The sequence below is a fragment of the Bacillus sp. EKM420B genome (genome assembly GCF_011065565.1).
Taxonomy (GTDB): Bacteria; Bacillota; Bacilli; order Bacillales; family Bacillaceae; genus Bacillus; species Bacillus velezensis.
The window spans coordinates 1-56480 of record NZ_JAAMNX010000006.1 but is presented as its reverse complement, the minus strand read 5'-3'; the positions used below and the strand labels follow the sequence as shown (position 1 = coordinate 56480).

General features: G+C 45.5%; 58 protein-coding genes, 2 tRNA genes, 3 pseudogenes and 2 riboswitches. Of the genes and pseudogenes, 34 read left to right on the top strand and 29 right to left on the bottom strand.

All coding sequences use genetic code 11. The features are described from left to right. The first annotated feature begins 217 nt into the window (after nt 1-217). From G9F48_RS16740 to G9F48_RS16705, 8 genes are all read left to right on the top strand, one after another. Nucleotides 218-1018, top strand: coding sequence for a dihydrodipicolinate synthase family protein (locus tag G9F48_RS16740; RefSeq protein ID WP_165409826.1), 801 nt, complete (start codon nt 218-220; stop codon nt 1016-1018). Between the two features lie 192 nt (nt 1019-1210). After that, nucleotides 1211-1591, top strand: a complete 381-nt coding sequence (locus G9F48_RS16735; RefSeq protein ID WP_165409825.1) for a hypothetical protein — start codon at nt 1211-1213, stop codon at nt 1589-1591. A 114-nt stretch (nt 1592-1705) separates the two neighbouring features. Further along, a riboswitch (TPP riboswitch) is annotated at nt 1706-1809 on the top strand. Nucleotides 1810-1886: 77 nt separating this feature from the next. Then, complete coding sequence (locus G9F48_RS16730; RefSeq protein ID WP_014417011.1) at nt 1887-2351, top strand: hypothetical protein; 465 nt, start codon at nt 1887-1889, stop codon at nt 2349-2351. Next, nucleotides 2348-3358 carry a thymidylate synthase gene (locus tag G9F48_RS16725; RefSeq protein ID WP_014417012.1) on the top strand — a complete coding sequence of 337 codons (1011 nt, stop codon included), beginning with the start codon at nt 2348-2350 and terminating at the stop codon, nt 3356-3358. Before G9F48_RS16730 ends, G9F48_RS16725 begins: the two co-directional genes overlap by 4 nt. Continuing rightward, on the top strand, nt 3355-4113 hold the full coding sequence (locus G9F48_RS16720) for a class I SAM-dependent methyltransferase (RefSeq protein WP_014417013.1): 759 nt from the start codon (nt 3355-3357) through the stop codon (nt 4111-4113). Before G9F48_RS16725 ends, G9F48_RS16720 begins: the two co-directional genes overlap by 4 nt. 14 nt (nt 4114-4127) lie before the next feature. Continuing rightward, complete coding sequence (gene thiD / locus G9F48_RS16715; RefSeq protein WP_156735881.1) at nt 4128-4946, top strand: bifunctional hydroxymethylpyrimidine kinase/phosphomethylpyrimidine kinase; 819 nt, start codon at nt 4128-4130, stop codon at nt 4944-4946. Nucleotides 4947-4957: 11 nt separating this feature from the next. After that, a complete protein-coding gene (locus G9F48_RS16710) occupies nt 4958-6193 on the top strand; it encodes an HAD-IIA family hydrolase (protein ID WP_165409824.1) in 1236 nt (411 codons plus the stop codon). Between the two features lie 188 nt (nt 6194-6381). After that, on the top strand, nt 6382-7344 hold the full coding sequence (locus G9F48_RS16705) for an arsenic resistance protein (RefSeq protein ID WP_165409823.1): 963 nt from the start codon (nt 6382-6384) through the stop codon (nt 7342-7344). Nucleotides 7345-7404: 60 nt separating this feature from the next. On the opposite strand, the gene G9F48_RS16700 is transcribed toward G9F48_RS16705, so the two are convergent. Then, on the bottom strand, nt 7405-8454 hold the full coding sequence (locus tag G9F48_RS16700) for an NAD(P)-dependent alcohol dehydrogenase (protein ID WP_160182424.1): 1050 nt from the start codon (nt 8452-8454) through the stop codon (nt 7405-7407). Between the two features lie 158 nt (nt 8455-8612). Here G9F48_RS16700 and G9F48_RS16695 point away from each other — a divergent pair, with 158 nt between their 5' ends. Both G9F48_RS16695 and G9F48_RS16690 read left to right on the top strand, forming a co-directional pair. Then, nucleotides 8613-9017 (top strand): MerR family transcriptional regulator, encoded by a 405-nt coding sequence (locus G9F48_RS16695; RefSeq protein WP_007409338.1) that lies wholly within the window; start codon nt 8613-8615, stop codon nt 9015-9017. A 224-nt stretch (nt 9018-9241) separates the two neighbouring features. After that, the gene (locus tag G9F48_RS16690; protein ID WP_128574458.1) at nt 9242-10531 is read left to right on the top strand and encodes a Na+/H+ antiporter NhaC family protein; all 1290 of its coding nucleotides are present in this window, start codon (nt 9242-9244) and stop codon (nt 10529-10531) included. A gap of 37 nt (nt 10532-10568) precedes the next feature. Here G9F48_RS16690 and pdxR read toward each other — a convergent pair whose 3' ends face one another. Next, on the bottom strand, nt 10569-11951 hold the full coding sequence (pdxR, locus tag G9F48_RS16685) for a MocR-like pyridoxine biosynthesis transcription factor PdxR (RefSeq protein ID WP_165409822.1): 1383 nt from the start codon (nt 11949-11951) through the stop codon (nt 10569-10571). Between the two features lie 118 nt (nt 11952-12069). Between pdxR and G9F48_RS16680 the strand changes: the two genes are divergently transcribed. Next, nucleotides 12070-12690 (top strand): FMN-binding negative transcriptional regulator, encoded by a 621-nt coding sequence (locus G9F48_RS16680; RefSeq protein ID WP_165409821.1) that lies wholly within the window; start codon nt 12070-12072, stop codon nt 12688-12690. A gap of 48 nt (nt 12691-12738) precedes the next feature. On the opposite strand, the gene G9F48_RS19980 is transcribed toward G9F48_RS16680, so the two are convergent. Further along, a complete protein-coding gene (locus G9F48_RS19980; protein ID WP_165409820.1) occupies nt 12739-13098 on the bottom strand; it encodes a hypothetical protein in 360 nt (119 codons plus the stop codon). A gap of 216 nt (nt 13099-13314) precedes the next feature. Continuing rightward, nucleotides 13315-14505: an MFS transporter gene (locus G9F48_RS16670; RefSeq protein WP_165409819.1), complete on the bottom strand. Its 1191-nt coding sequence runs from the start codon at nt 14503-14505 to the stop codon at nt 13315-13317. Between the two features lie 246 nt (nt 14506-14751). On the opposite strand from G9F48_RS16670, the gene G9F48_RS16665 reads away from it, so the two are divergent. Further along, nucleotides 14752-15330: a TetR/AcrR family transcriptional regulator gene (locus tag G9F48_RS16665; protein ID WP_165409818.1), complete on the top strand. Its 579-nt coding sequence runs from the start codon at nt 14752-14754 to the stop codon at nt 15328-15330. Here G9F48_RS16665 and G9F48_RS20105 read toward each other — a convergent pair. The 6 genes and pseudogenes from G9F48_RS20105 to G9F48_RS16640 all read right to left on the bottom strand — a co-directional run. Next, nucleotides 15318-15449: pseudogene (locus G9F48_RS20105) on the bottom strand (hypothetical protein); the annotation flags it as partial. The gene G9F48_RS16665 and the pseudogene G9F48_RS20105 sit on opposite strands and share 13 nt — an antisense overlap. Before the next feature lie 97 nt (nt 15450-15546). Further along, nucleotides 15547-15846 carry a spore coat protein gene (locus G9F48_RS16660; RefSeq protein WP_101562764.1) on the bottom strand — a complete coding sequence of 100 codons (300 nt, stop codon included), beginning with the start codon at nt 15844-15846 and terminating at the stop codon, nt 15547-15549. Between the two features lie 14 nt (nt 15847-15860). Further along, nucleotides 15861-16058 (bottom strand): hypothetical protein, encoded by a 198-nt coding sequence (locus G9F48_RS16655; protein ID WP_053573697.1) that lies wholly within the window; start codon nt 16056-16058, stop codon nt 15861-15863. Between the two features lie 18 nt (nt 16059-16076). Then, nucleotides 16077-17213 carry a zinc-dependent alcohol dehydrogenase gene (locus tag G9F48_RS16650; RefSeq protein ID WP_003156072.1) on the bottom strand — a complete coding sequence of 379 codons (1137 nt, stop codon included), beginning with the start codon at nt 17211-17213 and terminating at the stop codon, nt 16077-16079. A gap of 18 nt (nt 17214-17231) precedes the next feature. Beyond that, nucleotides 17232-17600 carry a spore coat protein gene (locus G9F48_RS16645; RefSeq protein WP_003156070.1) on the bottom strand — a complete coding sequence of 123 codons (369 nt, stop codon included), beginning with the start codon at nt 17598-17600 and terminating at the stop codon, nt 17232-17234. A gap of 17 nt (nt 17601-17617) precedes the next feature. Next, on the bottom strand, nt 17618-17863 hold the full coding sequence (locus G9F48_RS16640) for a hypothetical protein (protein ID WP_016937104.1): 246 nt from the start codon (nt 17861-17863) through the stop codon (nt 17618-17620). A gap of 468 nt (nt 17864-18331) precedes the next feature. On the opposite strand from G9F48_RS16640, the gene G9F48_RS16635 reads away from it, so the two are divergent. From G9F48_RS16635 to G9F48_RS16625, 3 genes are all read left to right on the top strand, one after another. Next, on the top strand, nt 18332-19492 hold the full coding sequence (locus G9F48_RS16635) for a sensor histidine kinase (protein WP_185153157.1): 1161 nt from the start codon (nt 18332-18334) through the stop codon (nt 19490-19492). Further along, a complete protein-coding gene (locus G9F48_RS16630; protein ID WP_165409817.1) occupies nt 19485-20120 on the top strand; it encodes a response regulator transcription factor in 636 nt (211 codons plus the stop codon). Before G9F48_RS16635 ends, G9F48_RS16630 begins: the two co-directional genes overlap by 8 nt. A gap of 98 nt (nt 20121-20218) precedes the next feature. Beyond that, a complete protein-coding gene (locus G9F48_RS16625; protein WP_156735870.1) occupies nt 20219-22372 on the top strand; it encodes an MMPL family transporter in 2154 nt (717 codons plus the stop codon). Between the two features lie 34 nt (nt 22373-22406). Here the strand turns inward: G9F48_RS16625 and G9F48_RS16620 are convergent, their stop codons facing one another. The 4 genes from G9F48_RS16620 to G9F48_RS16605 form a co-directional block, all read right to left on the bottom strand. Then, the gene (locus G9F48_RS16620) at nt 22407-23129 is read right to left on the bottom strand and encodes a gamma-glutamyl-gamma-aminobutyrate hydrolase family protein (RefSeq protein ID WP_165409816.1); all 723 of its coding nucleotides are present in this window, start codon (nt 23127-23129) and stop codon (nt 22407-22409) included. 138 nt (nt 23130-23267) lie between these two features. Next, nucleotides 23268-24896 carry a ribosomal protection-like ABC-F family protein gene (abc-f, locus tag G9F48_RS16615; protein ID WP_165409815.1) on the bottom strand — a complete coding sequence of 543 codons (1629 nt, stop codon included), beginning with the start codon at nt 24894-24896 and terminating at the stop codon, nt 23268-23270. 278 nt (nt 24897-25174) lie between these two features. Further along, nucleotides 25175-25702 carry a GNAT family N-acetyltransferase gene (locus G9F48_RS16610; protein WP_165409814.1) on the bottom strand — a complete coding sequence of 176 codons (528 nt, stop codon included), beginning with the start codon at nt 25700-25702 and terminating at the stop codon, nt 25175-25177. 118 nt (nt 25703-25820) lie between these two features. Further along, the gene (locus tag G9F48_RS16605; RefSeq protein WP_003156057.1) at nt 25821-26678 is read right to left on the bottom strand and encodes a YitT family protein; all 858 of its coding nucleotides are present in this window, start codon (nt 26676-26678) and stop codon (nt 25821-25823) included. 282 nt (nt 26679-26960) lie between these two features. Here G9F48_RS16605 and G9F48_RS16600 point away from each other — a divergent pair, with 282 nt between their 5' ends. Both G9F48_RS16600 and G9F48_RS16595 read left to right on the top strand, forming a co-directional pair. Further along, nucleotides 26961-28094, top strand: a complete 1134-nt coding sequence (locus G9F48_RS16600; protein ID WP_014304447.1) for a glycerol dehydrogenase — start codon at nt 26961-26963, stop codon at nt 28092-28094. 145 nt (nt 28095-28239) lie between these two features. Continuing rightward, nucleotides 28240-29451, top strand: coding sequence for a Bcr/CflA family efflux MFS transporter (locus G9F48_RS16595; protein WP_025853711.1), 1212 nt, complete (start codon nt 28240-28242; stop codon nt 29449-29451). Nucleotides 29452-29479: 28 nt separating this feature from the next. Here the strand turns inward: G9F48_RS16595 and fabF are convergent, their stop codons facing one another. Beyond that, complete coding sequence (fabF, locus tag G9F48_RS16590) at nt 29480-30715, bottom strand: beta-ketoacyl-ACP synthase II (RefSeq protein ID WP_064107233.1); 1236 nt, start codon at nt 30713-30715, stop codon at nt 29480-29482. A 108-nt stretch (nt 30716-30823) separates the two neighbouring features. On the opposite strand from fabF, the gene G9F48_RS16585 reads away from it, so the two are divergent. Beyond that, nucleotides 30824-31663 carry a helix-turn-helix transcriptional regulator gene (locus tag G9F48_RS16585; protein ID WP_165409813.1) on the top strand — a complete coding sequence of 280 codons (840 nt, stop codon included), beginning with the start codon at nt 30824-30826 and terminating at the stop codon, nt 31661-31663. 41 nt (nt 31664-31704) lie between these two features. Here the strand turns inward: G9F48_RS16585 and G9F48_RS16580 are convergent, their stop codons facing one another. Then, complete coding sequence (locus G9F48_RS16580; protein WP_044803008.1) at nt 31705-32448, bottom strand: sulfite exporter TauE/SafE family protein; 744 nt, start codon at nt 32446-32448, stop codon at nt 31705-31707. Between the two features lie 158 nt (nt 32449-32606). Next, nucleotides 32607-33065 carry a GNAT family N-acetyltransferase gene (locus G9F48_RS16575; RefSeq protein ID WP_146283779.1) on the bottom strand — a complete coding sequence of 153 codons (459 nt, stop codon included), beginning with the start codon at nt 33063-33065 and terminating at the stop codon, nt 32607-32609. 132 nt (nt 33066-33197) lie between these two features. Here G9F48_RS16575 and G9F48_RS16570 point away from each other — a divergent pair, with 132 nt between their 5' ends. The 4 genes from G9F48_RS16570 (at nt 33198) to G9F48_RS16555 (ending at nt 36706) form a co-directional block, all read left to right on the top strand. After that, complete coding sequence (locus G9F48_RS16570; RefSeq protein ID WP_165409812.1) at nt 33198-34019, top strand: MerR family transcriptional regulator; 822 nt, start codon at nt 33198-33200, stop codon at nt 34017-34019. A 215-nt stretch (nt 34020-34234) separates the two neighbouring features. After that, nucleotides 34235-35107 (top strand): DMT family transporter, encoded by an 873-nt coding sequence (locus G9F48_RS16565; RefSeq protein ID WP_060386776.1) that lies wholly within the window; start codon nt 34235-34237, stop codon nt 35105-35107. Nucleotides 35108-35270: 163 nt separating this feature from the next. After that, nucleotides 35271-35888 carry an NUDIX hydrolase gene (locus G9F48_RS16560; protein WP_071392080.1) on the top strand — a complete coding sequence of 206 codons (618 nt, stop codon included), beginning with the start codon at nt 35271-35273 and terminating at the stop codon, nt 35886-35888. A gap of 35 nt (nt 35889-35923) precedes the next feature. After that, entirely contained in the window at nt 35924-36706 is a 783-nt protein-coding gene (locus G9F48_RS16555; RefSeq protein ID WP_156735863.1) for a class I SAM-dependent methyltransferase, read from the top strand. Nucleotides 36707-36752: 46 nt separating this feature from the next. Here the strand turns inward: G9F48_RS16555 and G9F48_RS16550 are convergent. The 3 genes and pseudogenes from G9F48_RS16550 to G9F48_RS16540 all read right to left on the bottom strand — a co-directional run. Then, nucleotides 36753-37288, bottom strand: a pseudogene (locus G9F48_RS16550) (isocitrate/isopropylmalate family dehydrogenase); the annotation flags it as partial. 207 nt (nt 37289-37495) lie between these two features. Continuing rightward, nucleotides 37496-37921, bottom strand: a complete 426-nt coding sequence (locus G9F48_RS16545) for a hypothetical protein (RefSeq protein ID WP_020955408.1) — start codon at nt 37919-37921, stop codon at nt 37496-37498. A gap of 367 nt (nt 37922-38288) precedes the next feature. Beyond that, a pseudogene (locus G9F48_RS16540) lies at nt 38289-38462 on the bottom strand (hypothetical protein); the annotation flags it as partial. A gap of 192 nt (nt 38463-38654) precedes the next feature. Here G9F48_RS16540 and G9F48_RS16535 point away from each other — a divergent pair. Both G9F48_RS16535 and G9F48_RS16530 read left to right on the top strand, forming a co-directional pair. Then, complete coding sequence (locus tag G9F48_RS16535) at nt 38655-39341, top strand: GntR family transcriptional regulator (RefSeq protein ID WP_060386780.1); 687 nt, start codon at nt 38655-38657, stop codon at nt 39339-39341. Between the two features lie 141 nt (nt 39342-39482). Then, nucleotides 39483-40676, top strand: coding sequence for a macrolide family glycosyltransferase (locus G9F48_RS16530; protein ID WP_165409811.1), 1194 nt, complete (start codon nt 39483-39485; stop codon nt 40674-40676). A 57-nt stretch (nt 40677-40733) separates the two neighbouring features. On the opposite strand, the gene G9F48_RS16525 is transcribed toward G9F48_RS16530, so the two are convergent. Then, complete coding sequence (locus G9F48_RS16525; RefSeq protein WP_015416933.1) at nt 40734-40988, bottom strand: hypothetical protein; 255 nt, start codon at nt 40986-40988, stop codon at nt 40734-40736. A gap of 233 nt (nt 40989-41221) precedes the next feature. Between G9F48_RS16525 and G9F48_RS16520 the strand changes: the two genes are divergently transcribed. Both G9F48_RS16520 and G9F48_RS16515 read left to right on the top strand, forming a co-directional pair. Continuing rightward, nucleotides 41222-41491, top strand: a complete 270-nt coding sequence (locus G9F48_RS16520) for a hypothetical protein (protein ID WP_014304456.1) — start codon at nt 41222-41224, stop codon at nt 41489-41491. A 136-nt stretch (nt 41492-41627) separates the two neighbouring features. After that, entirely contained in the window at nt 41628-42986 is a 1359-nt protein-coding gene (locus tag G9F48_RS16515; RefSeq protein WP_165409810.1) for a serine hydrolase, read from the top strand. Between the two features lie 52 nt (nt 42987-43038). On the opposite strand, the gene G9F48_RS16510 is transcribed toward G9F48_RS16515, so the two are convergent. Next, nucleotides 43039-43212 (bottom strand): hypothetical protein, encoded by a 174-nt coding sequence (locus G9F48_RS16510; protein ID WP_003156030.1) that lies wholly within the window; start codon nt 43210-43212, stop codon nt 43039-43041. Between the two features lie 196 nt (nt 43213-43408). Here G9F48_RS16510 and G9F48_RS16505 point away from each other — a divergent pair, with 196 nt between their 5' ends. Beyond that, nucleotides 43409-43975, top strand: a complete 567-nt coding sequence (locus tag G9F48_RS16505) for a YdhK family protein (RefSeq protein ID WP_070082687.1) — start codon at nt 43409-43411, stop codon at nt 43973-43975. A 51-nt stretch (nt 43976-44026) separates the two neighbouring features. On the opposite strand, the gene G9F48_RS16500 is transcribed toward G9F48_RS16505, so the two are convergent. Continuing rightward, nucleotides 44027-45187 carry an MFS transporter gene (locus G9F48_RS16500; RefSeq protein ID WP_015388619.1) on the bottom strand — a complete coding sequence of 387 codons (1161 nt, stop codon included), beginning with the start codon at nt 45185-45187 and terminating at the stop codon, nt 44027-44029. A gap of 61 nt (nt 45188-45248) precedes the next feature. Further along, nucleotides 45249-45348, bottom strand: a riboswitch (purine riboswitch). A gap of 178 nt (nt 45349-45526) precedes the next feature. Between G9F48_RS16500 and G9F48_RS16495 the strand changes: the two genes are divergently transcribed. The 3 genes from G9F48_RS16495 to G9F48_RS16485 all read left to right on the top strand — a co-directional run bounded on the left by G9F48_RS16495 (nt 45527) and on the right by G9F48_RS16485 (nt 48255). After that, the gene (locus G9F48_RS16495) at nt 45527-46243 is read left to right on the top strand and encodes a GntR family transcriptional regulator (protein ID WP_007409298.1); all 717 of its coding nucleotides are present in this window, start codon (nt 45527-45529) and stop codon (nt 46241-46243) included. 121 nt (nt 46244-46364) lie between these two features. Continuing rightward, nucleotides 46365-47051, top strand: a complete 687-nt coding sequence (locus tag G9F48_RS16490) for a FadR/GntR family transcriptional regulator (RefSeq protein ID WP_003156026.1) — start codon at nt 46365-46367, stop codon at nt 47049-47051. Then, nucleotides 47041-48255: a CynX/NimT family MFS transporter gene (locus G9F48_RS16485; RefSeq protein WP_015416938.1), complete on the top strand. Its 1215-nt coding sequence runs from the start codon at nt 47041-47043 to the stop codon at nt 48253-48255. The genes G9F48_RS16490 and G9F48_RS16485 overlap by 11 nt, the downstream gene beginning before the upstream one ends. A gap of 59 nt (nt 48256-48314) precedes the next feature. Here the strand turns inward: G9F48_RS16485 and G9F48_RS16480 are convergent, their stop codons facing one another. From G9F48_RS16480 to G9F48_RS16455, 6 genes are all read right to left on the bottom strand, one after another. Beyond that, the gene (locus G9F48_RS16480) at nt 48315-48629 is read right to left on the bottom strand and encodes a DMT family transporter (RefSeq protein ID WP_007409295.1); all 315 of its coding nucleotides are present in this window, start codon (nt 48627-48629) and stop codon (nt 48315-48317) included. Then, complete coding sequence (locus G9F48_RS16475; protein WP_003156023.1) at nt 48629-48958, bottom strand: DMT family transporter; 330 nt, start codon at nt 48956-48958, stop codon at nt 48629-48631. The genes G9F48_RS16480 and G9F48_RS16475 overlap by 1 nt, the downstream gene beginning before the upstream one ends. A gap of 72 nt (nt 48959-49030) precedes the next feature. After that, nucleotides 49031-49612 (bottom strand): TetR family transcriptional regulator, encoded by a 582-nt coding sequence (locus G9F48_RS16470; protein WP_007409294.1) that lies wholly within the window; start codon nt 49610-49612, stop codon nt 49031-49033. 116 nt (nt 49613-49728) lie between these two features. Further along, complete coding sequence (locus tag G9F48_RS16465; RefSeq protein ID WP_007409293.1) at nt 49729-51291, bottom strand: APC family permease; 1563 nt, start codon at nt 51289-51291, stop codon at nt 49729-49731. A gap of 237 nt (nt 51292-51528) precedes the next feature. Then, on the bottom strand, nt 51529-52383 hold the full coding sequence (locus G9F48_RS16460) for a manganese catalase family protein (RefSeq protein WP_165409809.1): 855 nt from the start codon (nt 52381-52383) through the stop codon (nt 51529-51531). Between the two features lie 111 nt (nt 52384-52494). Then, nucleotides 52495-52959 (bottom strand): SRPBCC family protein, encoded by a 465-nt coding sequence (locus G9F48_RS16455; RefSeq protein ID WP_165409808.1) that lies wholly within the window; start codon nt 52957-52959, stop codon nt 52495-52497. Between the two features lie 127 nt (nt 52960-53086). Between G9F48_RS16455 and G9F48_RS16450 the strand changes: the two genes are divergently transcribed. From G9F48_RS16450 to G9F48_RS16435, 4 genes are all read left to right on the top strand, one after another. After that, nucleotides 53087-54088 carry an NADPH:quinone oxidoreductase family protein gene (locus tag G9F48_RS16450; RefSeq protein ID WP_165409807.1) on the top strand — a complete coding sequence of 334 codons (1002 nt, stop codon included), beginning with the start codon at nt 53087-53089 and terminating at the stop codon, nt 54086-54088. Nucleotides 54089-54518: 430 nt separating this feature from the next. Further along, the gene (locus tag G9F48_RS16445; protein WP_165409806.1) at nt 54519-55937 is read left to right on the top strand and encodes a sugar porter family MFS transporter; all 1419 of its coding nucleotides are present in this window, start codon (nt 54519-54521) and stop codon (nt 55935-55937) included. Between the two features lie 302 nt (nt 55938-56239). After that, nucleotides 56240-56316 (top strand) — tRNA-Arg (locus G9F48_RS16440). A gap of 8 nt (nt 56317-56324) precedes the next feature. Continuing rightward, nucleotides 56325-56398 (top strand) — tRNA-Gly (locus G9F48_RS16435). Nucleotides 56399-56480: the final 82 nt, after the last annotated feature.

Below are 56480 nucleotides of genomic sequence, written 5' to 3'. Positions count from 1 at the left end.
TTCAGTTTGCCTTATTACTCATATTTGTCAAGCCATCCAGGGAATGGGCCGCTGTAAGACGAAGCTATGAAGCAGGCTCTCTTTGCCTGCTTTTTTTTGTGTGTCGGCCTTTACATCTGACATGTTGAGTTATCTGAAACTGTACCTTTTTAAATGTCAGACAGTGTTATATGATACTCTGCAGATATTCAAGAATATGTACTTGGAGGACATTCTCATGCGAAATTTTAATGTTGCTATCCCTACGCCTTTTCATGAAGATGAAAGTTTATATTTAGAAGGATTTGATGCTATTGTCGAACATTTGAAAAACAGCGGTATCCATTCGTTACTCATATGCGGCACGACTGGTGAACAGCATTCACTCAGCATAGATGAGCGTCTTCAGATCATTGAGTATGTTAATCAGCGAAAATTTGAAGATGTTGAACTGATGTTCGGTGTTTCAGCCGTAAGAACCAGTGATGCCGTCAAACTGATGAAACACATCGAGAAAACCAATATTGATTCTGTATTGATTGGTTTTCCTCCTTATATAAGACCGACACAGCAGCAAGCCGTTTATTACGTTGACGAACTTCTCAGTCATACCTCTAAAGAGGCTGTGCTTTATAATAACCCCGGCCGGACCGGTTTTAATCTGAGTGAGAAAGCGCTTAAAGACTTAATAAGCCGGCATCCCGGGATAAGGGGGCTGAAAGAAGGAGGAGACGTTCTGCGTCATAAACAAACAGAGTTCCCTGATCACTTTATTTTGTTTGCGGCAGGAGACGTTGAATTTCCGAAGATGCTGAGTAACGGGTGTAACGGCCTGTCAAGCATGGCCGGAAATGTCTATCCTGAAGAAATCAGAGAAAGCTTCAGCAGCTTATCAGAAAATAAACCGGTCAATCTGGATCGAATAAACGATCTGATTGATGAAGTGACAAATCTTCATACTGTCATGAATATAAAAAATCACTATAAGAAGATTGGGATTCCAGCAGGCAGCTGCCGGTCACCTATGATATCAAGTTAAGCGAAGTGTATTTTTGATCATAGGCATAATCAAAAGGAATGTATTCCGGCGGTGATACGGCTTCACGGAAGAAAATGACACGCTTTATTATGATTCATTCATCAATTGACTTCATATTATTTCATTTGATAACATAAAATGGTTATTGTCATTAAAAAAGGATACCCGTTTTTATAAGAAGGAGTCATAACGTTGCTGAAAAGGTTTTTTCTTGTTTTTCTTACGCTGATGATGTCTATATTTGCTGTATTCGCGGCTGCTGAAGAGTCTCCCGGCGATCATGTCATTTCTTTTGACGAGTCTATGATTTTATTGATCTCACTCGGAATCATTTTATGTTTGTTCATTCCGCCATTCGTCATGTCCTTTTTTAGCAGCTTGGTTGTAAGAATCATATCCGGAGTCTATCAATGTTTTATCGTTCTCACGTTTGCGGGCCTCATTCCGATTGGATTTCTGATTCCCAATGGCTTTTTGACAATTCTTGCTGCCGTTCTGGGGACTTTGGTCAGTTCAGCGAGTGTTGCCGTGACCTTATTCGTTGGCAGGAAAAAAGAGGCCGGAAGGTTTTAAAACTAGTGGTTAAGCTGCAAGGAAGGGAAATCCCAGAGATATCCGCAGCGCTTTTTGCCGGTCATTGTTTGACTATTTATATGGAATAGCATAGAATTAAAGTAAATATTTATAAAAAGTCACTGGGGGAGCTTTAATAGCTGAGAAGAGACAATACGTCCTGACCCTTTGAACCTGATTTGGTTAATACCAGCGTAGGGAAGTGAAAAATTAGAGAGATTCTTTATCTTATCTATATTTAAGCCACTTTCCATAGAGGAAAGTGGCTTTATTTATTTTGAAAGGGTGATATGAAGTGGCGACTAAAAAAGTTTTTCTGGCAGGGCCTTTTAAAAGTTTAGTAGATGAGAAAACTGGATTGATGAGTACGTATGAGAGGGGAAAGCTGGAATCATTAATTTCCTTTTTTGAGAATGAAGGATGGCTGGTTCATAATGCTCACAAGCGGGAAGGGTGGGGGAAAGATTTCATGACACCCCTTCAATGCACTAAAATTGATTTTGATGAAATAAGCACTTGCGACCTTTTTGCAGCATTCCCCGGATCACCCGCTTCTCCCGGAACACATATAGAAATTGGATGGGCTTCCGCCTTGAAAAAAAAGATCGTGCTATTTCTAGAAAAGGACAAGGATTATGCTTTCTTAATTCAAGGGTTAAATGCAGTGGCGGATGTTGAGTACATCAGCTATAAAGATACAGATGATTTATTAGAGAACATTAAAAATATCTTTGCAGCATATAAGGCGGAATCTCAATGAGAAAGAGAACTTTTCATGAAGCATATACGGAAACGCTGTATGACATCTATCACAACCCTGAATTTTTCAATTCACCGCGCGGACAAAAAAGCAGAGAACAATTGAACTACCATCTGACTCTGGAAAATCCAATAGAACGTGTCACTTATTTATCCTCAAGAAAAACCAATATCGTGTTTAATTTTGCTGAAGTGTTATGGTATTTATCGGGGAGTAACGACTTAGATTTTATCAGTTATTACAATAAAAAAATGCCTTCATATTCAATGAATAAAAAAACATTAACAGGCACTGCGTACGGGCCTAAAATATTTGAATTCGGAAATGCAAAACTAAATCAATGGAATCGAATAAAAAATCTTTTGACACAAGAAGATATTGATTCAAAAAGGGCATTTATTCAAATATTCGATGCTTCGGAACTCTTCGTTTCAGAAAATATAGATGTTTCCTGCACAATCGGTTTGCAGTTTTTTGTGAGGGAAGGCGAATTATACATGTCTTCTGTCATGCGTGCAAATGATGCTTTTCGCGGGATGATCAGTGATCTTTTCTCATTTACCTTCATGCAGGAATTAATGGCCAGAGAACTGCGTTTAGAAGTCGGAGAATATTTTCATAATGCGGGATCAATCCATATTTATGATTCAGATCATGAATGGGCGAAAACGGTGCTTGAAGAAGCTGAAAATCACCATGATATTCCGGAATTTGAATTTCCGAAAATGCCTGAGGGAAATAACTGGCCGTCCATTGAAACAGTCTTAAAGTATGAAGAATTACTTAGGAAAGATCACATTTCTATGACTAAAAACGATATTGAAATGCTCGATTTACCTGATTACTGGAAACAGATTCTTTTCCTTTTCAGTATATACCAGCATATTGCATATAAACGGGATATGGATCATTCTCTATTTCAAAGTTTACTTCCTATATATCAATTTTTCGTCAGGAATAAGTGGTTTCATTATTTCTCAATTGAGCAAAAGGAGGAAATTCAATGAAAACTTCATGGAAAGAAGACAGTGTTGCTGGTAAATTCGATGCTTATAATGACGTTTTAGAACAAACGTTAGGTTTTGAGTTTGTTTTTCGTACTTTTGATAAAGCGGAGATTAAAAAGGTGCTCGATTTCGGATGCGGTCCGGGAAAGGTAGCTTACAGGCTGGCTGACAGAATAGGCTGCAATGTGATCGCAGTCGATGAATCAAGGAAGATGTTAGATATAGCAAAGGCAAAAAGACAACATCCTCATGTGGACTATCATTTAATTGAACACGATAATCTTTCCTTCTTACCAGATCACTCGGTTGATGCTGCAATGGCCTGTTATGTTTTTATTAATACGGATAGTGACCAGCGTATCAAAGGTATCATAAATGAAATTTTTCGTGTGTTAAAACCAGGAGCTTCATTTGTCATACTCGATACGAATCCTGATTCAACCGGAATTGAATTTTCAACCTTCCGCAATGGAATACCGGGGAAAGAATATTCTTACGGAGAAGAAAGAAATGAATGGCTCCATGTTCCGGGACAAGCAGATTTAATTTTAAATGATTTTCATTGGCCGAAGTCAATGTATTATAAACTATTAACTCATGCAGGTTTTGAAAATGTAACTTTATCAGAACCAACGTTAAACGATATTGACCAAGAGCATGTAAAAGCCATAGAGAAAGAGTTTCAATTTAATAATTGGAAATGTGAAAAGGAGTATCCGCCTTTTGTCATTTTTAAAGCAGTGAAACCTGCCTGAAGGAGGAGTGTAAGTTGACGGATATTTATAAAGCGCTTTCGATTGCTGGGACTGATCCTTCCGGAGGGGCGGGAATTCATGCGGATTTAAAAACATTTCAGGAACAAAAGGTATATGGAATGGCTGTTATTACATCAGTTGTTGCACAAAACACACTTGGTGTGAAAAGTTTTGAGGAGATGTCTCTACAGAATATATCTCAGCAAATAGACTGTGTCATGGATGATATAAAACCGGATGCTGTCAAAACCGGTATGCTTGCAAGTATAGGAATTATTGAATTGCTGGCAGAAAAGTTAAAAGACGCAAATATTCAATCGTATGTGATGGATCCGGTTATGATTGCTAAAAGCGGACATCATCTGCTCCATAAGGACGCCATTGATCATTTGAAGAAATTATTAATACCCCAAACAACTGTTATTACACCGAACATTCCGGAAGCGGAAGTAATCATCGGCAAATCAATCGAGACTGTACAGCAGATGCGTGATGCGGCGAAAGAAATAGTGGAGGTATACGGGGCAAAAAGTGCTGTCGTAAAAGGGGGGCACCTGAACGGAGAAGCCCGTGATATTTTGTACTTTGACGAGGACTTCGAGGACTTTGTTTCTCCCCGCTTTGATACAAAGCATACTCATGGAACAGGATGTACATTTTCAGCTGTGATAACTGCAGAGCTGGCAAAGCAGCACAGCATACCGGAATCAGTGGCAACTGGAAAGGAATTCATTTCAGCAGCCATTAAACATCCCTTAGGAATCGGGAAAGGACAAGGCCCTACAAATCATTTTGCGTATCGCTCAACTATTAACCAAGAGACAACCGCTTAAGGAGTGTTACGATGATCTCCAAGAATTATGATGTATTTTTATTTGATTTAGACGGAGTGATATATATAGGAGATAAAGCTTTACCAGGAGCTGTGGCCTCTTTAAAACGACTCCGTGAAGAAAAGAAAGCCATTCGCTTTTTAACGAATGATCCTTGTGTTACAAGAGAAACGATTGTGAAACGCCTTCATAAACTGGGGATTTCAGCAAGTATTGGTGAAGTGTTTACTGCGGGGTGGGCAACAGCTGATTACCTTGTCAGTGAAGGAATAAAGAAGGCATATATATTGGGAAATGACCAACTTAAAAGTGAAATTCAAAAGGCCGGTATTGATCTTACGGAAGATCAGGCGGAGGCTGTTGTCATTGGATGGGATCAAAATATTACATTTCAGGATGTGCATAAGGCAGTAAACCTCATCCGCTGCGGGGCTTCATTTATCGCTGCAAACGGGGATAAAACATTTCCTGCCGCTAACGGACCAGCTCCCGCGACAGGCGCTATAGTCGCGGCTGTTAAAACAGCAGCTGCTAAAGAGCCGATGATAATTGGAAAACCGGCGTCTTCAATATTTGAAAAAGTACTAGAGCCTTTTGAGGATAAAGAGAGATGCGTTATGATCGGGGATACGCCTGAAACAGATATTGTCGGAGCAAACCAAATAGGCATAACTTCCGTATTAGTTTCTGATCAAAATACTTTATTTCCTGCAAAACATGATTTTAGAAATCCGGATGTTGTGATCCGCGATCTGAAAGACTTGTTCGATAATGAAATAAAGGCAGAAGTACGGAAAAAACCGGATTTCCAATGGACAGAACAAGTGAAAGCCGGAGTCGCTGGAATTATAATGAAAGAATCAAGTTCCGTTTTATTAATGAAGCGTGCTGATAATGGTTTATGGGGCATTCCTTCAGGACATGTGGAACCTGGTGAAACAGTTGAACAAGCAATTATAAGAGAAATAGAAGAGGAAACTGGATTAGTGGTGAAAGTCTCTAAAATGATAGGCGTTTATTCTGATCCGAGTTCACAAACCTTTATATACCCTGACGGCAGAGTCAGCCATTTTATTACCAATTGTTTTCAATGTGACGTCATCGGCGGCACTTTGAAAAAGTCCACAGAGGAAGCCATGGAAATCAGATATTTTAATATCCATGAATTACCTGAACATCTCTTGCCGATGCACCCGAGATGGCTGGATGATGCTTTGGAAATGAAAGAGGATGCTTTTATTCGATAAGGAACAGTACGCCAAAAATACTTTTAGAGGGTTATTTACAAGAGTTAACGGTTCTCAATCCGTATCTCTCGGCCGCGTTCCAAAAACACCAAGTGTCACAGACCCTTGGTGTTTTTTAATTCCGGCAGGACCTTAATGCAAGAGCGGCAGAAAAGAAGGTATAATGGGCGGAGAAGAGGTGTCAGCCAATGAAAATAACCAGAGAAACATTAGAAAAACAGCAAATTTGGATATATGGTGTGACTCTTGTGATCGGAGGAATAGCGGGGATCGCCGGGAAAGATTCAGGACTTCGCTGGGGATGGACGATATCACCGCTTATCGCTGTTCTCATGTATGCCATGTTTGCCCAAATCCCATTCTTGAAGCTGAGGGAAGCCATGTCAAATCTTAAGTTTATGGCGGCTTTACTGATCGGTAATTTCTTAGCTGTACCTGTCGTTGTATGGGTGTTAACCGCCATTTTTCCTCAATCTCCACCTATATTATCAGGGGTTTGTTTGGTATTGCTTACACCTTGTATTGATTACGTCATCGTCTTTACTCAGCTCGGCAAAGGAAATGAGAGATTAATACTGGCTTCCACGCCGGTTTTGTTCGCCGTTCAGATGGTATTGCTTCCGTTATACCTGTGGCTGTTTATCGGGAAAGAAGTAATAGGGACTGTTCATGCGGGACCGTTTCTGGAAGCATTCTTATTGTTAATAGCGGTGCCGCTGCTGGCGGCGGTGATGACTCAATTATGGGCTGATAAGAAGCCGGCGGGAGAAAAGGTGTTGGAATGGACGGCGTGGCTGCCTGTTCCTTTTATGGCTCTGGTCTTACTGGCGGTCGTCGCCACACAAATCGGCAAAGTCATCAATGATGCTGACATCATTATACGTGTGATTCCGATCTATCTGCTATTCCTGCTAATTATGCCGTTTGTCTCCCGTTTTATCGCATATGCGTTCCGTCTGGATACAGGTGAAGGAAGAGCATTGATCTTCAGCACGGGCACAAGGAATTCTCTCGCAGTCCTTCCGTTAGCGCTGGCTTTGCCGGATGCTTGGGCCTCATTAGCCGCTGCTGTTATCGTCACACAGACGATCATTGAATTGATAGGCGAATTGGTTTATATCAAAGCGGTGCCCGGATGGCTGCTGAAATAAAAAATAATCTGCGCTGAAAAAAAACATACCAACAAATATTGGTATGTTTTTTTATGTCGATTATAAAGTTGCAATATCAATAACGAAACGGTAGCGGACATCGCTTTGGAGAACCCGTTCGTACGCTTCGTCAACTTGATCGGCCGGTATCACTTCAATTTTAGGAGCAATGCCGTGCTCGGCGGCGAAATCAAGCATCTCCTGAGTCTGCGGAATACCGCCGACGAGTGAACCCGCAATGCTGCGGCGGCCCGTGATTAAGGAGAACACACTGTATGAGTCCGGCTTAGCGGGCGCTCCCACATTTACCAATGTACCGTCAATGCGAAGCAGGGATAAGTAGGCATCTACGTCAAGGTTCGCGGATACTGTATTTAAAATAAGATCAAATCGTCCGGCCAGCTCAGTGAATGTATTCGGATCGCTTGTCGCAAAGTAATGATCAGCTCCAAATTCAAGCGCTTCGTCTTTTTTGTTCATTGAGCGGCTGAGGACGGTGACCTCTGCGCCTAAAGCGTGCGCGAATTGAACGGCTAAATGTCCGAGCCCGCCCATTCCGACAATCGCCACTTTTTTGCCGGGACCGGCATTCCAGTGTTTCAGCGGAGAATAGGTGGTAATGCCCGCGCACAATAGCGGACTGGCAGCATCCAAATTCAGCTGATCGGGAATCCGGACAACGAATCTGTCAGTGACAACTATTTTCTGGCTGTAGCCGCCGTACGTAGGATTTCCGTCGTAGTCCAGGTTATTATAAGTCTGAACAACGCCTTTTGTGCAATATTGTTCGTCTCCGTTCAGGCAGTATTCACATTCCCCGCAGGAGTCTACAAAACAGCCGACACCCACACGGTCGCCGGCGGCAAATGTGGTGACTTCTTCACCCACGGCTTCCACAACTCCGGCAATTTCGTGTCCGGGAACCATCGGAAAGATTCCGCCGCCCCATTCATCGAATGCGCTGTGGATGTCTGAGTGACAAATCCCGCTGTACTTAATATCAATCAGGATATCGTGCGGCCGTAATGCTCTTCTCTCAATCGTCGTCCGCTCAAATTTAGCTTTTGCATGCGGAGCGCTTAATACACGAGTCGGATGATTATTGCACATGGTTATCTTCCTTTCCAAGATAAAGTGATGAATCCTCTGTTCGGTTTTACTTTAAATGTTAAAGCGGACTTTAAGTCAAGGGGTTTGGTTTATTTTTCTATGAAATGATATTCTATAATGGACGCTTATGAAAGGTATGAAGGATGGGTGGTAAGAATATGAAGATTGCGCAGGCTGCAAAGCAGGTTGAGTTATCAGCCGCGACGCTTAGGTATTATGAAAGTATAGGACTGATTCCTCCGGTAAAACGCGATGAAAGCGGCATCCGCGATTATGACGAAGATGATGTGAATTGGATTCAATTTATAAAATGCATGAGAAGTGCCGGGCTGTCGATTGAGGCGCTGATTGAATATACCGCTTTATTTATTGAAGGAGCCGATCATACGATCGAACCCCGAAAAAACATCCTGATAAATGAAAGGAAAAGGCTGACGGAGAAACAGAGGGAAATTGATGAAACCATAAAACGATTAAACAGGAAGATTGAGGATTACGAAGATATCCTTGAAAATGAAGCGAAACTTAAAAACAGATTGAAAGCTGAATGTATTTCTGAATGAAGAGAAGGGTGTCCCGGGCGCCGGGCCGCATGAAATGTACCAAGGGAAACGAGCCTTGGTTTTTTTATTTTCTAAAGAGAGGAAACAAAACAGCTTTTTCTATCTTATCAATCATTACTTATCCTTTTTTCAGCTTGACTTTTTTACTGCAGACTTTTAAAGTGTGAAATGTTGCTTAGACTGTGATTAGCGACTTTAATGCTGAAAAGAGGTGGTTTACCCAGATGAACAATCATAAGAATCCTTGGGCGTTATTGCCTTTAGTCTTATTCGTAGGGCTTTTTGTCGGCTCTGGTCTGGTGACCGGAGATTTTTATAAATTGCCGATCTTGATTGCCGCGATCATTGCGTCAGCTTTTGCGCTGTTATTTAACCGGAAGAAATCGCTCAATCAAAAAATAGAATGGTTCGCTTCCGGTGCGGGACATCCTGATATTATCATTATGGTTATGATTTTTATATTGGCAGGTGCCTTTGCTTCAGCGGCTGAGGCGATGGGAGCGGTGCATTCAACTGTCAATCTTGCTTTGAGCATAATTCCGCAGCAGTTTTTGCTGCCGGGGCTGTTTATCATTGCTTGTTTTATTTCTATATCGATGGGAACATCAATGGGCACGATTGCGGCGGTTGCGCCGATCAGCGCGGGTCTGAGCGGAGAGCTTGGCATCTCCGGCGCGATTACAATGGCAGCTGTGGTCGGCGGAGCTATGTTCGGAGATAATCTTTCTTTTATTTCCGATACGACCATTGCGTCAGTCCGGACACAAAAAACACAAATGATGGATAAATTCAAAACGAACTTCCTGATTGTTTTGCCCGCTGCTATTTTAACGGTTATTATCTTATTTTTTATTCCGGCGGGCCACGCGGGCCATGCGGGCGCTGCATCTTACAGCTGGATTAAGGTGCTTCCTTATGTCGCCGTGTTGGTTTTTGCGTTAATCGGTTTTAATGTGATGGCTGTCATATTCGGCGGATTGGTTTTGACGGGGATCATCGGATTGGCGGGCGGCAGCCTGACGTTTGACTCTTATTTTAAGGCGATTACGGATGGAATCGCCGGAATGAGCGATCTGATCATCCTGTCCATGCTGATCGGCGGGATGGTCGGCGTAATGAAACAAAACGGCGGGATCGACTTTTTACTGGAATTTATCACGAAACGAATCCGTTCCAAAAAAGGCGCCGAAGCCGGCATTGCCGGACTGGTCAGCGTGACGAATCTGGCTGCGGCCAATAATACGATCTCCATTATCGCAGCCGGGCCGATTGCAAAGAATATCGCTGATAAATTCAGCATCGACAACAGAAAATCGGCAAGTATTCTGGATATCTTTTCGTGTATGATACAAGGATTGATTCCTTACGGCGCGCAGCTATTATCAGCCGGGAAATTCGGGAATATTTCACCCGTCAGCATCCTGCCATACTCTTTCTATCCCGTTTTAATCGGAATCTGCGGCATCGCCGCCATTATGTTTGGACTGCCGAAATTCACAAGAAATACGAAATAAAAGATAAAAAAAGGCGCCGTTCGGCGCCTTTTTTCTTTCATGACAGCCAAGCATTTCTCAAAAGCTGTACGCCCTGTGTGATCTGATCCGTATCGAGATGGGCGAAACCTAACTTTATGATCGGCGGTTCAGGCTTTCCGGCAACGAAATAAACGGCGGTAGGATATACCTTCACTCCGTACTGAAAAGCGCGTTCGATTAATGTTTCTTCTGTATAGTTCAGGTGAACTCTCACCAATATATACAATCCCGACTGCTCGCCGATGATCGTCACCTGCTCGCCGAACTGCTGCTTAATATGTGAAGTCAAGTGCTGCATCTTACGCTTGTAGACAGTGCGCATGCGCTTAATATGGCGGGTCCATTCACCGGCCTTCATCAATTCAGCCATGGTCAGCTGATTAAGCGAAGAAGCGGTGCTTTCGAAATGAATAAACCGTTTTTTATACCGGTGCAAAAGGCGCTGCGGCAAAACCATATAGCTTATGCGGATGCCCGGTAGAAAGGATTTTGAGAAATTCCCTAAATAAATCACCCGGTCTGATTGAATGGAAGCAAGAGCGGGAAACGGCTGCTGTGTATAACGGAATTCACTGTCATAATCATCCTCAAGAATATAACCCTCTCTATGATTCACCCAATTGATCAGTGTTTGGCGCTGCTGAATGGACATGCTTACGCCGTAAGGGCTGTGATGGGATGGGGTCACATAGATTAATTTTTCTTTCATTGCATGCAATTGAGAAAAATCAGCTCCGTTTTCATAGACAGGCATCGTTTCCAGAGATAGCCCGTGAAATTGAAATGCCGCTCTGGCCCCGTCAAACCCAGGGTCTTCAACGATAATTCCGGAAAAATCCTCTTTCAGAATCCGGCTGAGATATATCAGCATCTGCTGGGTGCTGCTGCCGATGATAACCGAATCCGCATCTGTTTTCACTCCGCGTGATTCCAAGAGATAAGCGGCAATTTGTTCACGCAGGTCTCTCTCGCCGAACGGTTCACCGTACAGGAAGCTTTTCTCTGATGTCAAAACTTGATTGTATAATTTTCTCCATGTTTTCAGAGGAAAATGTTTTTGATCGACGGCTCCGGCGCGAAAATCAATCAGGGCCGGCTGAGTTGATTCGGTTTTCTCAGCGTAAACAACATCGTTTTCTTTTTGAAATAAAGAAGGTTCTACTTCATTTGCAAAATAACCTTTGCGCGTTTCCCCGCGAATGTATCCCTCCGCTAAAAGAAGATCATAAGCCATCAGCGTTGTATTGCGGCTTACCCGCAGGGAATCCGCCAGCTCCCGAATCGAAGGCAGCCGCTCATCTGCCTGAATATTTCCCTGCTCAATCAATGTTTTAAATTGCTCGTAAATTTGTTTGTATTTCGGGGTGCCGCTTTCGAAAGCGAAAATCATATTTTTCATCAGATGTTCTCCTCTGACATGTGTATTTGTTTGAAACTGTATCTTTTCAAATGTCAGTTGATATCTTATTATAGCGGAAAGCGCTTTATCAATCCATGTTCAGAGAGGAGAGTTTTGTATGTATATTCCGGCTCCATTTCAGCTGAGTGAAGCTGAAGCGTGCGATGTAATCAAAAAGTATGGTTTCGCAGCATTGTTTTCAACGGCGGAAGGCATGCCGTATGCAACCCACCTGCCATTGATGATGAGTAAGAATAACGAATGCTTATACGGTCATTTTGCATTGCCGAACCCCCAATGGAAAGAGATTGATGGCCAAAACGTGTTAGCCGTTTTTCAAGGGCCTCATTGTTATATCTCGCCTAAATGGTATGAGACGAATCAGGCTGTTCCCACATGGAATTATGTGGCGGTTCATGTATACGGAGAGGCGGAGCTTTTGGATGAGGAAGAAACCGTGCAATCGATGAGTGATCTCGTATTGAAATACGAAAGCCCCGACAGCCCGTACAAATTAGAGGATGTCGATGCGAAATTGCTGGCAGGCATGAACAAAGGGGTAAAAGGTTTTAAAATCAAAATCAGCAAAATAGAGGGGAAAGCAAAGCTGAGTCAAAATCATTCAGCCGCAAGACAAGGGCTGGTCGTACAACAGCTCAAACAGATTCCTCATACAAACGAACAGCTCATTTCCGGCTTGATGGAAGAAAACATCAAACGGATCACCGCGGACAACTGACAAGCATGTTAAAAACATACCGGCAGCAAGCGGTATGTTTTTTTCTGATTATGAAGCTTTTCTCAGGATGAATAAAGACTCAAACAGCACATAAATTAACGGCGCCGATAAAACGAAGAAAGAACGAGAAATAGCATACGTTATGAGTAAGTAAACGATTAGTTTCAATAGAATGGAAGACGTTTTATTCAATGTCCAGCGATTCTTCAAGATATCAGTCATACAAGCTGAAACAAGGCCGACCGTCAAATATCCGGCTGCTATGTACAGATAAATAAAAAGGTAAAACCGGTCAGACAACGGCGGTGTGTCTTCTTGTGTCACTTTTAAACTCACATAAAAGACCAATAAAAAGCAAACGGACGAAATCAGAGCTAACAAAAGGTGTTTATATAAATACTTCTTCATGTGTTTCACCTGCCTATGGCGCAATTATTTCTTAACATATTATGACATGGTTTTACCGCTGCTGAAAGAATTGGAAGTCCTGCTATATGAGCGGGGCGTAAAGAATCAATATCATCTTTTCATGAATCCGGATGTTTTGTTCGGATGGATGTAAAGAAGAATACACCAAAAAAAAGCTGTCAGCTTGGTCCTGACGGCTTATTTTTGGGGAAAGGCTTATTTCTCCGTGGTGAAATAAAGCAATGCTATGACCGGAAAAGCGATTCCAATCCATAATGTGATACTCCACCCGCCTGAGGCGTATGCCCATCCTCCGATTGATGATCCTGCAGCGCCGCCCAGAAAGAAGATTGCCATAAATAATCCGTTTAATCGGCTGCGGAATTCAGGTGCCAACGAAAAAATGGCACGCTGACTGAGTACGAGATTGGCAGATACCCCCATATCCAACAGGATAGCTGCGGCCACCAGAACTGCTACTCCGACGGGGGAGCTGCTCTGAATCATGAGCGGGAGTAATAAAGAAACGATGACAACACCGAGAGCGATTCCGGTGGCAAGCCGGGTTAAGCCGCGATCAGCCAGACGGCCGCCTATCGGTGCAGCCGCTGCACCCGCAATGCCCGCTAATGCATACAGCGCGATTGCCTTCTGAGAAAAATGAAAAGCAGGCCCGGACAATAATAAAGGTACAGTCGTCCAGAATAAGCTGAAAGCTCCAAATACAAACGCATGATAAATGGCACGGCGGCGTAAGACCGGAGTCGTGCGCAGCAGCTTCCACATTGAACCGAGTAAGACGGTGTAGCTTGTGTTTGCTGTTGGTTTTCTGGCAGGAAGCACTTTTGATAAGACGATTGCCAGGACAACACTTAACGCGGCGGATAAAGCAAATATGGCATTCCACCCCCATATATCAGCGACCAGGCTGGATATCGGACGTGAAAGCATAATACCGAGAAGCAGGCCGCTCATCACATTGCCGACAACCCGGCCTCGTGCGGCGTCCGGTGCAAGGTATGATGCGAACGGAACTAGCACTTGGGCTGCGATGGATCCCAGTCCGATGAAAAACGCAGCGGCTAAAAACAGTGTTCCATGCTTCACACATGCTGTCAGTGTTAAAGCGGCTGCGCTTAGAAGGAGCGATACCACGACAAGTTTTCTGTTTTCGATAATATCTCCCAAAGGGACGAGAAACAGCAAGCCGGCAACGTATCCGATTTGAGTCAGCGTGACAATCAATCCGGCACTGCTTGGAGAAAGCCCGATTGCCGCACTGATGAATCCTGCCAAGGGCTGTGCATAATAAAGATTAGCGACAATGATACCGCATGCCGTTGCGAGAAGAAGGGTTAAACCAGGTGAAATCCCCTGATCCGCTGTTTGTTTATTTTCTTTAGCCATATGAATGAACTCCTTTTTAATGATTTTATGAGGTTTGATAAATATTTTGCTGATTCATCTCCTCTCCATAGATTTTTAATGCTAAGGTTTTGCGGAGTGTTGAGTATTTACTAAACTGTACGTTTAGTTTTTTATAAGTAAATAATATACTGAACGTTCAGTTTTGTAAATAGGCTTCTGTTTTATTTTTTTATCATGTTAAGTATACTGAACGTATCGTTTATAATTCGGGAAGGAATGATTCATGTGCAGAGTAAACGAGGACGGCCGCGTGATGAAAGAACACATAAGGCGATTCTTTCTGCTGCCTATGACCTATTGTTGGAAAATGGCTTTGACGCGGTGACAGTCGATAAAATTGCAGAGCGTGCCAAAGTGAGTAAGGCAACGATTTATAAATGGTGGTCAAACAAGGCTGCCGTTATCATGGACAGCTTTCTTTCGACCGCTACGGACAGACTGCCTGTGCCCGATACAGGATCAACAGTGCAAGATATATTGATCCACGCCGCGAATTTAGCAAAGTTTTTGACAAGCCGGGAAGGAACCGTTATTAAGGAATTAATCGGTGCGGGACAGCTGGATGCAAAATTGGCGGAAGAATATCGCACGCGATTTTTCCAGCCCCGCCGCCTCCAAGCGAAAGGCCTTCTGGAAAAGGGAATTCAGAAAGGTGAATTAAGAGAGAATCTTGATATTGAAGTAAGCATCGATCTCATTTACGGACCGATTTTCTATCGCCTGTTGATCACAGGTGATGAGGTGAATGATTCATATGTGCATGATCTTGTGATGAATGCGTTTAAGGGAGTTCAAGCTACGTGAATAATTGAAAAGGCAGAACAATTTGTTCTGCCTTCTCCGCTATGCCCGGCGGCTGCCACGCACGCATTCACCGCCGCAAGCCCCAATAACAGCCCGAAGAAAGGCTGGAGAAGCTGCAGAGCTGATTCGCGGGGGTTTCGTTGCCTCTGTAATAGGCAGCTCTCAGTTTGACATCCTGAAGCTTGAGCCAGAGGTGCTGTCTCAGCAGGAAAACATTTATAGGACGGGCAGGCGGAGCGCCGTATCAATATTTTGTAAATTAAACCGGACTTGTTCATCTGTGTTCCACGGATGATACCAGCCTTTTTCCATCATATAGCGTGAGATTTGCTCGTGCATGTCGATGGCTTCTTCTAAGTGACGGGTAAGGATCGCTTTCACTTCAGGCGTTCCGGCTTCCGTCGCTGCCATCGCATAGTTTCTGACTCCGCTTTTAGCCGAATTCAATAAATCCATTGCGACAACTTGGTCTGTCAGTGCATCCATCCCCGTCAAGTATTCAATAATCGGATTCATTCGTCATTCATCTCCTATTCATGCTTTGCCTCAGATAAAATCGAGGCAAATTCCTGCAATTGCCTTGTTGATGTATCCGCATCCTGCTGCATGATTTCTTTCAGCTGCGGATCGGATACGAGCGCTTTCATGGTTTTGGATTTCGTCAGGCAAAGTGACTTAAAAGAAGCCATCTCCTGAATTTCGAGTAATTCATGTAAGGCGCTGGCCATTTCTGTAGCCTCCGTTCTCTAAGGTTTGAGTACAACTTTAATACAATCATCTGTTTTCGTGTCAAACATCTCATAGCCGTGCTTCGCTTCACTAAGCGGAATGACATGGCTTACAACATCGCCCGGATCAATTTTGCCGGTTGACACCAGTTCAAACATATACGGCATATAATGGATAACCGGAGCTTGTCCGGATCGGATATTGACGTTTCGCTGCATGATATCGCCAAGGGGAAACCCGTTGTATCTGCCGCCGTACACACCCGTAATCTGGATCGTTCCGCCTTTTCGCACGGCTTGGGACGCGATGACCAATGCGCTCATCGCCCCGCCTTGAAGTTTTAATCCGCTGGCGAGGAACTCAAGATCTGTCATTTTTCCGTCCATGCCGACGGCGTCAATGACAACGTCGGCGCCGCCTTTGGTGATTTCCTTCAGGTAGCTGCCCGTATTTTCGTGGTCTTCGAAGTTCACGATTTCCACTTTATTCGTCCGTTTCGCATGCTGGAGACGGTAGTTAACATAGTCTACGGCTATTACGCGTTTCGCTCCCTTTAACCAGCAGAATTTTTGAGCGAAAAGGCCCACGGGCCCGCAGCCGAGAACGATGACCGTATCGCCTGCTTTTACGCCGGCATTGTCAACGCTCCAAAAACCGGTTGTCATCGCATCGGCAATAACACTCAATTTCTCATCCGGTTCTTCGCATGTTTCGGGGACTTTAAAATGGGTAAAGTTCGCAAAAGGGACGCGCAAATATTCGGCCTGGCCGCCCGGATAGCCGCCGGTACTCCCTGAATAGCCGAAATAAGCGCCCATATCGCCGTTTTCATTTGATTGATCACATTGGCTTTCCAAGTGATTTTTACAATAAGTGCATTCTCCGCAGGCGATATTAAAAGGAATAATGACGCGGTCGCCTTTTTTGACTTTCGTCACGCCGGGACCGGTTTCTTCCACGATGCCCATCGGTTCATGCCCGATGATGTAGTCTTCCTGCAAGTTCGGGATGAGTCCGTGGATTAAATGTAAATCTGATCCGCAAATTGCCGTACTTGTGACTTTTATAATCATGTCATCGTGTTTTTCAATCTTCGGATCAGGCACGTCTTTGACTACGACGTTTTTCACTCCTTGATACGTTACGGCCTTCATGCTGTAATACCTCCAGTGTTAGTGTTCATCAGGTGTGCGGTCAAACATCCCTTTTCTGTTCGTTTCAACGGGAAACAGATTCATGTTTCCGACCATGAGGGTATTTTTCGCAGAGAGCTGGTCCAGTTTATACTGTTCGCTCAGATCATGCGGGTGAAACCACTTTTTGCTGACCATCAAGTCTGTAATTTCCTGATGCATCGCGATTCCCTGCATGAGCTGTTTGCGCAGCAAAGCTCTTACATCAGGTGAAGCGGTTTCTGTCAAAGCGACGGCGGTATTTCTGACGCCTTCTTTTGCCCTTATGAGAAAATCCATTGCGAATGTCATATCTGCGAGTTCAGGGACGTGTAATGAATTGATTGGATCTAAATGGTCATGATTCAACGATGCTTACCTTCCTTTCAATTGATGATCGAAGTCGGCCGGTTTTGAGGAACAGGAGCCTGAAAAGATGCCCGTTCATAAACCGCCTGCAGATCAGCCAGGTCTTGCGAGGCTTGCTGAACATCTTTCTCCATTAACGTTTTCAGATCCTGATCAAACACAAGCCCTTGCATGAGCTTGGATTTCGCTACACAAAGCGTCTTGAAGTTAATCATTTCATGTAAGTCAAGCGACTCGTGAGCCGCTAATTCACGCTTTTCCATAATCGTCTTAAACCTCCTCTTCTCAATTACATAATTAATTTCCCCTGAGAAAAGAGCTCTAGTCTTACAAATTTTGTTTATCAGAAAAAGCGGAGAAAAAGCCTGACGTTGCATCAAAAAAAGGAGGAAGCACAATCGCTTCCTCTTGTTCACATGGAACGGCTGTTGGTGTCATGAACATTTTTCTGATGCGGGCGGTTTTGTCGCGCGGGAGACGAGACCGCTGAAACCCGGGAAAGGTCATAAAAAAGATATGAACAAAAGCAGCTTGCGCACAATCCCGCAGGCTGTTTTTTCTTTCACCCGTCATGCAGGAACAGAAGGGGAAGGTGAGAAGCAGGCACTTATGGTATGATGACAAATAGAATAAAACCTCGTGAGGCCGGTCGGCTAAAAGGAAGTGGACAGAGATTGTTTGGTACAAAACATCAAGAAGACTATGTCTCCCGTGACAGACGCTCATTGCATATGCTTGCGCTTCGGATGCCCGGTCTGGCGTTTATTTTTATGGTATATGCCGCATCAGTCTCTTTGCAGTACATTTATGAAAGCTGGACGGTTTTATTGCTGCTGTTATTCACGATATTGATCGTCATTTTTGCCGTGCTGCACTGGCATTCCTATCGCTGGGTCAAGAAAAAAACGTTTCTTTATTTCATCATACAGGGATTTATCATATATACATCGGCTGACTTGATGACCGGGGGCTATATCGCGGCGGTCATCGGTCTCTATGCCTTTTTAATCGGGCAGATTATCGGAATGGCGGATAAGGGAAAAACGCTGCTCATACTCTATCTTTTCATTTTAATGTCCATAGCAGCCCTGCATCAGGAGCATCCGCATCATCTGCTTCGTTTCATCGTTATCGCCGCTCCCATCATGATCGTGATTATCACGTATGCGGCAACATTTTTCGCGCAAGTTGATGAAAAAATAAAAACACAGATGACGCTTGAAAAATTAGAACTCGCTCATCGGCAAGTGAAACAGCTGACGCTTCAGAATGAAAGGCAGCGGATGGCGAGAGACTTGCACGATACGCTTGCACAAGGGCTGGTCAGCTTGCATATGCAGCTTGAAGCGGTGCATGTTCATCTTTCAAAGGGTAACACTGACAGAGCGAAAGACATCATCAGCCAGTCAATGGACAGAGTGAAGGGCACATTGGCTGATGCGCGCTCGGCCATTGACAACCTTCGCAGCAAATCAGAAGAGATCGGGTTCTTAAAAGAAAGCATCACTGAACAAATCAACCATTTTACAGAAGCCTCCGGGCTGTCTTGTTTTTTAGATTACAGCGTGCATCATGTGCTTGACGTTCATACGGCGGAGAATTGCCATTACATGATCGGAGAAGGCCTGACAAACGCCGCCAAGCATGCAGAAGCCAAGAATGTCTGGGTGTCCGTTCAGGAAGAAGAGGGACAGATCCGCATAACCGTCAAAGATGACGGGAAAGGCTTTGATGCCGGAACAGAAATGAGAAAAAGCGGACATTACGGGCTGCTTGGGATACAAGAACGCGTCAATATGATGAATGGCACTTTCCGTATAACAAGCGCCAGATCAGCGGGAACTCAAATTGAGATCATCATACCAATTCAAGGAGAAGCGGAACATGTATAAAGTGTTAATAGCAGATGACCATCTTGTCGTCAGAGAAGGTCTGAAGCTTTTGATAGAAACAAATGACCATTACACCATAACGGGAGAGGCGGAAAACGGGAAAACCGCCGTCCGCCTCGCAGAGGAACTAAAGCCCGATGTCATTCTCATGGATCTGTACATGCCGGAAATGAGCGGGCTGGAAGCCATTAAACAGATAAAAGAGCATTCTGATGTGCCGATCATTATTTTGACGACCTATAATGAAGATCATCTGATGATAGAAGGCATCGAATCAGGCGCGAACGGTTATCTGCTGAAGGACACAAGCTCAGAAACCTTATTTCATACGATGGATGCGGCGGTGAGGGGAGAAGTGCTTCTGCAGCCGGACATCTTGCGCCGTTTCCGGGAAATCAAAATGGAACGGGCAAATGCCAATGAAACACAGCTGACGGACAAGGAAATCATAGTTCTGCAAGCCGTTGCGAAAGGACATAAAAGCAAAGCGATCGCCTTCGATTTAGGAATCTCAGAGCGGACGGTAAAAGCGAGATTAACATCGATTTATAACAAATTAGGCGCTGATTCGCGGACGGAAGCCGTCACCATTGCCATGCAAAAAGGCATTCTGAAACTGAATATATAATGAAAAACTGCCCAAACGTACATGCCCCTATGTACGTTTTTTTTATGTGAATGTGAACTACAATTAGGCAGAAAGTAATGATTGGAGAGGAGTATTCGATGTCTGGTTTTTTATATAAATTAGGGGGATGGTCTGCCCGCAACCGATTCAAAATGATCAGTGCGTGGCTCGTGATACTGATCGCTTCGATTGTGATCGCCATCTCGTTAAAACCTGCTTTTTCTGAGGATATGTCAATTCCCGACACACCTTCTGAAAAGGCGATGGATGTGATTCAAAAAGAATTTTCAAAGGGGCCCGATAAAGGAAGCATACGGGTTATTTTCGGAGCTGAAGACGGGAAGAAATTGACGTCAAAACCGGAAAAACAAGCGATTGAAGAGACATTAAAGAAGATCAAAACAGATCATTCAGTCGCTTCGATTGCAAGTCCTTTTGAGACAGGAACCATTTCTAAAGACGGATCAGTGGCATATGCCGATATTACGTACAAAAAAGCGGCGGATGACATTACGGAGGCGTCTGTTTCACATATTAAACACAGTCTGTCCGCCGCCGGAGACAAGGGCCTGCAGACGGAGCTCAGCGGTGATGTGCCGGGGGCCGGTGTTGAAGTCGGCGGTGTCTCTGAAATTGTCGGCGTTGTGCTGGCTTTCGTCGTTCTGGCCATTACGTTTGGTTCATTAGTTATAGCGGGGCTGCCGATTGTCACGGCCCTGATTGGGTTAGGCGTAAGCGTCGCGCTGACGTTAATCGGAACACAGGTCTTTACTATAGCCTCGGTCAGTCTCTCATTATCCGGAATGATCGGCCTGGCCGTCGGGATTGATTATGCGCTGTTTATCTTTACGAAGCATCGTCAGTTTTTGGGCGAAGGTGTACAAAAAAATGAATCGATCGCTAAGGCTGCGGGAACGGCTGGCAGCGCCGTCGTTTTTGCGGGACTGACCGTGATCGTCGCGCTTTGCGGATTGACCGTTGTCGGCATTCCGTTCATGTCTGCCATGGGATTGACTGCGGCGCTCAGTGTGCTGATGGCTGTATTGGCATCAGTAACGCTGGTGCCTGCGGTGTTATCAATCGCAGGAAAACGGATGATTCCGAAATCAAACAAGAAGAAAGAAAAGAAAAGCGCCGACACGAATGCCTGGGGGCGCTTCGTTACAAAGAAGCCTATTCTGTTAAGCATTTTCAGCATTATTCTTTTAGCCGTCATCAGTCTGCCGGCCATGCATTTAGAGCTGGGGCTGCCTGATGCGGGAATGAAAGCGAAAGACAGCCCGGACCGCCGCGCCTATGATCTGTTGTCTAAAGGATTCGGCGAAGGCTTTAACGGCAAGCTGACAATTGTTGCCGATGCAAAAGGGGTCAAGGGGAACAAAAGTGAAGCATTTCAAGACGCCGTGAAAGAAATAAAGGACTTGCACAATGTGGCGAGCGTCACACCTGCCATGCCGAATCAAAAAGGGGATTATGCCATCATTACGGCAGTGCCTGAAACCGGGCCGAATGATAAGGCAACGAAAGAGTTAGTGCAGGATATACGGAAACGATCAGACAAAAACGGCATCCGCCTGCTCGTCACCGGGTCAACAGCGGTGAATATTGATATTTCAGACCGGTTAAATGATGCGATTCCGGAATTCGCCATTCTCATTGTCGGGTTTGCGTTTGTATTGCTGACCGTTGTTTTCCGCTCGCTTCTCGTGCCGCTTGCCGCCGTCGTCGGCTTTTTGCTGACGATGACCGCTACACTCGGGTTATCGGTATTCGTTCTGCAGGATGGGAATTTCACCGGCTTGCTCAGCATTCCGGAAAAAGGTCCGATTCTCGCCTTCCTGCCTATTTTAGCCATCGGTATTCTTTTCGGGCTGGCGATGGACTATCAAGTATTCCTTGTCAGCAGAATGAGAGAAGACTATGTCAAAACAAAAAATCCGGTACAAGCCATCCATGCCGGATTGAAACATAGCGGACCTGTCGTAACAGCGGCGGGACTGATCATGATTTTCGTCTTTGCTGGATTCATCTTCGCGGGGGACTCTACGATCAAATCCATGGGATTGGCAATGACTTTCGGTGTTCTTTTCGATGCGTTCATTGTAAGAATGACCATCATTCCGAGTGTCATGAAGCTGATGGGACATGCGGCCTGGTACTTGCCGAAGTGGCTGGATAAAATCATTCCGAACGTGGATATCGAAGGCCATAAGCTGACACAAGGCAAAACACCGGAGAAACCGGAAGAATAAAATGAAAAAGCAGATCGTTATGATCTGCTTTTTTTTATGTTCTGACCGCATTCATGAACAGAGAAAAAAGCTTTTTCATGTCTTCGTGCTTTTTTGTCAGCATTTCGGGATGCCATTGCACGCCGACGACAAATAATTCACCCGTCCGTTCAATCGCTTCAATGGACCCGTCTTTCGCATAAGCCGCGGCTTTAAACGAAGGCGCCGTCTCTTTTATGATCTGGTGATGGAATGAATTCACCCGCGCTGAATCGCCAAACAAGGAATGGAGACGTGTCCCTTTTTCAAAAGAAACATGATGGGTTTTTAACGGCGGATCTTTTTCTTGATCGTGCTTAATGTCAGCAAACGAAGCGTGTGTCAGGTCTTGATATAAAGTTCCCCCGTAAGTGACGTTTAACATATGCATCCCCCGGCAGATTGCCAGAATCGGCTTTTCTAAAGCAACCGCCGTGAGAATCAGCTCCTTCTCGTAGGCATCCCGATCAGGAAAGGTCTTTCTTAAAGCCTGTAAAGGTTCTTCGCCGTAAAACAGCGGGTCTATATCCTGGCCGCCGGACAGAATGATGCCGTCAACATGAGAGACCTGTTCCTTTACAAGCGCCGTCTCTTGAATCACCGGCAATATAAACGGCACACCGCCGGCCTCAGAAACAGACTGAATATAATCATTATTGACATATGCCCGATTATAACCCGGGAAAGGGCCTGATTGATCAGCCATAATGTTTCCCGTAATTCCGATGCGTTTGGCCATCCTGCGTTCACCTGAACCTTTCTTTCTGAACCTTCTCGTATAAATCTGAACGTAGGTTGTACAAATCAGTTTGAAATTATTCCTCATGGTACGTGAACTTTCCAAAACAAAACCCGTGACAATCACGGGTTTTTACATTCATTTCAATTTCTTGATTTCTTCCGTCAGCTCTTTGAATTTTTGATCGAGCTCACGATATTGTTTATCAGCCGGAGTCATGAAGCTGAGTTTTCCGAGGACTTCCTGCCGTTCGGTTTCAAGCTTTAATCGCAGTTCTTCAGCATCATCCCTGACGGAGGGAGATTCTTTCCATTGTTTTCGGACGCTGCCATTTGAGATATCAAGCCGGATGTCCGTCGTCTTTTCGAGAAAGTAACGATCATGAGATACGATGATGAGCGTTCCGTCGTATCGGGCCAAAGTGTCTTCAAGCTGCTCGCGTGACGGCAGATCAAGGTGGTTTGTCGGCTCATCCAGAATCAGCACATCTTTCTCCTCTAAAATAAACGCCATCAGTTTGCATTTGACCCGCTCTCCCATGCTCATCTTGCCGATGGGTTCCGTCCATTGCGCTGCGGTAAATCCTAAATGCTTCATGAGGGATTGCACATTGCCCCTAGCTTCGAACGTTTCTTTGTAAAAAAGCTGTTCGGGGGTTTTATCAAGCGGAAGGTCGAATACTTCCTGGGTTAAATATCCGACGTTTGCAGTCGGAGAAATCCATATGCCGCCCTGCGCTTTTTCCTGACCGAGGATGACCTTCAATAATGTTGTTTTCCCGCTGCCGTTCGGGCCTGTAATCGCGATCTTTTCACCGTGCATCACAGTGAAATTTACGTTTTTAAAAAGCGTTCGGCCGTCATATGACTTTGTGACATCACTTACTTCTAAAAAACGCTTTCCCGCTTTTTTGCGGTGCTCAATGGAAAAACGGACTTCATACTCCGCTTCAACCGGTTCTGCTTTCGCTTTTTCAAGCTCTTTTTCAAGACGCTTCTGCTTTGATTTAATCTGGGCGTCCGTGCGTTTTGCTTTTACGCGGTGGTATTCTTTAAAGCCTTCTATTTTCGTTGATTGGGCGTGGGCTTTTTTCGACCAGGCGCTCAGCTCGTTCATTTGAGCTTCAATCCGTCTGATCATATTTTGCTGATTCTCATATTCCCGCTGCTGTGTCAGCCTTCTCTGTTTGCGGACCTCCATATAGCTTGAATAATTCCCTTTATGTTCAATGAGTTTCTTTCCTTCGATGGCCCAGATTTTTGTCGCCGCTGCATCTATAAAAGCACGATCATGCGAAACGAAAATAATGGTGCCTTTGTAATTCTTGATCTGATTCAGCAGTATTTCTAAACTGTGCTGATCGAGGTGGTTCGTCGGCTCATCTAATAACAAAAGTCCGCTTGAGGAGGAGAAACCTTTGGCAAGACGGGCTTTCAATTTTTCTCCGCCGCTTAATTGCGAAAAGGCGCGTGCGGGCACGTTCCACTTTTCTAACAAGGCTGCCTCCGCAGGCTCCGTGTGGCCGGAATCATAAGCTTCCGTTTCTTGTTCCACCATATATATGTTCACATCTTGCATCATCTGGATCTGTCCTTGTGACGGCGCTTTTTGATTGCAGATCAATTGCAGCAATAAAGATTTGCCGGCGCCGTTTTTACCGATAACGCCGATGATGTCGCCTTGCTGAACACTCGCGCTGATCTGTTCAAAAAGGGGAACACTGTTGATTTCGTAACTGATGCCGCTTAACTTTAACATTTCTTTCATATGTCAATCCCTCGCTTTAAAGGGAGGACAAAAAAATCCTCCCAATTGATTTGGAAGGATTAGCCGTACCTGTGCATGATCAAATAAGCTATTTTTACATAGCTTTCTCGTATCGTATAGAAAATGGGCAGACTAATCCTATTTTTTCTGATTTGAAATATTTGATTTCAAACGGTCAAAATAAGATTAGTTAATCATTGTCCACCCATCATCCCTTCGTATTTGTTACGAACAGTGTAGCACATACTTATCTGTAAAAGCAAAGGGTATAAGCCTTTTTATTCCAGATTGGAGGCTTCCCACTCTTCTTCTAAAACGGCATAATAATATTCATCCCACCATTCATTATCATGGGGGATGCATTTTTTAAAAAAGCCTTCCCGCCTCATCCCGATCTTTTCCATCACCCGGTGCGAAGCCATGTTTTCCGGCTGACATGTCGCAATGATCCGGTGTAATTTCATCTTGTTAAACCCGAATGCCAGCACGGCGCGCGCCGCCTCTGAAGCATATCCTTTGCCCTGGTATTCCGGGTGAAACACCCAGCCGATTTCATACGTATGATCGCCAAAATACTGAAAAAAAACAATGTGGCCAATGACCGTTTTCTCATCCTTCAATAAAACGGGAAACTTCCCGGCATGTTCACCGCTGTTTTCAGTAACGAATTTCCTGGCATCTTCTTCGGTAAAGACACCCTCTGGTATATATTTCATGACACTCGGATTTGAGGCGTACGCATAGACATCCTGCCAATCTTCCGGTTCAAAAGTCCGAATGACAAGCCTTTCAGTTTTGATATTCATTTTTTTATGTTCCTCCATCAAAAAAGGTTTCATTTACTACTTCGATTGAAAGATGTAAAAAACCTTTGAGCGGGGAAGAGCCGGATAAAAAAAGCCTGCAGCTATACACTGCAGGCGGTTATTTTTCATTTGCGGCGGCGGGCAGGTTTGTAAACCCAAATTGCCCTCCGACAGCTTCTTTTACTTCATGAATAACGATAAATGATTTCGGATCAATTTTTTGAACATGTTTTTTGATTTTCAGCAATTCATTCTTTTTAATGACAACATAGATAATGCGCTTGTCTTTGCTGCCGTAATACCCGTATCCGTAAAAAATCGTCGCCGCGTTGCCGTACTCGGAGGTGATGGCTTTGGCGATTTCTTCGTATTGGTCAGACATAATGGTGAGGGCTTTTTTATTATGGAAACCCTCAATGACAATATCGACGATTTTGGCGCACAGATAAACGAATATAAACGTATACAGCATATGATTGATTCCGATCGCTAAAACGGATGCGAAAATGATGACACAATCCATATAAAACATGCTTTTGGAGATGTTAAAGCCCTTTGTGTAATTCAATAAATACGCCAAAAGCGTGGTCCCGCCGGTAGATCCGTCAGCGATAAAGATCAATGCCAGCCCCGCTCCCATCAGCAGAGCGCCGAATACGATCCCGAGCACCATGTCGTGCACGCCGAATGGAATAAAGCTGACGATGCTGAGAAAAACAGAAGTCATTCCCGTACCGAGTATCGTGTATAAAATCGTTTTTTTTGTTAAAAATTTATAAGCCAACCCGATAAAAATCAAATTTACAACCAGAGTCGTAATACTTGCAGGTATATGGAAAAGATAATATAAAACGAGAGCGATTCCCACGGTGCTGCCGTCCCCTAAATGATTCGGGATGACGAAAAATTCCACGGACGCCGCGATAAGAAAGGCTCCGGCCATAATCATCAGTATATCCTTGCAAATGTTCTTCATATGCAAACCTCCTCCGCAGTCAAAAATATATAAAAAACAAAAACGCCTCAAAAATTATCCAGCAGAACTAAATAATTTTTAAGACGAATCATTCACAATCTCGTTTGTTCATTCAGTAAAGAATGATCAGCTTCAATATCGAAGATTATATAGACACCTTCACATCTTGTCAATGCCGTGAAAATTGATTTTTCTGCAGTGTATATGAGGTTTGAATCAAATCAAAACGAGGAATGATATCAGAAGAGTTTTCATTTCTGCTCTATCAATAAGAGAAATGTAATGAGAGACAACGAAGAAGGGATGATGACATTGGAACGAATTTTTATCAGTCCGGCCAAATACGTGCAGGGAAAAAACGCCATTGAAACAATCGGCGGACATCTGGAGGGCGTTGGTGAAAAAGCCGTCGTCATCGCGGACAAAACCGTATGGGATATCGCGGGCCATAAAGTGACGGCTGAATTAAAGAAAAGCAATATTTCTTCTGAAGAAGCGGTTTTCAACGGCGAAGCCTCCCAGGAAGAAATGAAAAGAATTGCCGGCATCGCAGAAAAAGCAGGGGCGACTATTGTCATCGGAGTCGGCGGTGGTAAAACGCTTGATACGGCCAAAGCCGTATCAGATGAAATAAACGGCTACACCGTTATCGTGCCGACGGCCGCTTCAACGGATGCTCCGACAAGCGGGCTGTCTGTCGTGTATTCTGAACAAGGTGCGTTCGAAAACTATCGTTTTTATCATAAGAATCCTGACTTGGTTCTGGTCGATACGAAAATCGTCGCGGAAGCTCCGCCGCGCTTTTTAGCGTCAGGGATTGCCGATGCGATGGCGACGTGGATAGAGGCGCGCAGTGTCATCGCCAATGGCGGTAAAACGATGGCAGGCGGAATTCCGACAATCGCCGGAGAGGCTATCGCGGAAAAATGTGAAGCGGTATTATTCAAATACGGCCGTCTCGCTTATGAGTCTGTGAAAGCGAAAGCCGTTACGCCCGCATTGGAAGCGGTGGTTGAAGCCAATACACTTCTGAGCGGACTGGGATTTGAAAGCGGCGGCTTAGCTGCGGCACATGCCATTCATAACGGATTTACCGCGCTTGAAGGTGAAATCCATCACTTGACTCATGGTGAAAAAGTGGCATTCGGCACGCTTGTTCAATTGGCGCTGGAAAAACGTTCGCTTGAGGAAATTGAGCGGTATATCGCGTTTTATATCAGCTTAGGGCTGCCTGTCACACTTGAAGACATCAAATTGAAAGACGCATCTAAAGAGGACATTATGAAAGTGGCAGAAGCCGCGACGATTGAAGAAGAAACGATTCATGCCGCTTTTGACGTGACGGCTGACGACGTGGCGGATGCCATTATAGCGGCTGATCAATACGCAAAAGCATTTAAAGAAAAACACGCGTAAAACCTTTTACCGCGTGATCCGGGACCAAGGGCTGTTACAGCCCTTGGTTTTTTTATGCCCTTTGAAAACTTTTAAAAATAAAGAAAAAATTATGATACAATAAACAAATGTTTTGAGAGATTGACAAAGGAAAGGTGGGAACGATATGCTGCATAATCCGACCGGTAAGGAGCGGCTTGCGCTGGCTTTTCTACTCGGAATGCTTGCGATACTGGGGCCGCTCAATATAGATATGTATCTGCCGAGCTTCCCTGAAATCGCCGAAGATTTAAGCGCCCGCGCTTCGCTTGTCCAGCTCAGTTTAACCGCTTGTCTGATCGGACTGACAATCGGACAGGTTGTTGTCGGCCCGTTAAGTGACGCGAAGGGAAGAAGAAAACCGTTATTGCTATGTATTTTTTTATTTGCTTTGTTTTCTCTGTTTTGCGCGCTTGCACCGAACATTTCAACACTGGTGATTGCCCGTTTTCTTCAAGGATTCACCGCTTCGGCAGGACTCGTTTTATCCCGGGCAATCGTCAGAGATGTGTTTACGGGAAGAGAGCTTTCTAAATTTTTCTCGCTGCTGATGGTCATTACCGCCGTCGCGCCGATGGTGGCGCCGATGACGGGAGGCGCGATTTTATTGCTTCCGTTTGCATCATGGCATACGATTTTTCTCTTTTTAACGTTTATCGGGTTTTTGCTTGTTCTCATCATTGCGCTCAAGCTGACAGAAACCCTGCCGCCGGAAAAGCGGATTCCGAGCTCCATCGGAAATTCCGTGCGGACAATGGGAAGCCTGCTGAAGGATCGGTCATTTATCGGCTATGCGCTGACGGTCGGTTTTATTCACGGCGGGAGCTTTGCGTATGTCTCCGGAACGCCTTTCGTGTATCAGGATATTTACGGAGTATCGCCTCAGGTATTCAGTGTTTTATTCGGCATAAACGGTCTGGCGATCATTACCGGAAGCTTTATCATCGGCCGTTTCGGCGGGATTATTCACGAAAAAAGCCTGCTGAGAATCGGCGTGATTACAGCGATGACGGCGACTGCCGTTCTGCTCGTCATGACGATCATTCACGGGCCGCTGGCGGCACTGGTGATTTCCATTTTTATTTATATGATTACGATCGGCATGACGCTGACAAGCACCTTTACATTGGCGATGGAAAAGCAGGGACACCGCGCGGGAAGCGCAAGCGCACTGCTCGGCATGCTTCCGCTTCTTCTCGGTTCCATCGTGTCGCCGCTTGTGGGGATGAATGAAGCGACGGCCGTGCCGATGGGGGCAATTATGTTCACGACATCCGTTATCGGTTCCATCGCTTTTTTCGCCTTAACAACAAAACCGGAGAAAGCAAAAAAGGAGTGAAATGATTCACTCCTTTTTTTGATGCCCGCTATTCATATTTCTTCAGCACGATCGCCGAATTATGTCCGCCAAAGCCGAATGAGTTGGAAAGGCCGATCGTTAACGATTGATGGCGGGGCCCGTCTGTCACATAGTCCAAATCACATGCCGAATCAGGGTGCTGCAGATTGATCGTCGGCGGGATGATGCCGTGTCTCAGGCTTTCTGTCAGAGCGATGGCTTCAACGCCGCCTGCCGCGCCAAGCATGTGGCCGAGCATTGATTTGTTGGCCGTAACCGGAATGTCATACGCAAGCTCCCCGAATAATGTCTTGATGGCCAATGTTTCAGAAAGATCTCCGGCTTTTGTGCTTGTCGCATGGGCGCTTACGACATCAATGTCTTTCGCTGAAACGTTCGCCTTTTTCAAAGCGTTTTTCATCGCCAGGTATGCGCCCGTCCCTTCCGGATGGGAGGCCACCATATGATACGCGTCAGAGCTTGCGCCGTAGCCGAGCACCTCACAAAGGATCGGGGCATTTCTGCCGATTGCGCTATCCAATGATTCCAATACTAAGATGCCTGCGCCTTCACTCATGACAAACCCATCGCGATCCGCGTCAAACGGCCGGCTTGCCGCGGCGGGGTCTTCGTTTCTCGCTGACAGCGCGTGGGCATTGCCGAAGCTGGCTAATGACAAATTCGTAATCGCCGCTTCCGCTCCCCCGGCAAACATGATATCTGCGTCATCATTCCGAATGGCGTTGAATGCTTCCCCGATCGACGTATTGCCGATGGAACACGCGGTGACGGGCGAAAGTGAGGGGCCGAGCGCGCCTAATCTGATGCTGATTTGAGCGGCGGCCGCGTTTGAGATCATCATGGGGACAAGGCTCGGGCTCACTTTTCGCGCTCCCCGTTCATTTAAAGTATGAACGTTATCAATCAAAGTCGTGATGCCGCCGATTCCCGAGCCGACGTACACGCCGAGGCGTTCACGGTCAATCTGATCGAGCTGAATCCCGGAGCTTTCAAGCGCCTGTTCCGCTGCCGCTAAAGCAAACTGGCTGAAACGGTCAAGCCGCCTCGCTTCTTTTCTGCCCCATCTTTCTTCTGCGTCAAAATCACGGACGGTGCCGGCTATTTTTGTCTTGGAGCCGGAGACATCAAACGAATCGATGAGAGAGATTCCCGATGTTCCTTCCGTCAGGTGTTTCCAAAATGTATGCACATCATTGCCGAGAGGTGAAATCACTCCCATTCCGGTGATCACAACTCTTTTCATGGTCATTCCTCCTTCGGTATGTATTTATTGTAACTTGCAATTATCCTATTACAAGTTGTTGATTATCCTAGTATAATGAATACCAGGGTAAGAGAGGAGAGATTCGGTATGATACCAGAAGGAAGATTGCAGGCGCTCTCAGAGTTTTTAAAAATGCAGCGGGCCAAAATTTCTCCGCAGATGGCCGGGCTGCCGATGGGCACACGGAGAAGAACGCCCGGACTCCGAAGAGAAGAGGTCGCGCAATTAGCCGGCGTAAGCACCACGTGGTATACGTGGCTGGAGCAGGGCAGAGACATTAAAGTGTCCGCAGCCGTGTTGGACGCGGTTTCCGATGCGCTGCAGCTCAATAAAGATGAGAGAAATTATTTATACGCGCTTGCCATTGAGGAGGGCGTGAAGCAGCCGTTTACCGCGGAGGAAGAAGCGGTTATCAGCCCGTCGCTTTCAAAAATCCTGCAGGAGCTCCGTTATTGTCCCACCATTATCTCGGACAGGCGGTGTCATATCGTAGGATGGAATCAGGCCGCGGCTCACGTGTTTTTAGATTTTGAACAAATTCCTCCTGAAAAACGGAATCTCATAGAGCTATTGTTTTCCAGAAAAGAATTAAGAAGTTTAGCCGTGAACTGGGAGCACTTTGTGAAAGGATTCATCGCCATTTTCAGAACGTATTACGGCCAGTATGTAGCTGATACGTGGTATTCTCAGTTTATAGAAGAAATGGAGAAAACGTATTCGGAATTTCATACGCTGTGGAATGAGAGCGAAGTCAGCTCGGCACCCGAAGTATTAATTGAGTTCCGCCATGCGAAGGCGGGAAAAATGGTCTTTAACCTGACTTCATTTCAGGTTCAGGGCAACAGTGATCTGCGCTGCAGTGTGTATACGCCGGTAGATCATACCGAAACGGAAGCAAAGCTGAAAAAGCTCTTCGAAAACAGGTGAAGAACAGAAAAAAACGGGAGGCCGCCGCCTCCCGTTTCAGTTTAAAATAAAAGCATCAAACCGGCGATGGCCGGTGTTAAAAAGATGGCTGATTTCAGAATAACTTTCGGCACGAGGTTGGTGAATTTCGCTCCGACATATGCGCCGCACATCGTTCCGATCAGCACTTTGACCAACAGCATATAATCGACAAATCCTTCCGTCACATAACCGAGTCCTCCGCCGACCGCAAGCGGGATAATGACAAGCATGGTGGTGCCGACCGACTGGCGGATGGATAAGCGCAAAAGAATCATTAAGCCGATTTGGATAAAAGGGGCAGAGCCGATACCGAACGTTCCGGACAAGATTCCTGCGATGATACCGAGTACAACGGCTTTCACCCATATGTTCAGGTTGCTTTGCCGTCCGGAATCTTCTTGTGTTTCTTTTACAATAAATAACCGGACTAAAATAAGCAGAGCAGATAAAAACAGCATGCCGGCCGTCAAGTAATGCAGCAAATCTGCGGGGATAAGGGAAGTAAGCCTTGCCCCGAAAAACGAACCGAATGCCGCAAAAACGCCGACGATGAGGCCGATCTTCATCTGAATATTGCCTTCACGGTAGTGGCTGAAAGCCCCCGATAAACTTGTGAAAGCCATTCCGGCGAGGGAGGTGCCCAAAGCCGTATGAATCGGTACGTGAAACAGTATAGTTAAAAGTGCAATGACAAAACCGGCTCCCCCCGCGCCGATAAACCCGAGAATAATCCCGAGAAGAAACATAACGAGTATAATAAGCACAATCTTCTCCTCCATTTAGATGCCTGATCACCATGTTCAGATCCGCTTTATCAGGTTTTTAACAATCGACCGTAGTCCGTCGACCGTCGTCCAATATCTTTATGTTACCTCAAATTTAAGGGATTGGCAAGAAGACGAATCGCTTTTATACAGAGGGTTTACAGCTCTTTCACCATCACTTTTTCTCCGTTTGAGTCCAGCTCTCCATTGAATAAGAAGCCGAATTTTTGATAAAGCCGCAATGCGTGCACGTTATCTTCAAACAGGCTTAAATAAATCCGTCTGCAATCATATATTCGAACGAGATGGCGGATAAGGGCATCAAGCAACAGCCTGCCCAATCCACGTCCCTGATAACGTTCATCAATAAAAAAACGGTCAAGCCACACTCTGCCGTTTTCATTTTCCTCATCATATTCCGGAAACCATCCGTACATGGCAAAGCCGACCAATACCCCGTTAACATAAAGACCGGCCGGCTGATAATGCCGGTAATCCTCAGCATCTTGTAAGCACTCTTCCGCGGTTTCAATAAATGAAGTCTGGCTTTCCTTTACATGAAGCGCCAGTATATCGGCACGGTTCTCTTCCGTGACTGCTCTGATTTCAATCGTCATACTTGATACTCCTCTTCCGCTTTTTTCTGAGACGGTAAAGCTTTCATTGCGTAAGCCATTTGTGAATCAGCCTTCTCTCGGATACAATGATCATCATAAAGGATATGGTTACCGTATAGTCAAGGAGGCATTATGAGCGAAGACGTCAGAAAATACTTCACAACGGGTGAATTTGCAAAACTGTGCCACGTAAAAAAACAAACCCTGTTCCATTATGACGAGATCGGCCTGCTTTCTCCGGAAATCAAAAAAGCGAACGGATACAGATACTATTCCTATCATCAATTCGAACTGTTCCAGGTCATCGGTCTGTTTAAGGAGGTCGGCGTGCCCTTGAAGCAGATCAAACCGCTCTTAACAGACAAAACCCCCGAAGGTATCATCACGCTTTTAAAAGAGAAATCTTCAGAAATCGAGAGCAAAATCAAAAAGCTGAAGCACCTGCAAAGAATGATTCAGACAAAGGTGAAGCTGACCGAACAAGCCTTGGAGACAGACTTTTCCTCCGTCTCATTGCAGCGATTAGATGAAGAGACACTTATGATAGGACGACCCGTACTCCATTTGCCAGAACGGCAATACACTGCCGCCATTTCCGAATTGATCCGCTATATGCGGGTACATGAACTCGATCAGGGGCATCCGGTCGGCGGACTGTTTGCGCGGGAGCAGATTCTGAAAAAAGAATTCTACAACTACACCCATTTTTATATGAAGACAGAAGAAGGCATAGAGAATAGAGACCTCCATATCAAGCCGAAAGGGCTTTATGCCGTCGGGTACCAAATAGGGGATGAAGCGGAATCGGCGTACCGCAGCATCATGCAGTTTATTGAAGAGTATGGGCTGGAAATGGGCGATTATGCATATGAAGAATATATGCTTGATGAGGTTGTGGCGGACGGGTTTGACAATCAGATCACAAGAATCCAGCTGCAAGTCCGCAATCGATAAAGCCGATGACGCCGTTCGTTTACGTCTTCTGACAAACCTTGTATAATGAGAAAAATCAGATTGCAATTGAGGTGAAAAACGATATGTTTCTAGCGCCCTTATTTGAACATGATGTACCGGCAGCACTTCTCCGCCCTTAATGGAGGAAAGTGACTGAGCTTCTCTCCGTTAGGGCATATGACGTGACCTAATATGATAACGGAGGGTGCATCAAATTGAAAAATACATTGTTCGGTTCGATTTATTTGGCATTGGCCGCCAGTATCTGGGGCGGTATGTATGTCGTCGTAAAAGTAGTGGTAGCGGTCATTCCGCCGCTTGAACTGGTATGGCTGAGATATGCGGTGGCGCTTCTTTCGCTTTTGATTCTCAGTTTATTTTCACGCCAATCCTGGAAAGTTCATAAACGTGATTTATTACTGATCGCTGCGATCGGATTGATCGGCAACACGATTTCGATCGTCACGCAGGAAATCGGCACGAAATTATCAACCGCGCAGATGGGTGCGATTATTACAGCATCCACTCCCGCATTTATGGTTGTATTTGCCCGGTTGATTTTAAAAGAACGGTTAACGCTGAAAAAAGGAATATCGACAGGGCTGGCGACGATCGGAGTATTGCTCATTGTGGGGAACGGAGATCTCGATATGTCGAGCCAGCTCGGCGGTCTCTCGCTTCTGGCTGCGGCGCTGACATGGGCTTTGATGTCCGTGCTGATGAAACGGGTTCCCGGCCATTACTCACCGCTTGTCGTCACAACGTATTCCATTTGCGTCGCATTTGTCATCCTGACCCCGTTTACAGCGGGCCCGCTTCGGGAGATTCCTTTGTCTCAGCTTGCCCGGCCTGAGATATGGGGCGGACTTTTATATCTGGGTGTGATCTCAACCGCCTGCGCGTTCATGCTTTGGAATCGCGGATTGCAATTGCTGAATGCGGCAAGCGGCGGTCTGTTTTTCTTCTTTCAGCCGCTTTCCGGGACATTGCTCGGCTGGCTGCTGCTGGGAGAGTCGATCGGTGGAACCTTCTGGATCGGCGCGGCCCTTATTGTTTCAGGCGTCGTTCTCGTCATGAAAGAAAAATAGAAAATGAAAAAAAGCCATTCAGCAAATGAATGGCTTTTTTCTGATTTTCCGGCAGGATTCGCTCCGCCATACACAGAAAACAAGGAGCAGAAACGGATCATGGGCACCGGTACTCTCAAGGTGCAATTCGGGGGTTCGTCAATTAACATAAGGCGGTGAAAAAATGGAGCCAAAATGGCTTGAATGGGCAAAACAGCTTCAATCCGCGGCGCAAGCGGGGCTGGCTTATTCCAAAGACATATATGATATTGAGAGATTTGAAGAAATAAGAAAAATAAGCGTGGATATCATGGCGCATCATACCGGCATCGACAAAAGGATCATCAAAGACGTATTCGCCGGTGACACGGGCTATCCCACTCCGAAAGTTGATATCAGAGCGGCAGTTTTTAAAGATCAGAGCATATTAATGGTAAGAGAGAAAAGCGACGGCAGATGGGCGCTGCCGGGCGGGTGGGCTGATATCGGGATTTCACCGGGCGAGACCGCTGTCAAAGAAGTAAAGGAGGAGTCGGGAATCGACGTAAAGCCCGTTAAACTGTTAGCTGTAATGGATAAGAAATGCCATTCCCATCCGCCGTCCGCCGCCCACGTTTACAAAGTGTTTATCAAATGCGAGATCATCGGCGGCCGGCTCAGGGAGGGAACGGAAACAAGCGCGGCCGGCTTTTTTGCGGAAACGGAACTGCCGCCGCTATCTGCCGCCCGCAATACGGTAAGTCAGATTGAAAAGATGTTTGCATATCTCAAACATCCGGATGAACCCGTTTATTTTGATTAAGGCAGCAAGCAGGAAGAAAAGGGGGCCCAAGTATAATGGAGGATTCAATTAAACAGCAGGCGCAGCGGCAATTTGCCAAAAACGCCGCGAAATATGTGACTAGCCCCGGACACGCCGCAGGAGAGGATTTGGCGTATCTCATTTCAGCTTCCGGTGCCGAAAAGCATATGGACGTGCTGGATATCGCGACGGGAGGCGGACATACGGCTAACGCTCTCGCTCCTCTCGTACGCTCTGTTATCGCATATGACCTCACGGAAGAAATGTTAGCAGCCGCTGAAGCATTTATAACCGGAAACGGATGGACGAACGTGTCATTCGAAAAAGGCGATGCTGAAAAGATGCCGTTTTCCGATGCTGCTTTCGATATCGTCACATGCAGAATCGCGGCGCATCATTTTCCCGATGTCAGAGCCTTTGTTCATGAAGCGTTTCGGGTTGTCAAACCGGGCGGCAGACTGCTTCTCATTGACAATACCGCACCTGAAAAGAATGAATATGACCATTTTTATAATGACATTGAAAAGAAACGGGATCAGAGCCACTTTCGGGCGTGGAAAAAAACAGAATGGCTTCGTTTTCTGGAGACAGCCGGCTTCCGGATGGAATCCGCTGTCTGCTTTTTGAAACCATTTCAATTTACCGTCTGGTGTGAACGGGCAGGCCTGACTGAAGAGAAAGCCGCATTACTGGAAAAACAGATGCTGGATGCTCCTCGTGATATACAGCGGTTTTTTTCTGTAGAAAAGGATCAATCAGGCCGTATTGCGGGCTTCACAGGTGAATCGGCCTGTTTCTGCGCGCTCCGTCCCGTCTGAGACGAAAAAACCGCTGTGCAGTTTTCCTGCCCGCGGTTTTTTCGTCTTATCTGTTCTTGATTTGAGAAATAATAGCGGAAGTGACATCTTCCGTTGAATGCTTTCCGCCGGCATCAGGAGTCAGAATACCGCTGTTTGTGAGCGCGTTTCAATAGATTGTAAGAGGAGATAGCCCAGTTCCTCTTCTCCGAATGAATCGAGCATTAATTTCGCCGTCCATATTTGGCCTATAGGATTGGCAATTCCTTTTCCGACAATATCCGGGGCGGAGCCGTGAACAGGCTCAAACATGGAAGGATATTTGCCGTTTACATTGATGTTGGCTGCGGGAGCGATTCCGACGCTTCCCATAATCGCCGCGCCTATATCTGTCAGCACATCTCCGAACAGATTCGAAGCGACAATGACATCAAAGCGTTCCGGCTGCGTGACAAAGAAGGCCGCCAGTGCATCGATGTGCTGGGAATCCGTCTCAATCCCGGCGTACTCCCGGCTGACCTCTTTAAAGATGTCATCCCAGAACGGCATCGAGTGAACAATACCGTTTGATTTCGTCGCGCTTGTGACGTGTTTCCGCCGATTGAAACAAGTTTGTTTGAATGCTGACTGAGTGAGTCAACTCCTTAATCCTCCCTGCAATCCGCATACCATTGACTCACGCTAGGAACGCATCATCACACAGGATCCCATGCAGATCGATTTCCACTTCAGTTTTCCTTTTTCATTTTGCACATTTCTCTTGTAATAAAAAAAGCAGGCCATCGCCTGCTCATTATGTATTACTTAGTCTTATCTATATTTATATTTTACTCCAGATACCTTAGTAGATGCATTTGACCACTTATAAACGGTAACCGTGTAAGAAATCTCTAAACCCTTTTTCTTAGAATTAGCAGTTTTAAAAGGCTTAATCATATTATTAGCTCCTACTTGATACATTAAAACACTTAAACCAGTAGAAGGGTGTACCAACCCAATAATATAACCGAGAATAAGCCCTTTATTAGACCCCATGCTGTTATATCTAGAAACCACTTTTTTTACCTGATTTTTTGTGTAATAAACCTTTACCCTTTTTTTAAGAAGAACATCATTATCACACTGAGTCCCAAGATTTGTCCGTCGACAAGCTGCTTCAGAACTTGGAGCGAAAGCAGACAACACAGTAGCGAGAATACACCCCGCTATAAATAATTTAGTAACCTTCTTTAACACTTTTTTCTCTCATCACCTTTACTCCGTTTCGCAATGCTATAAATCACTAATGCACCAACGAATATAGCAAACAAAACAGTTAATAATACATTACTCAAGTCAAATACAGAATTAAGTAATAATACTATAATTATATATAATATCAAAAAAAAGTAAAATATTTTTTTCATATTTTTTACCTCTCTACCTTTTTTGTGTAAAGACATATTTGCGGATATAAGATGCCGATAGACCGTCTTCAATCGACCTGTCTTGTAGGTATATCCTCTTTTTTCACCACAATTAAAGGAGTGGTTACCGGCGTATCTTGATGGGCAGTCCCCACTGCTCCCAAAAACAAAGCATCAAAGTGCTGTAACGTTTCTCATCCACCATCCGGCATCAGATTCCCGTGCTCCAAATAATACTCGCAGCTCCACGGAAAAGAAGTGAAATCAAAGGCAATGCCTCCATGTAATTCGGCGATCGCGTTCAACACCCGTTCCGCTTGCGGAACTGTTTCTTTCCCCACACCGTCCCCCGTCCCCCGGTATGCTGACAATCTAGTATGTCTTCATGTTTCCGTCACCTCCGAATGAATTGTTTTCGGTTTACGGAATACCCTCGACCAACTATACTTCCATATTACGGCACCTCCGTTATGCTGACAAGCTCGGGTATGTTGCTTCCATAGATAAACTGTTATATGATCTTGGTAACAATAAGGCCTAAATTGTATGAAGAGGTAGGAAAGATGGATAATTTTAAATTAGATAAGCCAATCCCGTATTATCTGCAATTTTATTCCCAATTGAAAAAAATGATATTTGACGGGATTTTTAAACCGGGTGAACGGCTGAATGAGACTCAGCTGGCTAAGGATTTCGGAGTCAGCCGGTCGCCGGTCAGAGAAGCCATGCGGCTCCTTGAAAAGGACGGGCTTCTGACAGCAGACGATCGAAACGGCTTTGTCATTTATTCTTTGTCCGTTAAGGATGTTGAAGAGATTTATCAAATCAGAATGTCACTTGAATCACTGGCGGTCGAACTGGTTATTGATGAAGCGGCTGAGAGTGAAATTGACCTCATTGAAAAACAGCTGCGGGAGACGGAAGAAGCCATCAATAAAGGCGTCAAAGAGACTGAGATTATTTCCTTAAACGAGTCGTTTCATCGGCTTCTTGTGGATTTCAGCCGCAACAGCCGGCTGGCCATGCTGCTTGAGCATGTCAATGTGCTGATTCATTTTTGCAGAGTTCTTAATTTTAAAGGAGATGACCGTGCGGAAGTGATCTTACATGAGCACCGGAAAGTCTTTGAAGAAATAAAAAAGGGCGATAAAACAAAAGCCGTGCAATATATGACGGAACATCTCAAGCATGATGAAGAACATCTGAAAGGCGTGCTCAAAGCGGGAGAAACAGACGAATCATCACGATAGACAAGGTGAAAAGCCTTGTCTTTTTTTTGCCGATGTCATCGAACCGTCATAAAGACCTGACGGATGTTCCTTGCATGATTTTTTCCGCGTCATTTATGATGGATATGGAAGAGACGCAAAAAAGGCAAAGGAGTTTGAAAAATGGCGAAACATATTCTGATGATCAATTTTCCCGCAGAAGGACACGTAAACCCGACTTTGGGTATGACAAAGGCCTTCAGCGAACGGGGCGATCACGTTCATTATATCTCAACGGAAAAATACAAAAGCAGACTGGAAGGAGTAGGAGCGAAAGTTCACCTTCACAGCGATCTGCTCAGAATGACACCCATTGATCCCGGCAGTCCGTCCGGCATACTTGCATTTTTAAAGGTTCATATCAAAACGTCACTGGAGATTTTACATATTGTGCAGCGGCTGGCAGAGGACATTCAATTCGACGCCGTCTATTATGATAAATTCGGTGCGGGAGAGCTGGTGCGGGATTATCTCAACATTCCCGGCATCTCTTCTTCAGCATCCTTCCTGTTCAATGAAGACCGTCTGAAAATACTGCCGCTCCATCCGGAATCGGGCGTGCCGTTTCAGCCGGACAGGGAATGTGAAGAGCTGTTGGCCGAGATGAAAGACAAATACGGTGTCGCCCCTGACAGCATGGTTCAATTTATGAACAACACAGGTGAATTGAACGTCGTCTATACAAGCAGATATTTTCAGCCCGAATGTGAGACATTCGGAGATGAGTATTTATTTATCGGTCCGAGTTTTCCGAAGAGAAAAGGGCGCGTCGACTTCCCGATTGACTCATTAAAGAATGAAAAAGTCATTTATATCTCAATGGGAACGGTGCTCGGGGACACGGAAGCGTTTTTCAATCTGTGCATAGACGCGTTCTCAGATTTTGAAGGAAAAGTAGTCATTGCCGCCGGGGAAAAAGCCGATCTGTCGAAAATCAAACAGGCGCCGGAAAACTTTATCATCGCCCCGTACGTGCCGCAGCTTGAAGTGCTGGAGCAGGCCGACGTGTTTGTCACGCATGGCGGAATGAACAGTGTAAATGAAGGCATTCATTATCAAGTGCCGCTGGTCGTTATTCCGCATGATAAAGACCAGCCGATGGTTGCGCGCCGCCTGACTGAATTGGATGCAGGCTATACAGTGCAAAAAGATGAAGTGAGCGCTGAAAAGGTAAAGCTTGCCGCGGAAGAAGTGCTGCATAACGGAAAATACAAACAAGGCATTCAAGCCATTAATGAAAGCTTTAAAGAATGTATGGACATGAAGGATGTTCTGGCCCGGATCGACCGGTTTATTGAACAAAAACATGCTCAATAATACATGGAAAAAGCCTGTTTCCTCTGCCAAAGGGAAACAGGCTTTTTATAATGGCTTTTAGATGATGTGATGTTCTTCATTTGCAAGTTTCACAAGAGTCAGAAGAGATTCTGCCTCACGTGCGTCGAGTGTTTTTGCCAGACGGTCTTTTTCAAAGATCTGCTGGCCGAAGACATTCACTGACGCCTGGTCAACCGCCGTGTGCCAGTTCTTTTGTGAATGATTCTCAGAAAAAGAGAAAACAAACACGGCAAAGACCGCTATAAGCATCGCCATGACCCAAAATTTTTGCCGATTTCCTGCTGCTGACATAGGCCGCCTCCTAACGTTCATTTTACTGGTATTAGATCATATATGAGCTGTTTTTCATAGAGTAAAGAAGTCATTATTTCAGGTAGTCCAAATGAAACGGAGCACAGCCGAAAGCCCGCCGGTCAGGCCGATGAGCCAATTCATATTTTGTTCATATTTTATTAAAAGTTTATCCAAGCCTGTCCTTTACAGTGGATATAACCACAAAACGCTGCTGAAAGGGGCCTTGAAAAATGCATATTCATATGATCAACAAAAACCAGTTTGAGAGTGACTTGGAGGCGGCCGGCTTCATCCGTCAGGCAGATGATATTATCGGCAAAATGAAAGAATACGTAACGGAATACGCCTCTTCATCCGAACGGTTTCTGATTGAAATTCAAACCGTCATGAACGAATACAAAGCCGTCGTCTGTGCGATGTTTTCGACTATGGAAATTGCCGGCGCAAAAAAAGACGAGAAGCATGTTGAGTTCGAAGCCTGCACAGTGTTGTGCGAATAAAAGACCTTCATTAAACCTCCGCGGCTGCCTGAACGGCAGTTTACTGACTGGTGTTCAGGGAAGGGAAAATATTGAAACTTCTAAAGCGGCTGTTCGTATAAAAGAGTAAATCAGCTTGTATATGGAGGTTCGTGAAATGAACGATAAGAAAAAACAAGCTTTTGAACAGCTTTTCAGCACTTTAGACGAAAGACATGAAATAAACGGAGCTGTATTGGCAGCGGAAAACGGCCGCATCTTATATCAGGGTTCATTCGGCGCTGCAGAACTGAAAACAAAGAGGATGCTGAATGACCAATCGGTCTTTGAATTGGCCTCAGTATCGAAGCCGTTTACAGCTTTAGGCGTTATCATTTTAGAGCAGCAAGGGAAGCTGCGTTATGACGATATGATAGAGCGGTGGCTTCCTGATTTTCCTTATCCGGGCATTACCATTCGGCATTTACTCCATCATACGTCAGGATTGCCGGACTATATGGAGTTATTTTTAACACATTGGGACCGGGACAGAATTGCCGTTAATCAAGATGTGATCGATATGCTTAAGCAGCATAAACCGGATGCTTATTTCCCGCCGGGCAAGGAGTGGCTTTACAGTAATACGGGGTATGCGGTGTTAGCGGTTATTATAGAAATTGTATCAGGCATTAGTTTTGCTGAATTTATGAAACAAGCCGTATTTCATCCGCTTCGTATGCACGATACGCGGATTTATAACAGAAGGCTGAGTAAAGAAAACATTCCGAACTATGCATATGGCTATGTGTATGATGTTCATTCCGGAGAATATGTGCTGCCGGATGAACTTGAGGAAACCGATTATGTCGTCTTTCTTGACGGGATTCAAGGTGACGGAACCGTTAACTCCACTATTAGAGATTTATATCTGTTTGACCAGGCTCTTTATACGGAAGAAATCATCGGCAAAGAGTCTAAAGATCAAGCGTTTACACCGGGCTATTGGAATGAAGAAGAGCAATTCGGATACGGATTTGGCTGGATGATTCAAAACAGCCCCCAAAAAGGGAAGGTTATCAGTCACGACGGAGGCTGGCCGGGCTATTCAACTCTGATGATCCGGTATATTGACCAGAACAAAACACTGATTTATCTCAGCAATATGGAACAATCGTATCAATTTGAACAAGCTGTGATTGCCGCGGCCGTAAACATCTTATTTGATCAGCCGTACGTGATTCCGAAACGTCCGGCGGATCAGAAAAAAGCAGATATCGATCCTGCGATTTACAGCAGATTTACCGGCAATTACTCATTTCAGGATGACACACATGCATCGGTGACGGTAAAAGAAAACCGATTGTATCTTACAATAGACGGGCAGACACCATTCGAATTATTCCCAATGACGGAAACCCGTTATTTTGTCAGGGCGCTGCCGCTTGAAATTGAATTTGCAGGTGATAAAGCACAAACAGCCCCGCATTTCGTTTTATATCAGGACGGCACAGAAGAAACGGCTTTGCGGATAGACTGAGTGACATGCAAAACAAAACCGCCGTCCTGAGAAGACGGCGGTAATAGAAAAGTCAAACCCCTTTGATGACGCGAAATTTTCTTTTCGGCTCTGACATAAATATAGAAGAAAAAATCATAGCTCCGACCATTGTGATGTATTCCATATAAAGCGAAACTTCTGCCAAAACCAACCCCGCAATCATTAAAACAGCGCCCAATACCACCGCAAAAACCTTCGTTTTCATGATGAGTTCCCCCTATTATCTGATAATTGAATTATACTGCATCTCCATTAATGTGTACATTTTGTGAACAATTTCACCTGATAAAAGGCAATAAAGAGAGAGTTGAAGAATTAGGAGAAATGACAGGCCATCTTTTTGTTTTACCGAAGAAACGAAAGGGAAAATGAAAAATCAAAAAGGCAAAGGAGTTCTTGAAATGAAAGCGAGACTATTTTTATTCAGCATGTTTCTCCTGATCCCCGTTCTGGCGCTTGCCGGATGCAACAGCCAATCTTCAGGAGGAAGCGAAAAAGCGAAAGACAAAGAAACGCACTCTCACGAAGACATGAATCACTCAGGTTCATCCGAGGTGCCGAAAGGTTTAAAGAAGGCCGAAAATCCGACTTATAAAGTCGGCAGTGACGTCATGATTTTAGCTTCTCATATGAAAGGCATGAAAAATGCGCAAGGAACCGTAAAAGGTGCTTATGATACAACGGTTTACAGTGTATCTTACACTCCGGAAACGGGAGGAAAGCGCGTCGAAGATCACAAATGGGTCATTCAGGAAGAGCTGAAGGGCGCCGGTGATCAAACGTTAAAACCGGGTGACAAGGCCGTGATCGAGGCATCCCATATGAAAGGCATGAAGGGTGCCGAAGCCGTTATTGATTCAGCCAAAAAGACAACCGTTTATATGGTCGACTATACACCGACTGACGGCGGCCAAAAAGTAACCAATCATAAATGGGTGACAGAAGACGAGCTTGCTGCCGCAAAATAAAAAGACCGCCAAAGCCGAAGGAACTCCTTTGGCTTTTTTGCGGTCTCACATTTATGCGGATTTTCTTTTCAAGGCAGGTCTCGTTAAAGAGAATACAGCTAAAGCGACAGCGATAATGACAATCAAACCGCCGCACCAGGCTGTTGCTGTGACAGAACCGGTTTGTCCGATCACGCCGCCGCCGATGGCTGACCCGAGCGCGATGCCGATCTGCAAAGCGGACGTGTTGAAGCTTTGCTGAATATCAGAAGACTCAGGCGCAATTTTGATTAAATAGCTTTGCTGCGCCGGCGCAAGGCTCCAGCTGAGCAATCCCCAGATCACCATCGCAGGCAGGAAAATGATTAAAGAAACCGTTGTCAGCGGAAGAATAAACAGGATCAGAGCGAAAGAAACGGTCACAAGCATGATGCTTTTAAATGCTCCTAAACGGTCATACAGCCAGCCTCCGAACGGGCCGCCGCATACCGCTGACAGACCGAACAAAAAGTAGCATACACTGACCCAAACGGAACTCAAATGAAGCGTTCTTTCCAAAAAAGGCGCAAAGTAGGCATAAAGTGTGTAATGCCCCGCCAATGTAAACAAGGTGACAAGATGTGCGCTGGCAATTTTGGCGGTCCCGATCGTCTTGATCTGCTCACGAAACGGAATCATTTTTTCAGCAGGTATTTTTTCAAAAAAGACGCTGATAATCAGCATGGAAATGAGAGATAATACGCCGATTCCCAAGAACAGAACACGCCATCCGAAGGCATTGCTGATGATAATGCCGACAGGCACGCCTAAAGCGATTGCGGAGCTGAACCCCATGAAAATGATGCCGATCGCCCGCGCTCTGTATTCAGGCGCCACGATTTTAGGAGCAATCGTTAAAGAAAGGACGACAATCAGCCCTGTGCTCATGGAAGCGAGCACCCGTGACACCATAAGAACGGCGAAATTGGGACTGAAATAAGCGACCAGATTACTTAGGAAGAAAATAAACAGTGCGATTAAATAAAGCCGCTTTCGTTCAGCCTTTGCCGTCACTGCCAAAAGCAGCGGGCCGGATACCGCGTAACCGAGCGCAAACACGCTGATCAGCTGCCCCGCGCTGACAATGGATATATCTAAGTCGGAAGCGATTTGCGGAAGAATACCGCCCACAATTAGTTCAACCAATCCGACTGCGATGGTAGATGCTGCAAGCAGAAATACTTTGAAATTCATGTACAGATACTCCTTTTTTTATTTTTTATTTTTTAGAAAATAAAAAATCCTGATTACAAAAAGTGTACGGGACAATTTTTGTAATCAGGATTTTACGGTTCCTGGTAGACACCCTCAAACCATATCATTGAGGTTATACAATATATTGCAATATTCGGTTGTGTCCGTTTCTGCAAAAAATTCTACCATAATAGTGAGGGAGATTCCATAGAAAATTCGAGGAAATCCTTTCAATTTCAATATCGGCGGCTGTAACGTCATTGATGAAGCAGGGAAAAAAATTTATGATAACCGTAAGGAGTCTATACAGATCAAACATTATACAGCCGGAGGAAACCGATGAATAAGTACGAAAAAATCGCCAACGAAATGAGAAAGAGGATTAAAAGCAGTGTATATGACATAGATCAGCCGATCCCGGATGAAAAGACGCTCGCTGCGGAGTTCGGGTGCAGCCGGATGACGATGAAGCGGGCGCTTGATACACTTGCGGCTGAAGGGATGCTTTTCAGAAAAAGAGGGCACGGCACATTTATCATCCAATCAGCCATGCAGGATGAGCACGTTCACGTAGTCAGCAACGAAATTCTCGGCTTGAGCAATTTGTTAAAAGGCAAAAATATCAAGAGCAAGGTCATCCGGTTTGAAGTGCAGTTTCCGTCTCAAGATGTCGCCGCACATTTGGCCATCGATGAAAAGACTCCCGTCTATTATGTAGTGAGGCTCAGAATTGTTGAAGGCGAACCGTACGTTCTTGAAAAAACATACATGCCGGCGAGCCTTATACCCGGCATTAATGACGAGGTGCTCAACCATTCCATCTACGATCATATTACGCGGGAACTGCAGCTCAAAATCGCAGGCTCACACAGAAAAATCAGAGCGTGCAAGTCGGATGACATGGATCAGCAATATCTCGGCTGCCGGCCGGATGACCCGATACTTGAAGTCGAGCATGTAGGCTTTTTGGACAACGGCACTCCCTTTGAATATTCATTTTCCCGCCACCGTCATGACAAGTTTGTCGTGACCTCAGTCAATATAAAACGTTCATAAAAGCGCCGAAGAGTGAGAGAAAAACTCACTCTTTTTTTGTTGCCGCTGATTTACATCGTCGCTTCTTTTATGTTATATTACCCAATGATAGAATCATCCTACAAATTTCAGAGGTGTTTTGATGGAGATATCCAAAACAAGCAGACTGTCGCTCGTAGAACAAGTGGTGGCGCAAATTGAATCGTTAATTCAATCGGATAAATGGCCGGTCGGGACGCGCATTCCCCCTGAGCTGGATTTAATGAAGCAATTTGATGTGAGCCGAAACACGTTGCGTGAGGCCATTCGGGCGCTCGTACATGCCGGCCTGCTGCAGACAAGGCAGGGGAGCGGTACGTATGTCAGCTCATCCAGTGTTCTCGGCGCGGCATTTTACCGCCATATTAAAAAATCAAATTTGCTTGAAACATTAGAAGTCAGATACGCACTCGAAAGAGAAGCTGCACGATTGGCGGCGGAAAGGCGTAATGACGAAGACCTGAAAGCACTGAAGGCATGCTTGGATGAATGTGAAGCGGCCTTGCAAAATGAAGATCGAAAACGGTATGCCGAAGCCGACATTAAGCTGCACAAAACAATTGTACAGGCGGCCCATAACAATATGCTTTCTGATCTATACGAGCATATGACGGAGGCGCTTTGTGCGTCAGTCCATAACCTGTTGGAAATCACCCCTGCTATCCGGATCCACACCCAGCTTGCCGCCGCGATTATCGGACAGAAACCGGATCAGGCCATGGAGGCCGTCAACCAATACATCACAGTATTTAAAGATACAATACACATGGAGGATGAACATGAAAATTGAAGACGAACATCAAATTCTGCAAGCAAGTCATCGTAAAAAACTGATATTGCTGGTCATCGGAGTCATATTGATAGGGGCCAACCTCAGAGCGCCTCTGACATCGGTCGGGCCGCTCGTTTCCTCAATTCGGGACAGCCTCGGCATGACCAATGCGGCTGCCGGCACCATTACGACAGTGCCGCTTTTGGCCTTTGCATGTCTGTCGCCGTTTGTTCCTTTATTGTCCCGGCGCTTCGGGACCGAGATTGTCTTACTGTCATCATTAATTGTCCTGACAGCCGGAACTCTGCTGCGCTCCATCGCCGGAATCGGCACTCTCTTTTTCGGAACGATCCTGTTGGGATTGTCGATCGCCGTATGCAACGTCCTGCTGCCGAGTCTCATTAAACATAAGTTTCCCGGAAATTTAGGCATCATGACCGGCGTCTACTCGGTTTCTATGAATCTGTGCGGTGCGATTGCATCCGGCATCAGCGTGCCGATCGCCTCTTCAGCGGGGTTAGGCTGGAAAGGCGCGCTCGGCTGCTGGGCTATCCTTTCTTTTATTGCGTTCGTCATGTGGATTCCGCAAATGCGAGGACGCGAACTGCCCGTCCGCACGACTGGGACAAATGGAGAGAAGAAAAACAGTCTGATGCGGTCTCCGCTGGCTTGGAAGGTGACGATGTTCATGGGGCTGCAATCCCTTATTTTTTACACCGTCATCGCTTGGCTGCCGGAAATTCTTCAGCAGAATGGACTCAGCTCAAGTAAGGCGGGATGGATGCTTTCATTAATGCAATTCTCAGTCCTGCCGATTACTTTTATCGTGCCGATCGCTGCCGCTAAAATGAAAAATCAGCGCGCACTCGCCGGACTGACGGCTTTATTTTTCCTTATCGGCATTGCCGGCGTTCTTTTCGGAAGCCCGGCTCTCACTCCGCTATGGGTCATTTTGATCGGAATTGCGGGAGGCTGTGCGTTCAGTCTGGCGATGATGTTCTTCAGCCTGCGGACCCGGCATGTTCATGAAGCCGCGGCGCTTTCCGGCATGGCCCAGTCATTCGGATACCTGCTTGCCGCGTTCGGGCCGCTCGTATTCGGTTTGCTGCATGACATCACGCACGGCTGGACGGTTCCGTTATTCATGCTGATCGCAGTCTCTGTTCTGATTTTCATTTTCGGAGTCGGAGCGGGAAAAGCGGAACAGATCAAAACAGCATAAAAAAACAAAGGGCCCGTTTAGGGTCCTTTGTTTTTTATTTAAAAAGCTGTCTCAGGCCGTCACGTTGTCAGTTTTAAGCCGATGACACCGATGAGGATAAGCCCCAGAGACACCAATTGTGACAGATTGAATTTTTCTTTAAACCAAAGTATGCCCACGGCCGAAACGCCGATGCTTCCCATGCCGGTCCAAGCCGCATACGCGACACCTGTGGGAAGAACCTGCATCGCGCCGGAAAGGCAAAAGAATGAAAGCATAAAGCCTGTTACCATGACAATCAGCGGCCACTTTTTTTTAAAACCGTCAATATGTTTCATGGCAACGGCCGCTACAACTTCCTCCGCTCCGGCAATAAATAACAGCAGCCATGCCATTAATGTTCACCCCTTGTTTCAGTTTCTTTCGTAAATACCTTCATTCCTAAAATGCCGGACAACAGCAAAGCCAAAAAGAATATTTGCCCGATTGAAAACGATTCGCCTAAAATGACGCCCGTTACATATGTGCCGACGGTGCCTATTCCGACAAAAACGGTATATGCGGCAGCCATCGGAATTTTTTTATAAGAGCGGATCAGCATCAGAAAGCTGACGGCAATCAAAAGGAAAATACCAATCCAATCAAAGAGCGAATCCGCATGCTTCAGGGCGGACGCCCAAACTACTTCTAACAGTCCGGCTATCAATACAAGCAGCCAATACATGATACAGTCACCTCAGTTATGAATGAATGTCAGTCATTTTTACGGCGGTCAAAAATGATCGGTCTCCGCCAATCATTTCTGCAAGCTTCTTTTGAGAAAGCTGAATATTTCTTTTTTATATACTTCGAGATCGACATCCTGTTCACAGCCGATATAAAACCGTTCAGCCGCGTTCTCGACAACGTTGATAATCGTTCTGGCCGTCCATCTGACATGAATGCCGCTGTGGACCTCACCCTGTTCAATGGCCGTATTGATCACGCCTTCCAGCCAGGAATAATAGGGCTGATAAATGGCTTCCCATTTCTCCATTGAATGATCGATGGCAAGACCGGAATAACAGAGAACGATAATATCTTTATGAAGCCGGGTGATGTGAAATGTCTCATCTACCAAAATGTCCAGCAACGTCCAAAAATCTTCAGAACCGTCCGTTTTCCCTTTTATTCTGTCCAGCGTAGTGTCGAGCAGGTTTTCTGCAATCGCGGATATCAGTGCGTTTTTAGAAGAAAAATATAAGTAAAACGTACCTTGGGCCGTTCCGGCTTTTTTGACGATTTCTGAAATGGATGCTTTGTCTAATCCTTTTTCAGAAATGACTTCAATCGCGGCTTGCAGGATCTTTTCGTATTTTCCCGAGCTTTGTTTTGCCAATAGAGGGGTTCCTCCTTTTATGAATGACTGTCATTCATTTTAACGTATGTTCGCTTTTTTGTCATCCCTTAAAATAAAAATACCGGAAAGAAGACCATACTTCTTTCCGGCATTCGTCATTTATCACTGTCGATCATAGCCTTCGGCAGACCCGTATATTTTGCCCAGTAATAAATACCGAGCGAACCGATGGCGATCAGAATCAGGTCAAGCGGATTGCTGATAATGCCCAATCCGTGGCCGAACGAGCCGAGATAGGAGAAAATCAGCATCATGACATAAAAGCCGACGATCCACCATGCTGATTTCAGCTGCTGGCGTATGCTGACATCATCTTTGGGAGCATATTTACTGAAACAGAGATAGATCAGAAACATGACAATTTGAGAACCGAGAAGCCAGGATACGGTGCGCCATCCGGACCAATATACAATATAAGAGGTAAAAATAAACGACAGCGGCCCGATGATGCTCATCCCTTTTAAATAAAACGGTCTGTTAATGTTCTTCGCGTTGACTCTCAGCGCCGCAGAAGAAATCGGCGCAATCGCATAAGACAGAATCAATGCGACGGAGCATACGTTGACAAGAGCGTTCCAAGAAGGGAACGGAAGCGTCCAAAAAACAGCCAGACCGAACGAAAGCCAAAGGGAGGCGCGCGGTGTCCCGGTTTCTTTATTGACTTTAGAAAAAATGCTGAATAATGTTCCGTTTCTGGCCCAGGCATAGACGAGACGTGAAGTCGTATTCATAAAGATATTTCCGTTACCGCCCGGTGATAAAATCGCATCTAAAATGACCAATGTCGCCAGCCACCCCAAACCGAGCAAAACGGCGATATCTTTGAACGGAAGGGAGAATTCAGTCCCGATAGCCGGCCATCCGTGCTTCAGGGTATCCGCCGGGATCGCCCCGATAAAAGTGAGCTGCAGTACGGTGTAAATAATAGTAGAAACGATAATACAGACAATCAATGCGATCGGAATGTTCCGCTTCGGATTCTGCACTTCACTCGCGACAGCCACAATCGGATGCAGCCCAAGGTATGCAAACATGACGCCGCCTGTGGAAATCGCGGCCTGAATTCCGGTGAAACCAAAAGGCGCGAATCCGTGAACGGTCATATTGCCCGGGTGAAAATGAAAAATCAGTACAACAATTACCGTAATCGGTACGACATATTTAAAAATCGAAATAATGAAGTTTGCTTTCGCAAAGGTTTTGACACTCCAGTAATTGAGGAGGAAGAACAGGCAGAGCAGCGCAAATTGCAATATCCATCCGGCAATTGTCGGCGAATCAGAGCCTTTTACGGTCAAACCGGGAAACCAATACGCTACGTATTGGCGGACTGCCGTGACTTCTATTGAAATAAGACTCGTGTATGCCACAATGGTGACAAAGGAAATTAAATATCCGACCAGGTGTCCGTGTGAATATACGGGATACCGGATAATCCCCCCGGTCCGCGGCAGCGCGGCGCCCAGTTCCGCATAAACCAAGCCGATCAATAAGATGATTCCCCCGCCGATCAGCCAGGAAAAAACGCCTGACGGGCCCGCTTTAGAGGCGACGTTACTGACGGCAAACAGCCATGCCGAACCGAATATGGCTCCCATGCCGATTAAAATAAGATCAAAAAGTGACATAGTTTTCTGGAAGTTTCCTTGCTTAGACATTCGCTGCCTCCTTAAAAAAGACATTGTTCTCTTTACATAATTCCCATTATCATTCAAACATACCCAGCCGGCCGGCTGGAAAATTAGGACAACTTTCGAAACGAAGTATGTACCGCAATGTGCTCACATCAAAATAACGGCCGTATGGCAAGATCTCCCGGCTTATATTCCCCGTTTTGAACACATTCAAACCTCATATTCAGAAAAACAAAAAACGCCCGAAACAGGCGTTTTTTGTTACAAGTTCATATCTTTCAGTCCGGGGCTGTGCTCATTCGGAAGCTCGGGAAGTTCCGGCACGGGGAAACCTTTAGGAGGCTCGGACACACTTAATTCGCCGCCGTTTCGGCTCGGCGCCGTTCCCTGCAGAATTTCTCCGATCCGTGTCGGATCCAGTCTGAAATTAAATTGGGTATTATGATAACCCATTTCAACGAATTTCCGGCATTCCGGGTATTTTTCAATATCATAATTCGGCACGGGAAATAATTTGCCCCATTCGACACCCAGTGTTTCCAGCGCTTTTGTAAATGCATTTTGATGGGCGTTGTCACGGACGATCAGAAAACCGAGTGTTTCTCTGAACGTCTGATTTGAACTCATTTCATAAATGCGCGTCTTTTGCAGCACGCCGGTTGATTCCAGCACGACATTGTCCAATAGATCGGAAATCAGATTCCCGTGGTTGTATACCCAAGACCCGTTCCATGGATTGCCGCCGGCGTCTACAGGAAGAGAACTTTGCGCCCCGATGATAAAATGGTGCGGATTGGCGTGTTTAACCGCTTCGTCAAGCGGCGCCTGATCTGCTGCCTGATTTCCGGCGCCCTCAGCGCCGCTTTCATCGAGCAGCGCATTAATCGTATGCTGGACGAGCTCAACGTGTGCGATCTCTTCTAAAAATACACCGCGAAGCAGGTCACGGAACTGTTTTTCTTTTCCTCTGAAATTAGAGCTTTGGAAAAAGTATTGCATCATCGTCCGCATTTCCCCGTAATGCCCGCCTAAAATTTCCTGAAGCACCTTGGCCGCGGCCGGGTCCGGCTTGTCCGGTTTAATGATATTGATCAGCTCTTCTTTGTAATAATACATAAACAGCGCCCCCTGAAAGAAGTTTTCGGTTCTTCTGTTAGTGTCTTTGCAAATTCAGTTTTTATGTATCGGCATCAAAAAAAGGACGGAAACCGTGTCCGTCCTTTTGTGTTAAGCCTCAACCGCCCTGCGAAGTTTCGTGTTGACAAGCCCGTTCCATCCTTGATCCATCGTACTGTGAATCTCGGAGCTTTTCCGATTGACTTTATTGATGACGGCTTCCGGCTCTTTCCATCCGCCGTGAATGAGAGTGAATTCCGTATCCCCGCTTTCCGTTTCCTTTAAGACAAAAGAAACGATCCAGCCTTCCGTATCCCACGAAAAAGAAAGGCGGTACGGCGCTTCAATATCCAGCAGCTTGCACGGAGACGGACCGAACGGAGATTCCAGCTGAAACTCACTGTCTTCTTGAGGTGTGAAATCATTCGGCATAAACCAGAGAGACAGGCCGTCCGCCGTAGAGACCGTATCCCAGACAACTTGTATCGGCGCCTTGAAAACGGCGGTATGAATAATGTCCGGTAATGGCTGATTGCTGTTGTTGTTTTTGTTATCTTTGTTTTGTTTATCAGACATGATGCGTAACCACTCTTTCGCTGTTTTTACTTTTGATCATACTACACAGGACAGGACATTTGAAAACAAATCAAACTTATTTTATGCTTTTCCAAAGCCATTCAATTCATTTTAAGGAGACGTAGTGATGACAGATCAATTTAAAGCGTTAGTAGTCGATCAACATGAAGACCGGTTTTCAGTCAGCGTACGGGAGCTGGCGGTTCAGGACCTTCCCGAGGGTGAAGTGCTGATTAAGGTTTGCTACTCAGGGGTGAATTATAAAGACAGCTTGGCTGCCATTCCTGACGGCAAGATCGTAACCTCGTATCCTTTCGTGCCGGGAATTGATTTAGCGGGAATCGTCGTTTCTTCAGAGGACGCCCGTTTTAAAGAAGGGGACAAAGTCATTGCGACAAGCTACGGCATAGGCGTTTCCCATTTTGGCGGCTATAGCGGGATGGCCCGCATTCCGGCAAATTGGATCGTGCAGCTGCCTGAAGGTCTGACACTTAAAGAAGCCATGACGATCGGAACCGCCGGCTTCACTGCCGCATTGTCCGTCCAGCGTCTTGAAGAAAACCATGCCGCTCCTGAAAAAGGGAAGGTGCTGGTGACGGGAGCGACAGGCGGCGTCGGAAGCTTTGCCGTCTCCATTCTTTCAACCTTAGGTTATGAGGTCGAGGCCAGTACGGGAAAAGAAGAAGAAAGCGGCTATTTGAAGAGCCTCGGAGCAAAGACGGTCATTCACCGTGACGAAGTGTATAACGGCACGTTAAAACCGATGCAAAAACAAAAATGGGCAGCGGCCGTCGATCCGGTCGGAGGTGAGCCGCTTGCTTCAGTTCTCAGTCAGATTCAGTACGGCGGATCAGTTGCTGTGAGCGGACTGACAGCGGGAACGAAACTCCCGGCTACAGTCTTTCCGTTTATATTGCGCGGCGTCAATCTCTTGGGAATTGATTCCGTATTCTGTCCGATGGAGACAAGAAAGAAAATATGGCAGCGTTTAGCTGATGACTTCAAGCCTGCAGATCTGGAGGCCTTTATTCAAAAGGAAATTACACTTGAAGAGCTGCCGGATACGCTTCCTTCCCTTTTAAAAGGAGAAGCGAGAGGGAGAACGATTGTTACAATAAACGAAGAATAAAACAAAAACCCCCAATCAGCAGTTGGGGGTTTTCAATATGTAATCAATTATTGATTATAATAGGGGTAATTCATTGAGTATGTTATGGAAATAAATTGATATAAAACGAAAATTGATTATATATAGGTAATATAAAGGTGAGTTATAAAATTTTATGAAATATTTATTGACTGAAAGCGCTTTTAAAATTATGATAATAACATAAGTGCCAATAATATCATTATAACTTCACTACAAAGTAACTATAAAATAACAATATGACGAGAGGGGGAGAGCGAATAATCACTATAAATGATAACGCTTTCGGAACATTTTCTTCTTATATAACTGTTTTGGACGGTCAGAACTTGTATGCAGATGTTAGAGGTGTAAATATTGATAACTGAATATTCGGATATTATCTCTGTGTAAAAACTAGGAGGATTTGAAGATGAATAAAAATAGCAGCCAGCATTCATTTTTGAGAACCATCATTTTAGTATCGACATTCGGGGGACTTCTTTTCGGCTACGATACCGGTGTGATTAATGGGGCGCTGCCGTTTATGGCGGAAGCTGACCAGCTTAATCTTACCGCTTTGACTGAAGGGATGGTGGCGAGCTCCCTGCTCTTGGGGGCTGCGATCGGCGCGGTTTTCGGAGGGAGATTGTCGGACTATAACGGCAGACGTAAAAATATCCTTATCCTTGCCGTTTTGTTCTTTGCAGCGACGCTTGGATGTACACTGGCGCCTAACGTATCGGTTATGATCATCTCCCGTTTTCTGCTGGGGCTTGCCGTCGGGGGAGCATCCGTAACCGTACCGGCATATTTGGCTGAAATGTCGCCGGCGGAAAGCCGAGGGAGAATGGTTACCCAAAATGAATTGATGATTGTAACGGGTCAGCTGCTTGCCTTCACGTGTAATGCTATCATCGGCAATGTGCTTGGTGATACCTCTCACGCTTGGCGCTATATGCTCGTTATCGCGGCCCTTCCGGCGGTATTCTTGTTTTTCGGTATGCTGAAAGTTCCTGAAAGTCCGCGCTGGCTGGTTTCTAAAGGAAGAAAAGAAGATGCTTTGCACGTTCTCCGGCGAATAAGGAATGAAGAGAAAGCGAAGTCTGAGCTCGCTGAGATTGAATCTGCCTTTCATAAGGAAGCTCAGATGGAGCAGGCGACCTTTAAGGATCTTGCCGTTCCGTGGGTGCGCCGCATTGTGTTTATCGGGATCGGAATTGCGGTAGTGCAGCAGCTCACCGGCGTGAATTCAATTATGTATTATGGAACTCAAATTTTAAAAGATGCCGGTTTCGAGACAAAAGCCGCATTAATCGGCAATATCGCTAACGGTGTGATTTCAGTGCTCGCGACTTTTGTGGGAATATGGCTTCTCGGCAAAGTCGGCCGCCGCCCGATGCTGATGACGGGGCTGATCGGAACGACTGCGGTGCTGCTTTTGATCGGAGTTCTGTCTGTCGTGCTGAAAGGATCGCCTGCTCTTCCTTATGTGGTTCTTTCATTAACAGTCACTTTCCTTGCGTTTCAGCAAGGGGCTGTCTCTCCGGTGACCTGGCTGATGCTGTCGGAGATATTCCCGCTGCGATTGCGGGGGCTTGGTATGGGGGGCACTGTCTTCTGCCTCTGGATCGTGAACTTCATTGTTGGTTTAACTTTTCCGATCCTGCTCGCAAACATCGGATTGTCTGCAACCTTCTTCATTTTTGTCCTGTTAGGGATAGCGTCCGTTATATTTGTGAAAAGGTTCCTTCCGGAAACGAAAGGTCTGTCGCTCGAACAGCTTGAACAAAACTTCCGTGCCTATGAAAAAACAGATCGTAATAGCGCAGAAGCCGAGGTGAGCGGGTAATCTGAATAGACGCGGGGTTCCTGGGAATCCCGCTTTTTACTATTATATAGAAGGGAATAATAAGCGGGAAAAAAGTTTCGTAAAAGTGTTGACCTAATTTAAAGTGCGTGGTATATTATTAAACGTCGCTGATGAACAAAGCGATAACGACAAATGAGAAAATGATCTTTTTAAAAAAAGACTTTACAAATTCTCAAAAGCGTGTATAATAAATGAGGTCGAGAAAAAAGACTTCGTAAAGAAATAAAAAAACACTTGACATCATAACTGATTGGTAGTATGATAGTTAAGTCGCATGATAAGCGCCCGTAGCTCAATTGGATAGAGCGTTTGACTACGGATCAAAAGGTTAGGGGTTCGACTCCTCTCGGGCGCGCCAATTCATATGCGGGTGTAGTTTAGTGGTAAAACCTCAGCCTTCCAAGCTGATGTCGTGAGTTCGATTCTCATCACCCGCTCCATTATAATGATCTTTGAAAACTAAACAAGACAAAACGTACCTGTTAATTCAAAGTTTTAAATAAATCGCACAGTGATGTGCGT

Excerpts from the sequence above, each read along its gene's own strand:
- G9F48_RS16555 (WP_156735863.1), top strand. The coding sequence starts at position 35,924 with ATGGAGGATTCAATTAAACAGCAGGCGCAGCGGCAATTTGCCAAAAAC.
- G9F48_RS16625 (WP_156735870.1), top strand. The coding sequence starts at position 20,219 with ATGTCTGGTTTTTTATATAAATTAGGGGGATGGTCTGCCCGCAACCGA.
- G9F48_RS16460 (WP_165409809.1), bottom strand. The coding sequence starts at position 52,383 with ATGTATTATTACAAAGAAGAGCTGATCAATATCATTAAACCGGACAAG.
- pdxR (WP_165409822.1), bottom strand. The coding sequence starts at position 11,951 with ATGAAAAATATGATTTTCGCTTTCGAAAGCGGCACCCCGAAATACAAA.
- G9F48_RS16510 (WP_003156030.1), bottom strand. The coding sequence starts at position 43,212 with ATGAAAACGAAGGTTTTTGCGGTGGTATTGGGCGCTGTTTTAATGATT.
- G9F48_RS16505 (WP_070082687.1), top strand. The coding sequence starts at position 43,409 with ATGAAAGCGAGACTATTTTTATTCAGCATGTTTCTCCTGATCCCCGTT.
- G9F48_RS16610 (WP_165409814.1), bottom strand. The coding sequence starts at position 25,702 with ATGAATATCAAAACTGAAAGGCTTGTCATTCGGACTTTTGAACCGGAA.
- G9F48_RS16680 (WP_165409821.1), top strand. The coding sequence starts at position 12,070 with ATGTATATTCCGGCTCCATTTCAGCTGAGTGAAGCTGAAGCGTGCGAT.
- G9F48_RS16700 (WP_160182424.1), bottom strand. The coding sequence starts at position 8,454 with ATGTGCAATAATCATCCGACTCGTGTATTAAGCGCTCCGCATGCAAAA.
- G9F48_RS16725 (WP_014417012.1), top strand. The coding sequence starts at position 2,348 with ATGAGAAAGAGAACTTTTCATGAAGCATATACGGAAACGCTGTATGAC.
- G9F48_RS16695 (WP_007409338.1), top strand. The coding sequence starts at position 8,613 with ATGAAGATTGCGCAGGCTGCAAAGCAGGTTGAGTTATCAGCCGCGACG.
- G9F48_RS16535 (WP_060386780.1), top strand. The coding sequence starts at position 38,655 with ATGGATAATTTTAAATTAGATAAGCCAATCCCGTATTATCTGCAATTT.
- G9F48_RS16655 (WP_053573697.1), bottom strand. The coding sequence starts at position 16,058 with ATGGCCAGCGCCTTACATGAATTACTCGAAATTCAGGAGATGGCTTCT.
- fabF (WP_064107233.1), bottom strand. The coding sequence starts at position 30,715 with ATGAAAAGAGTTGTGATCACCGGAATGGGAGTGATTTCACCTCTCGGC.
- G9F48_RS16670 (WP_165409819.1), bottom strand. The coding sequence starts at position 14,505 with ATGGCTAAAGAAAATAAACAAACAGCGGATCAGGGGATTTCACCTGGT.
- G9F48_RS16520 (WP_014304456.1), top strand. The coding sequence starts at position 41,222 with ATGCATATTCATATGATCAACAAAAACCAGTTTGAGAGTGACTTGGAG.
- G9F48_RS16635 (WP_185153157.1), top strand. The coding sequence starts at position 18,332 with ATGCTTGCGCTTCGGATGCCCGGTCTGGCGTTTATTTTTATGGTATAT.
- G9F48_RS16485 (WP_015416938.1), top strand. The coding sequence starts at position 47,041 with ATGAAAATTGAAGACGAACATCAAATTCTGCAAGCAAGTCATCGTAAA.
- G9F48_RS16705 (WP_165409823.1), top strand. The coding sequence starts at position 6,382 with ATGAAAATAACCAGAGAAACATTAGAAAAACAGCAAATTTGGATATAT.
- G9F48_RS16585 (WP_165409813.1), top strand. The coding sequence starts at position 30,824 with ATGATACCAGAAGGAAGATTGCAGGCGCTCTCAGAGTTTTTAAAAATG.
- G9F48_RS16640 (WP_016937104.1), bottom strand. The coding sequence starts at position 17,863 with ATGGAAAAGCGTGAATTAGCGGCTCACGAGTCGCTTGACTTACATGAA.
- abc-f (WP_165409815.1), bottom strand. The coding sequence starts at position 24,896 with ATGAAAGAAATGTTAAAGTTAAGCGGCATCAGTTACGAAATCAACAGT.
- G9F48_RS16595 (WP_025853711.1), top strand. The coding sequence starts at position 28,240 with ATGCTGCATAATCCGACCGGTAAGGAGCGGCTTGCGCTGGCTTTTCTA.
- G9F48_RS16710 (WP_165409824.1), top strand. The coding sequence starts at position 4,958 with ATGATCTCCAAGAATTATGATGTATTTTTATTTGATTTAGACGGAGTG.
- G9F48_RS16605 (WP_003156057.1), bottom strand. The coding sequence starts at position 26,678 with ATGAAGAACATTTGCAAGGATATACTGATGATTATGGCCGGAGCCTTT.
- G9F48_RS16630 (WP_165409817.1), top strand. The coding sequence starts at position 19,485 with ATGTATAAAGTGTTAATAGCAGATGACCATCTTGTCGTCAGAGAAGGT.
- G9F48_RS16740 (WP_165409826.1), top strand. The coding sequence starts at position 218 with ATGCGAAATTTTAATGTTGCTATCCCTACGCCTTTTCATGAAGATGAA.
- G9F48_RS16500 (WP_015388619.1), bottom strand. The coding sequence starts at position 45,187 with ATGAATTTCAAAGTATTTCTGCTTGCAGCATCTACCATCGCAGTCGGA.
- G9F48_RS16575 (WP_146283779.1), bottom strand. The coding sequence starts at position 33,065 with ATGACGATTGAAATCAGAGCAGTCACGGAAGAGAACCGTGCCGATATA.
- G9F48_RS16650 (WP_003156072.1), bottom strand. The coding sequence starts at position 17,213 with ATGAAGGCCGTAACGTATCAAGGAGTGAAAAACGTCGTAGTCAAAGAC.
- G9F48_RS16455 (WP_165409808.1), bottom strand. The coding sequence starts at position 52,959 with ATGTCTGATAAACAAAACAAAGATAACAAAAACAACAACAGCAATCAG.
- G9F48_RS16560 (WP_071392080.1), top strand. The coding sequence starts at position 35,271 with ATGGAGCCAAAATGGCTTGAATGGGCAAAACAGCTTCAATCCGCGGCG.
- G9F48_RS16530 (WP_165409811.1), top strand. The coding sequence starts at position 39,483 with ATGGCGAAACATATTCTGATGATCAATTTTCCCGCAGAAGGACACGTA.
- G9F48_RS16620 (WP_165409816.1), bottom strand. The coding sequence starts at position 23,129 with ATGGCCAAACGCATCGGAATTACGGGAAACATTATGGCTGATCAATCA.
- G9F48_RS16495 (WP_007409298.1), top strand. The coding sequence starts at position 45,527 with ATGAATAAGTACGAAAAAATCGCCAACGAAATGAGAAAGAGGATTAAA.
- G9F48_RS16450 (WP_165409807.1), top strand. The coding sequence starts at position 53,087 with ATGACAGATCAATTTAAAGCGTTAGTAGTCGATCAACATGAAGACCGG.
- G9F48_RS16660 (WP_101562764.1), bottom strand. The coding sequence starts at position 15,846 with ATGAATCCGATTATTGAATACTTGACGGGGATGGATGCACTGACAGAC.
- G9F48_RS16525 (WP_015416933.1), bottom strand. The coding sequence starts at position 40,988 with ATGTCAGCAGCAGGAAATCGGCAAAAATTTTGGGTCATGGCGATGCTT.
- G9F48_RS16720 (WP_014417013.1), top strand. The coding sequence starts at position 3,355 with ATGAAAACTTCATGGAAAGAAGACAGTGTTGCTGGTAAATTCGATGCT.
- G9F48_RS16480 (WP_007409295.1), bottom strand. The coding sequence starts at position 48,629 with ATGGCATGGCTGCTGTTATTTATTGCCGGAGCGGAGGAAGTTGTAGCG.
- G9F48_RS16570 (WP_165409812.1), top strand. The coding sequence starts at position 33,198 with ATGAGCGAAGACGTCAGAAAATACTTCACAACGGGTGAATTTGCAAAA.
- G9F48_RS16600 (WP_014304447.1), top strand. The coding sequence starts at position 26,961 with ATGAGAGACAACGAAGAAGGGATGATGACATTGGAACGAATTTTTATC.
- G9F48_RS16445 (WP_165409806.1), top strand. The coding sequence starts at position 54,519 with ATGAATAAAAATAGCAGCCAGCATTCATTTTTGAGAACCATCATTTTA.
- G9F48_RS16475 (WP_003156023.1), bottom strand. The coding sequence starts at position 48,958 with ATGTATTGGCTGCTTGTATTGATAGCCGGACTGTTAGAAGTAGTTTGG.
- G9F48_RS16465 (WP_007409293.1), bottom strand. The coding sequence starts at position 51,291 with ATGTCTAAGCAAGGAAACTTCCAGAAAACTATGTCACTTTTTGATCTT.
- G9F48_RS16515 (WP_165409810.1), top strand. The coding sequence starts at position 41,628 with ATGAACGATAAGAAAAAACAAGCTTTTGAACAGCTTTTCAGCACTTTA.
- G9F48_RS16490 (WP_003156026.1), top strand. The coding sequence starts at position 46,365 with ATGGAGATATCCAAAACAAGCAGACTGTCGCTCGTAGAACAAGTGGTG.
- G9F48_RS19980 (WP_165409820.1), bottom strand. The coding sequence starts at position 13,098 with ATGAAGAAGTATTTATATAAACACCTTTTGTTAGCTCTGATTTCGTCC.
- G9F48_RS16690 (WP_128574458.1), top strand. The coding sequence starts at position 9,242 with ATGAACAATCATAAGAATCCTTGGGCGTTATTGCCTTTAGTCTTATTC.